Source organism: Streptomyces sp. NPDC024555 (genome assembly GCF_055559335.1).
Genome location: NZ_JBVHKV010000010.1, coordinates 1 through 55458 on the forward strand (window position 1 = coordinate 1; position 55458 = coordinate 55458).

Annotated in this window: 53 protein-coding genes and 1 pseudogene (1 of these 54 only partly in view); 32 read left to right on the forward strand and 22 right to left on the reverse strand. The window is 74.1% G+C overall.

The window, feature by feature from the left end; all coding sequences use genetic code 11:
- Positions 1 to 168: 168 nt before the first annotated feature.
- Genes ACZ4FH_RS18365 through ACZ4FH_RS18375 form a run of 3 tightly spaced genes read left to right on the forward strand, consistent with a single transcriptional unit; the run spans position 169 to position 3191 of the window.
- Complete coding sequence (locus ACZ4FH_RS18365) at positions 169 to 1470, forward strand: alpha/beta fold hydrolase (protein ID WP_467305815.1); 1302 nt, start codon at positions 169 to 171, stop codon at positions 1468 to 1470.
- Positions 1471 to 1510: 40 nt separating this feature from the next.
- Complete coding sequence (locus ACZ4FH_RS18370) at positions 1511 to 2236, forward strand: adenosylcobinamide amidohydrolase (protein WP_467305817.1); 726 nt, start codon at positions 1511 to 1513, stop codon at positions 2234 to 2236.
- A 46-nt stretch (positions 2237 to 2282) separates the two neighbouring features.
- On the forward strand, positions 2283 to 3191 hold the full coding sequence (locus tag ACZ4FH_RS18375; RefSeq protein ID WP_467305819.1) for an NAD(P)-dependent oxidoreductase: 909 nt from the start codon (positions 2283 to 2285) through the stop codon (positions 3189 to 3191).
- A gap of 8 nt (positions 3192 to 3199) precedes the next feature.
- Here ACZ4FH_RS18375 and ACZ4FH_RS18380 read toward each other — a convergent pair whose 3' ends face one another.
- The 8 genes from ACZ4FH_RS18380 to ACZ4FH_RS18415 all read right to left on the reverse strand — a co-directional run bounded on the left by ACZ4FH_RS18380 (position 3200) and on the right by ACZ4FH_RS18415 (position 14351).
- Positions 3200 to 4447, reverse strand: coding sequence for a sulfite oxidase (locus ACZ4FH_RS18380; protein ID WP_467305821.1), 1248 nt, complete (start codon positions 4445 to 4447; stop codon positions 3200 to 3202).
- A gap of 340 nt (positions 4448 to 4787) precedes the next feature.
- On the reverse strand, positions 4788 to 5723 hold the full coding sequence (locus ACZ4FH_RS18385) for an RNA polymerase sigma factor SigF (protein ID WP_467305824.1): 936 nt from the start codon (positions 5721 to 5723) through the stop codon (positions 4788 to 4790).
- 332 nt (positions 5724 to 6055) lie between these two features.
- A complete protein-coding gene (locus ACZ4FH_RS18390) occupies positions 6056 to 6670 on the reverse strand; it encodes a helix-turn-helix domain-containing protein (RefSeq protein WP_467305826.1) in 615 nt (204 codons plus the stop codon).
- Between the two features lie 68 nt (positions 6671 to 6738).
- Positions 6739 to 8652: an ABC transporter ATP-binding protein gene (locus ACZ4FH_RS18395; protein WP_467305828.1), complete on the reverse strand. Its 1914-nt coding sequence runs from the start codon at positions 8650 to 8652 to the stop codon at positions 6739 to 6741.
- Positions 8652 to 9482, reverse strand: a complete 831-nt coding sequence (locus ACZ4FH_RS18400) for an ABC transporter permease (RefSeq protein WP_383634125.1) — start codon at positions 9480 to 9482, stop codon at positions 8652 to 8654. Before ACZ4FH_RS18400 ends, ACZ4FH_RS18395 begins: the two co-directional genes overlap by 1 nt.
- Entirely contained in the window at positions 9479 to 10507 is a 1029-nt protein-coding gene (locus ACZ4FH_RS18405; protein WP_467305831.1) for an ABC transporter permease, read from the reverse strand. The genes ACZ4FH_RS18400 and ACZ4FH_RS18405 overlap by 4 nt, the downstream gene beginning before the upstream one ends.
- Entirely contained in the window at positions 10504 to 12663 is a 2160-nt protein-coding gene (locus tag ACZ4FH_RS18410; RefSeq protein WP_467305833.1) for an alpha/beta hydrolase family protein, read from the reverse strand. The genes ACZ4FH_RS18405 and ACZ4FH_RS18410 overlap by 4 nt, the downstream gene beginning before the upstream one ends.
- Positions 12664 to 12704: 41 nt before the next feature.
- A complete protein-coding gene (locus ACZ4FH_RS18415; protein ID WP_467305835.1) occupies positions 12705 to 14351 on the reverse strand; it encodes an ABC transporter substrate-binding protein in 1647 nt (548 codons plus the stop codon).
- A 289-nt stretch (positions 14352 to 14640) separates the two neighbouring features.
- Here ACZ4FH_RS18415 and ACZ4FH_RS18420 point away from each other — a divergent pair, with 289 nt between their 5' ends.
- From ACZ4FH_RS18420 to ACZ4FH_RS18470, 11 genes are all read left to right on the forward strand, one after another.
- A complete protein-coding gene (locus tag ACZ4FH_RS18420; RefSeq protein ID WP_467305837.1) occupies positions 14641 to 15378 on the forward strand; it encodes an SAM-dependent methyltransferase in 738 nt (245 codons plus the stop codon).
- A 147-nt stretch (positions 15379 to 15525) separates the two neighbouring features.
- Entirely contained in the window at positions 15526 to 16449 is a 924-nt protein-coding gene (locus ACZ4FH_RS18425; protein WP_467305839.1) for an NADP-dependent oxidoreductase, read from the forward strand.
- Positions 16446 to 17207 (forward strand): GNAT family N-acetyltransferase, encoded by a 762-nt coding sequence (locus tag ACZ4FH_RS18430; protein ID WP_467305841.1) that lies wholly within the window; start codon positions 16446 to 16448, stop codon positions 17205 to 17207. Before ACZ4FH_RS18425 ends, ACZ4FH_RS18430 begins: the two co-directional genes overlap by 4 nt.
- A 174-nt stretch (positions 17208 to 17381) precedes the next feature.
- Entirely contained in the window at positions 17382 to 18587 is a 1206-nt protein-coding gene (locus ACZ4FH_RS18435; protein WP_467305843.1) for a PP2C family protein-serine/threonine phosphatase, read from the forward strand.
- Between the two features lie 72 nt (positions 18588 to 18659).
- Complete coding sequence (locus ACZ4FH_RS18440; RefSeq protein WP_467305844.1) at positions 18660 to 19328, forward strand: TetR family transcriptional regulator; 669 nt, start codon at positions 18660 to 18662, stop codon at positions 19326 to 19328.
- On the forward strand, positions 19325 to 20095 hold the full coding sequence (locus ACZ4FH_RS18445) for an SDR family NAD(P)-dependent oxidoreductase (protein WP_467305846.1): 771 nt from the start codon (positions 19325 to 19327) through the stop codon (positions 20093 to 20095). The genes ACZ4FH_RS18440 and ACZ4FH_RS18445 overlap by 4 nt, the downstream gene beginning before the upstream one ends.
- Before the next feature lie 58 nt (positions 20096 to 20153).
- Positions 20154 to 21194, forward strand: coding sequence for an NAD(P)-dependent alcohol dehydrogenase (locus ACZ4FH_RS18450; RefSeq protein ID WP_383634105.1), 1041 nt, complete (start codon positions 20154 to 20156; stop codon positions 21192 to 21194).
- A gap of 115 nt (positions 21195 to 21309) precedes the next feature.
- Positions 21310 to 21618 carry a DUF6191 domain-containing protein gene (locus tag ACZ4FH_RS18455; RefSeq protein ID WP_383634104.1) on the forward strand — a complete coding sequence of 103 codons (309 nt, stop codon included), beginning with the start codon at positions 21310 to 21312 and terminating at the stop codon, positions 21616 to 21618.
- Between the two features lie 190 nt (positions 21619 to 21808).
- A complete protein-coding gene (locus tag ACZ4FH_RS18460) occupies positions 21809 to 22228 on the forward strand; it encodes a hypothetical protein (RefSeq protein ID WP_467305848.1) in 420 nt (139 codons plus the stop codon).
- A 164-nt stretch (positions 22229 to 22392) separates the two neighbouring features.
- The gene (locus ACZ4FH_RS18465) at positions 22393 to 23526 is read left to right on the forward strand and encodes a PLP-dependent cysteine synthase family protein (RefSeq protein WP_467305850.1); all 1134 of its coding nucleotides are present in this window, start codon (positions 22393 to 22395) and stop codon (positions 23524 to 23526) included.
- Complete coding sequence (locus ACZ4FH_RS18470; protein WP_467305852.1) at positions 23523 to 24776, forward strand: MFS transporter; 1254 nt, start codon at positions 23523 to 23525, stop codon at positions 24774 to 24776. Before ACZ4FH_RS18465 ends, ACZ4FH_RS18470 begins: the two co-directional genes overlap by 4 nt.
- 18 nt (positions 24777 to 24794) lie before the next feature.
- Here the strand turns inward: ACZ4FH_RS18470 and ACZ4FH_RS18475 are convergent, their stop codons facing one another.
- Both ACZ4FH_RS18475 and ACZ4FH_RS18480 read right to left on the reverse strand, forming a co-directional pair.
- On the reverse strand, positions 24795 to 25403 hold the full coding sequence (locus ACZ4FH_RS18475; RefSeq protein WP_467305853.1) for a phosphatase PAP2 family protein: 609 nt from the start codon (positions 25401 to 25403) through the stop codon (positions 24795 to 24797).
- Positions 25400 to 26065 carry a DedA family protein gene (locus tag ACZ4FH_RS18480; RefSeq protein WP_467305855.1) on the reverse strand — a complete coding sequence of 222 codons (666 nt, stop codon included), beginning with the start codon at positions 26063 to 26065 and terminating at the stop codon, positions 25400 to 25402. The genes ACZ4FH_RS18475 and ACZ4FH_RS18480 overlap by 4 nt, the downstream gene beginning before the upstream one ends.
- Before the next feature lie 405 nt (positions 26066 to 26470).
- On the opposite strand from ACZ4FH_RS18480, the pseudogene abc-f reads away from it, so the two are divergent.
- Positions 26471 to 28096 (forward strand): annotated as a pseudogene (gene abc-f, locus ACZ4FH_RS18485) (ribosomal protection-like ABC-F family protein); the annotation flags it as partial.
- A 30-nt stretch (positions 28097 to 28126) separates the two neighbouring features.
- Here abc-f and ACZ4FH_RS18490 read toward each other — a convergent pair.
- From ACZ4FH_RS18490 to dhaK, 4 genes are all read right to left on the reverse strand, one after another.
- Complete coding sequence (locus ACZ4FH_RS18490) at positions 28127 to 28633, reverse strand: NUDIX hydrolase (protein WP_467305857.1); 507 nt, start codon at positions 28631 to 28633, stop codon at positions 28127 to 28129.
- An 85-nt stretch (positions 28634 to 28718) separates the two neighbouring features.
- Entirely contained in the window at positions 28719 to 29129 is a 411-nt protein-coding gene (locus ACZ4FH_RS18495) for a PTS-dependent dihydroxyacetone kinase phosphotransferase subunit DhaM (protein ID WP_383634090.1), read from the reverse strand.
- The gene (gene dhaL / locus ACZ4FH_RS18500; protein ID WP_467305860.1) at positions 29126 to 29731 is read right to left on the reverse strand and encodes a dihydroxyacetone kinase subunit DhaL; all 606 of its coding nucleotides are present in this window, start codon (positions 29729 to 29731) and stop codon (positions 29126 to 29128) included. The genes ACZ4FH_RS18495 and dhaL overlap by 4 nt, the downstream gene beginning before the upstream one ends.
- 53 nt (positions 29732 to 29784) lie before the next feature.
- Positions 29785 to 30771, reverse strand: coding sequence for a dihydroxyacetone kinase subunit DhaK (dhaK, locus tag ACZ4FH_RS18505; RefSeq protein WP_467305862.1), 987 nt, complete (start codon positions 30769 to 30771; stop codon positions 29785 to 29787).
- A 237-nt stretch (positions 30772 to 31008) separates the two neighbouring features.
- Between dhaK and ACZ4FH_RS18510 the strand changes: the two genes are divergently transcribed.
- On the forward strand, positions 31009 to 31563 hold the full coding sequence (locus tag ACZ4FH_RS18510) for a DUF1697 domain-containing protein (RefSeq protein ID WP_467305863.1): 555 nt from the start codon (positions 31009 to 31011) through the stop codon (positions 31561 to 31563).
- A 27-nt stretch (positions 31564 to 31590) separates the two neighbouring features.
- On the opposite strand, the gene ACZ4FH_RS18515 is transcribed toward ACZ4FH_RS18510, so the two are convergent.
- The gene (locus ACZ4FH_RS18515) at positions 31591 to 31986 is read right to left on the reverse strand and encodes a TOBE domain-containing protein (protein WP_467305865.1); all 396 of its coding nucleotides are present in this window, start codon (positions 31984 to 31986) and stop codon (positions 31591 to 31593) included.
- 142 nt (positions 31987 to 32128) lie between these two features.
- Here ACZ4FH_RS18515 and ACZ4FH_RS18520 point away from each other — a divergent pair, with 142 nt between their 5' ends.
- Positions 32129 to 33646 (forward strand): MFS transporter, encoded by a 1518-nt coding sequence (locus ACZ4FH_RS18520; RefSeq protein ID WP_467305866.1) that lies wholly within the window; start codon positions 32129 to 32131, stop codon positions 33644 to 33646.
- Positions 33643 to 34674 carry a glutathione S-transferase family protein gene (locus ACZ4FH_RS18525; RefSeq protein ID WP_467305867.1) on the forward strand — a complete coding sequence of 344 codons (1032 nt, stop codon included), beginning with the start codon at positions 33643 to 33645 and terminating at the stop codon, positions 34672 to 34674. The genes ACZ4FH_RS18520 and ACZ4FH_RS18525 overlap by 4 nt, the downstream gene beginning before the upstream one ends.
- A 6-nt stretch (positions 34675 to 34680) precedes the next feature.
- Here the strand turns inward: ACZ4FH_RS18525 and ACZ4FH_RS18530 are convergent, their stop codons facing one another.
- Entirely contained in the window at positions 34681 to 35181 is a 501-nt protein-coding gene (locus tag ACZ4FH_RS18530) for a tetratricopeptide repeat protein (RefSeq protein WP_467305868.1), read from the reverse strand.
- A 160-nt stretch (positions 35182 to 35341) separates the two neighbouring features.
- Here ACZ4FH_RS18530 and ACZ4FH_RS18535 point away from each other — a divergent pair, with 160 nt between their 5' ends.
- From ACZ4FH_RS18535 to ACZ4FH_RS18550, 4 genes are all read left to right on the forward strand, one after another.
- Complete coding sequence (locus ACZ4FH_RS18535) at positions 35342 to 37564, forward strand: NADP-dependent isocitrate dehydrogenase (RefSeq protein ID WP_467305869.1); 2223 nt, start codon at positions 35342 to 35344, stop codon at positions 37562 to 37564.
- A 262-nt stretch (positions 37565 to 37826) separates the two neighbouring features.
- Positions 37827 to 39557, forward strand: coding sequence for an aa3-type cytochrome oxidase subunit I (ctaD, locus tag ACZ4FH_RS18540; protein WP_467305870.1), 1731 nt, complete (start codon positions 37827 to 37829; stop codon positions 39555 to 39557).
- A gap of 74 nt (positions 39558 to 39631) precedes the next feature.
- Positions 39632 to 39934 carry a hypothetical protein gene (locus ACZ4FH_RS18545; protein ID WP_467306213.1) on the forward strand — a complete coding sequence of 101 codons (303 nt, stop codon included), beginning with the start codon at positions 39632 to 39634 and terminating at the stop codon, positions 39932 to 39934.
- 133 nt (positions 39935 to 40067) lie between these two features.
- Positions 40068 to 41429: an NAD(P)/FAD-dependent oxidoreductase gene (locus ACZ4FH_RS18550; RefSeq protein WP_467305871.1), complete on the forward strand. Its 1362-nt coding sequence runs from the start codon at positions 40068 to 40070 to the stop codon at positions 41427 to 41429.
- A gap of 46 nt (positions 41430 to 41475) precedes the next feature.
- Here ACZ4FH_RS18550 and meaB read toward each other — a convergent pair whose 3' ends face one another.
- Genes meaB through ACZ4FH_RS18565 form a run of 3 tightly spaced genes read right to left on the reverse strand, consistent with a single transcriptional unit; the run spans position 41476 to position 46553 of the window.
- Positions 41476 to 42483, reverse strand: a complete 1008-nt coding sequence (meaB, locus tag ACZ4FH_RS18555; RefSeq protein ID WP_467305872.1) for a methylmalonyl Co-A mutase-associated GTPase MeaB — start codon at positions 42481 to 42483, stop codon at positions 41476 to 41478.
- A 12-nt stretch (positions 42484 to 42495) separates the two neighbouring features.
- Complete coding sequence (gene scpA, locus ACZ4FH_RS18560; protein WP_467305874.1) at positions 42496 to 44697, reverse strand: methylmalonyl-CoA mutase; 2202 nt, start codon at positions 44695 to 44697, stop codon at positions 42496 to 42498.
- Positions 44697 to 46553 carry a methylmalonyl-CoA mutase family protein gene (locus tag ACZ4FH_RS18565; protein WP_467305875.1) on the reverse strand — a complete coding sequence of 619 codons (1857 nt, stop codon included), beginning with the start codon at positions 46551 to 46553 and terminating at the stop codon, positions 44697 to 44699. Before ACZ4FH_RS18565 ends, scpA begins: the two co-directional genes overlap by 1 nt.
- A gap of 227 nt (positions 46554 to 46780) precedes the next feature.
- Here ACZ4FH_RS18565 and ACZ4FH_RS18570 point away from each other — a divergent pair, with 227 nt between their 5' ends.
- From ACZ4FH_RS18570 to ACZ4FH_RS18590, 5 genes are all read left to right on the forward strand, one after another.
- The gene (locus ACZ4FH_RS18570) at positions 46781 to 47191 is read left to right on the forward strand and encodes a DUF6325 family protein (RefSeq protein WP_467306215.1); all 411 of its coding nucleotides are present in this window, start codon (positions 46781 to 46783) and stop codon (positions 47189 to 47191) included.
- Between the two features lie 55 nt (positions 47192 to 47246).
- Entirely contained in the window at positions 47247 to 47567 is a 321-nt protein-coding gene (locus tag ACZ4FH_RS18575) for an SHOCT domain-containing protein (RefSeq protein WP_467305876.1), read from the forward strand.
- Positions 47568 to 47728: 161 nt separating this feature from the next.
- Complete coding sequence (locus tag ACZ4FH_RS18580; RefSeq protein WP_467305877.1) at positions 47729 to 48580, forward strand: tyrosine-protein phosphatase; 852 nt, start codon at positions 47729 to 47731, stop codon at positions 48578 to 48580.
- A gap of 72 nt (positions 48581 to 48652) precedes the next feature.
- On the forward strand, positions 48653 to 49057 hold the full coding sequence (locus tag ACZ4FH_RS18585; protein ID WP_467305879.1) for a DnaJ family domain-containing protein: 405 nt from the start codon (positions 48653 to 48655) through the stop codon (positions 49055 to 49057).
- 51 nt (positions 49058 to 49108) lie between these two features.
- Positions 49109 to 49606 carry a GNAT family N-acetyltransferase gene (locus ACZ4FH_RS18590; protein ID WP_467305880.1) on the forward strand — a complete coding sequence of 166 codons (498 nt, stop codon included), beginning with the start codon at positions 49109 to 49111 and terminating at the stop codon, positions 49604 to 49606.
- A 12-nt stretch (positions 49607 to 49618) separates the two neighbouring features.
- Here the strand turns inward: ACZ4FH_RS18590 and ACZ4FH_RS18595 are convergent, their stop codons facing one another.
- Entirely contained in the window at positions 49619 to 51109 is a 1491-nt protein-coding gene (locus tag ACZ4FH_RS18595) for a SulP family inorganic anion transporter (RefSeq protein WP_467306216.1), read from the reverse strand.
- A gap of 143 nt (positions 51110 to 51252) precedes the next feature.
- Here ACZ4FH_RS18595 and ACZ4FH_RS18600 point away from each other — a divergent pair, with 143 nt between their 5' ends.
- Positions 51253 to 51681: a MerR family transcriptional regulator gene (locus tag ACZ4FH_RS18600; RefSeq protein WP_467305882.1), complete on the forward strand. Its 429-nt coding sequence runs from the start codon at positions 51253 to 51255 to the stop codon at positions 51679 to 51681.
- A gap of 230 nt (positions 51682 to 51911) precedes the next feature.
- Complete coding sequence (locus ACZ4FH_RS18605) at positions 51912 to 52430, forward strand: DUF6328 family protein (RefSeq protein WP_467305883.1); 519 nt, start codon at positions 51912 to 51914, stop codon at positions 52428 to 52430.
- Between the two features lie 11 nt (positions 52431 to 52441).
- Here ACZ4FH_RS18605 and ACZ4FH_RS18610 read toward each other — a convergent pair whose 3' ends face one another.
- Entirely contained in the window at positions 52442 to 53248 is an 807-nt protein-coding gene (locus ACZ4FH_RS18610) for a VOC family protein (RefSeq protein ID WP_467305884.1), read from the reverse strand.
- A gap of 34 nt (positions 53249 to 53282) precedes the next feature.
- Positions 53283 to 53612 (reverse strand): DUF6479 family protein, encoded by a 330-nt coding sequence (locus ACZ4FH_RS18615; protein WP_467305886.1) that lies wholly within the window; start codon positions 53610 to 53612, stop codon positions 53283 to 53285.
- A gap of 206 nt (positions 53613 to 53818) precedes the next feature.
- Here ACZ4FH_RS18615 and ACZ4FH_RS18620 point away from each other — a divergent pair, with 206 nt between their 5' ends.
- From ACZ4FH_RS18620 to ACZ4FH_RS18630, 3 genes are all read left to right on the forward strand, one after another.
- Positions 53819 to 54205 (forward strand): hypothetical protein, encoded by a 387-nt coding sequence (locus ACZ4FH_RS18620; RefSeq protein WP_467305888.1) that lies wholly within the window; start codon positions 53819 to 53821, stop codon positions 54203 to 54205.
- A 219-nt stretch (positions 54206 to 54424) separates the two neighbouring features.
- Entirely contained in the window at positions 54425 to 54928 is a 504-nt protein-coding gene (locus ACZ4FH_RS18625) for an ATP-binding protein (RefSeq protein ID WP_467305890.1), read from the forward strand.
- A 185-nt stretch (positions 54929 to 55113) separates the two neighbouring features.
- A protein-coding gene (locus tag ACZ4FH_RS18630) for an NADP-dependent succinic semialdehyde dehydrogenase (RefSeq protein ID WP_467305891.1) crosses the window boundary here: on the forward strand, positions 55114 to 55458 show its 5' portion. The gene runs 1068 nt beyond the window's last position; 345 of the gene's 1413 nt are visible here — the first part of the coding sequence; it begins with the start codon at positions 55114 to 55116; its stop codon lies beyond the right edge, outside the window.

Genomic DNA, 55458 nt, shown 5'->3' on the forward strand with positions numbered 1-55458 from the left:
TGGTGTCTGTGTTGCTGTGGGGTCGGGGGGGGGGGGCGGGGGGCGGGGGGGGGGGGGGCGGCCCCCCCCCCCCCGGGGGGGCCCCCCCCCCCGCGGGGGCCCCCCCCCCCCCGGCTCCGCACCCCCGCCCCCGTGACCCGCACCGCCACGCGCAAGGAGCACAGCACCATGACCACCCCCGCCCCCGTCTCCTACCGCCACGGCGGCCTGGTCTGCACCGACCACACCCTCGACGTCCCCCTCGACCACGCGGACCCGGCCGGCCCCGCCATCGGCCTCTTCGCCCGCGAGGTCGTCGCCGAGGGCCGCGAGCACGAGGACCTGCCCCGGCTCCTGTGGCTCCAGGGCGGCCCCGGCGGCCGCGCCGAACGCCCCAACGCGGCCGGAGCCTGGCTGCGCCGTGCGCTCGCCGGCCACCGTGTCGTCCTCATGGACCAGCGCGGCACCGGCCGCTCCACCCCCGCCGACCGGACCACCCTCGCCCGCTTCGGCGACGACGCCGAGGCCACCGCCGCGTACCTCGCGCACTTCCGCGCCGACTCCCTCGTCCGCGACGCGGAACTGCTGCGCCGCCACCTCCAGGGCGACCGCCCCTGGTCCGTCCTCGGCCAGAGCTTCGGCGGCTTCACCACCCTGACCTACCTCTCCCTCGCCCCCGGGGGACTGACCCGGGCCTTCGTCACCGGCGGCCTGCCCACGCTGACCGGCCACGCCGACGACGTCTACCGCGCCGCCTACGCCCGCACCCTCGCCCACAACGAGCGCTACTTCGCCCGCTACCCCGGCGACCAGGCCCTCGCCGAGGCCGTCGCCGCCCACCTCGACGCCCACGACGTCCGGATGCCCACCGGCGAACGCCTCACCGTCCGCCGCTTCCAGACCCTCGGCATCACCTTCGGCACCGCCGCCAAGTTCGACTCCCTCCACTACCTCCTGGAGACCGCCTTCACCGAAGGCGCCCACGGACCCGCCCTCACCGACACCTTCCTGCGCGGCGTCGACGCCGCGGTCTCCTTCGCCGAACGCCCCCTGTACGCCGCGCTCCACGAGCCGATCTACGCCCAGGGCGGCCGCCCCACCGACTGGTCCGCCCACCGGATCCGCGCCGAGTTCCCCGCCTTCGACGCCACCGCCGGCGGCCCCCTGCGCTTCACCGGCGAGATGGTCTACCCCTGGCAGTTCGACGAGGACCCCGCGCTCGTTCCGCTGCGCGGCGCCGCCGAGGCGCTCGCCGCCCGCACCGACTGGCCGGCCCTCTACGACCTGGACCGGCTCGCCGCCAACGAGGTCCCCGTCTTCGCGGCCGTCTACCACGACGACATGTACGTCGACCGGGAGCACGCCCTCGTCACCGCCGGCGCCGTACGAGGCCTGCGCGCCTGGGTCACCGACGCCTACGCCCACGACGGGGTCCGCGCCGACGCCGCCGTCCTGGACCGGCTGCTCGCCATGGCCGACGGCGCGGCCTGAGCGGGCCGGGGCGCTCCGGGCGGGCCCGGCCCCGGCCCCTATGATCGACGGGTCACCCCGGCCCACGGCCGTCCCGTCGCACACCCGGGAGCATCCCATCGGTTCCGTACGCGTCCGGCTGCCCGAACAGCGCGGCGAACTGCTGGCCCGGCACGAGGACGGGCACGAACTGCACCATCTCGTCTGGCGGCTGGGCCCCGGCTGGCGGGTGTGCAGCAGCGCGGTCCTCGGCGGCGGCATCGGCCCCCGCTCCTGGATCCTCAACGCCCAGGTGCCCGGCGGCTATCCGCGCATGGACCCCGACCGCCACCTCGCGGAGATCGCCGCCGCCGAAGGGCTCGCCGGACCGGGCGCGGGGCTGATGACGGCCGCCGACGTCACCGCGTACACGCGGCGCACCGACGAAGGGGTCACCGCCACCGCCACCTGCGGTCTCGGTGTGAGAGGCTGGGCGGCGGCACCGGCCGAGGGCGAGCCGGGCCCGCACCTCCCGGGTACGGTCAACATCGTCGTCACCGTGCCCGTGGCCCTGTCCGACGCCGCGCTCGTCAACGCCGTCGCCACCGCGACCGAGGCCAAGGTGCAGGCACTTCTGGACGCCGGACTCGACTGCTCGGGCACCCCGACCGACTCCGTCTGCGTCGCCGCCCCCGCACCCGACGGCGGCGGGGGAGAACCCTTCGCGGGCCCCCGCTCCCGCTGGGGCGCCCGCCTCGCCCGAGCCGTGCACGCCGCAGTCCTGGACGGCGCGCTGCGGCAGTCCTGAGCACCCGCGCCGCGCCCGCGCGCGGCCGACGAGAGGAAGCACCCCTATGACCTCGGCACCCGGCACCCCGGACCGCCCCGCCACCACCGTCGCCGTACTCGGCACCGGGATCATGGGCGCCGCCATGGCCCGCAGCCTGCTCCGCGCCGGACTGGACGTCCGGGTCTGGAACCGCACCCAGGCCAAGGCGGCCCCGCTCGCCGCCGACGGTGCCACGGTCGCGGACACCGCCGCCGACGCCGTGCGCGGCGCCGACGTCGTCGTCGCCGCGCTCAACGACGGCACCGCGGTGGCCGCCGCGCTCACCGCCGCGTCCGACGGAGTGCACCGGGGCCAGATCCTCCTCCAGACCTCCACCGTCGGCCCGGACGCCACCGTCGAACTGGCCCAGCGCGCCGCCGACCTGGGCCTCGTCTACCTCGACGCGCCGGTCGCCGGCACCCGGGAGCCCGCCGAGCGGGGCCTGCTCACCGTGCTGGTCTCGGGGCCGTCGACGGCCCGCGCCGTGACCGGCCCGGTGCTGGACGCGATCGGGCAGCGCACGGTCTGGGCGGGCGAGGAGCCGGGTGCCGCCTCCCGGCTGAAGCTCGTCCTGAACACCTGGGTCATCGCCCTGGTCGGCGGGGTGGCGGAGACCCTGAACCTGGCCCACGGGCTCGGTGTGGAGCCCGAGGCGTTCCTCGACATCGTCCGCGGCGGCCCCCTCGACACGGGCTACCTCCAGGGCAAGTCCGCCGCCCTGCTCTCCGGCGACCTGACCCCGAGCTTCGCCGTGACCACCGCCCTCAAGGACACCCGGCTGATCCTGGAGGCCGCCGAGCGCTCCGGCGTACGGCTGGACCTCACCGCCGCGAGCGAGGCCCGCTTCGCCCGCGCCGAGGCGGCCGGACACGGCGACGAGGACATGATCGCCACCTACTACGCCGGTGTCCCCGAGGAGCACGGCACCCGCTGACCCGCGGGTCAGACCACCCGCACCTCGTGACGCACCACCGCGTCGAAGAGGTAGCCCTGCGTGTTGGGCGCGGCGACCGCCGGCTGGGTACGCCCCGACCGGTCGGTCGCCCGCGCCAGCAGCACGGCCGGGCCCGGTGTGCGCGGCACCCACGGCGCCGACCAGCGGACCCAGCTCCCGGCGCGCGGTGCGTCGCGCAGCCGGGCGCGGTGCCACCGGGCCCCGCCGTCCGTGCTGACCTCGACCGAGCGCACCGGAGCCCCGCCCGACCAGGACCGCCCCGTCAGCACCTGGGGCCGCCCGGCCGCGAACTCCGCGCCCGGCGCCACCTCGAACGCGCTCTTCAGCGTCTGCCGGGTCAGCGGCGCACTGCCCTCGGCCGGGTAGTCCGGTCCGAACAGCCGGTAGAGACCGGTGTTCCAGGGGGAGAGCAGCGGACGGGTGCTCACCTCGATGTCGCCCAGCCACTTGATGTTCGCGATCCCCACCCAGGACGGCACGATCAGCCGCACCGGATGGCCGTGGTCGGGCGGCAGCGGCTCGCCGTTCATCTCGTACGCGAGCAGGACGTCGTCCAGCGCCTTCGCCACCGGCAGCGGCCGCCGCACCCGCCCGAGGGCGATCCCGTCGCTGACGACCTCGTCGTCCAGGCCGCGCGGCAGGATGTCGACCGCCCGCCGGGTGAGGCCGGCGCGGCGCAGCACATCGGCGAGCCGCACCCCGCGCCAGCGTGCGGTCCCGATCGCGCCCAGGGTCCACGCGGTGCCGCTGACCTGCTGGTTCTGCTGCGTCGTGTAGTAACTGCGGGCGTTCCCGGCGCATTCGACGAACGCGGTCCTGGTCACGGACGGCAGCGCGCGCAGTTCGTCGTACGTGAACTCCACCGCCGGACCGGCCAGCCCGTCGCCCCAGACCGTGAGCCGCCAGCCCGCGGCGTCGATGCGCGGGGTGACGGTGTGGTTGCGGACGAAGAAGCGGTCGGCCGGGGTGAGCAGTCCGGTGCCGCGCAGCGCGGCGAAGTTGGTCTCCGCGTTGGTGCCGCGCACGGTGAACAGCTCGGGCGGCAACGGCTTCACGATCCCGGGGGCCGCCGCATGGGCCGTCGCCGGGGCCAGGAGCGGGGCCGCGGCCGACGCGGCGGCCACCAGCCGCAGCAGATCGCGGCGCGCGATCCCCGCGGAGCGCGCCGCGCCCCGGGACCACTGGCGCAGACGGAGGGCGTCGTAGGCGGCCTCGGACGGCGGGACGGGACTCATGGACGGCTCCGGGGGGACGGGGGACGCGCGCGGGCGTCCGGACCGGCGCGGCCGGGGTGCCAGGGCCGCGGCCGCGGGCGACGCCGGTGAGCGTGTCAGCGGCCCGCGACGGCGTCAACGGCCCCCGGAGCGGCCGGAACCCGTGTTCCGGTCCGGAGCCGGTCGGGCTCCCGGCCCCGTACCCGACCGCCCCGCACGGCCACGACCTGCGCGGACGCGGTGAACGCCGGGTCGCGTACGGGGCGGTGGGGCGGGCGGGGCGACCGGTGGGGCCGGCGCCGCGATTTCATCCCGCCGCAACGATCCGGCTGCTCCGAACGGCCCCGGACCCGTCCGGGGCTCACTCCTCGGGGAACATCCCGGTGCGGAGCTTGCGCAGGATCCGGCTGATCAGCCGGGAGACGTGCATCTGCGAGATGCCGAGTTCGGCGCCGATCTGCGACTGCGTCAGCTCCTGGCCGAACCGCAGGTCGATGATGCGCCGTTCGCGTGCGTCGAGGCCGCCGAGCAGCGGGGCCAGGGTGTGCAGGTTCTCCACCGTTTCGAGGGCGGGGTCGGGGCTGCCCAGCACATCGGCGAAGGTGCGTCCGGCCGTGCTCTTGCGGCCCGCGTCCGCCGGGGCCGCGGGCATGTCCAGGGAGCCGGCCGTATAGCCGTTGGCCGCGACGATCCCCTCGGTGACCTCGTCCTCGCTCAGGCCCAGGTGCTCGGCCAGCTCCGGCACGGTCGGGTCCCGGTCCAGCTCGGTGGCGAGGGCCTCCTTGGTCTTGGCGAGGTCCACGCGCAGCTCCTGGAGCCGGCGCGGGACGTGGACCGCCCAGCTGGTGTCGCGGAAGAAGCGCTTGATCTCGCCGGTGATGTACGGCACCGCGAAGGAGGTGAACTCGACCTCGCGGGACAGGTCGAAGCGGTCGATGGCCTTGATCAGCCCGATGGTGCCGACCTGGACGATGTCCTCCATGTCGCCGCCGCCCCGGTTCCGGAACCGCCCGGCGGCGAACCGGACGAGCGACAGGTTCATCTCGATGAGGGTGTTGCGCGCGTACTGATGGGCGGGCGTCCCCTCCTCCAGCGTACGGAGCCGGTCGAAGAAGAGCCGGGACAGCTCCCGCGCGTCGGTGGGGGCCACCTTCCCGGCCTCCTCGATCCAGGGAAGATCGCCGAGTTCCCCGGGGGACGGTGCGCTTCCCGCGTACTCCTCGTTCCCGCCGGCCGGTGCCGTGCCTGCACTCTCCGCTCGCTCCGCCTCGGCAGTCCGCGCAGTGTGCGCCGTCATGTCGTCACGCTCCCCTGGTGGTAGGCCATGAGGTCTGGGCGTCTGCCCGGCCAGGGCGTTCCCATGCGCGAAGACGTGAACTCGGCCATCTCATGGCCGGTTTTCGGCCGGTGTCGCGGGCTCACGAGCCGGGACGATGTATGACGTTCCGTCATATCGGGGAGGTCGCGGGCATACCGGTACGAAGAACCGCCCCACCGGTACGGGGGAGCCCGGTGGGGCGGTCCTCTCCAGAGTGCCACAGGCGGCCGGGCCCGGGGGACCGACCGGCGCATATCCGGTGGTAGTTGAGTCGAAATCGACCCCCGGCCGACCGGGGCCGCCGTGCCGGATCAGTCGCGCGGATAGCCGACGACGGTGTGGGTGACGGCCGGGGAGTCCTCGGTCGTGTAGTAGTGGCTGTACTGCGCGGAGAACCGCGCGCTGTCGCCCGCCTCCAGGAGATGCGGGACGTCGTCGACCACCAGCGTCACCCGGCCCGACATCACCAGCACGTACTCCACGGACTCCGCCCCGTGCGAGCTGACCTGGCTCTGGGCGTGCGGGTGCAGCCGGGTCCGGTAGATCTCCATCCGGCCCTGCTCATGGCCGGAATACAGCAGGCTCACCGTGGTCTCGTCCTCCGGCTCGACGAGCGAGGAGGCCCGGACGATCTCCGGTTCCAGCAGCGGCCGGCGCAGCAGTTCGGTGCAGTGGGTGCCCAGCACCTCGGCGATCCGGACCAGCACGTCCACCGTGGGATTGGCCTCGGCCCGCTCGATCTGCGAGAGCAGCCCCTTGCTCACCCCGGTCGCCGCCGACAGCTCGCGCAGGCTCCAGCCGCGCGCCAGCCTGCGGCGGTTGAGGTTTCCGGCCAGCGCGGCCCGTACCCCGAAGGTGCCCGGTTCCCGGGTCTGCGGCGCGGGCACGGCCGCGGGCGGACGGGCGGTGATGGTCGGCTCGGACACCGTTCCTCCTCGCTCTCGGTGGTACGCGCAGGTCAGCGCCACACTCTACCCGTGCGGGCCGGGCCGGTTCAGAGAATCGGCCCGGGGCCCGCCATCTCCGGCAGGGCCTCGATCATCCGCCGCGTCCAGGGGTGCCGGGGCGCGTCCAGCACCTCCGCCGCGGTGCCCCGTTCGACGATCCGGCCGCGGTGCATCACCGCCACCCGGTCGGCGATCTGCCGCACCACCCCCAGATCGTGGGTGATGAACAGGACGGCGAAGCCCTCCGCGCGCTGGAGCGAGACGAGCAGATTGAGCAGTTGCGCCTGGACCGACACATCGAGCGCCGCCACCGCCTCGTCGCAGATCAGCAGCCGGGGCCGGGCGGCCAGCGCCCGTGCCAGCGCGACCCGTTGGCGCTCGCCGCCGGACAGCGCGGCCGGCCGCCGCGAGGCGTACGCGGCGGGCAGCCCCACCTGGGCGAGCAGCGAGTCCACGGCGGAGGACTCCACCCGGCCGCGCCCGCCGGAGGCGGCGGCCAGCGCCTCGCGCAGCGTCGCGCCGACCGTGCGCAGCGGATTGAGCGAGGAGTAGGGGTCCTGGAACACGATCTGGACCTGCTCCGCCAGCCGCCGCCGGTCCGCGGTACCGGGCCGGCGTCCCCGGGGCAGCGCGATCCCGCCGACGGACACCTCGCCGCCGTCGAAGGTCTCCAGCCCGACCGCGATCCTGGCCAGCGTCGTCTTGCCCGAGCCGGACTCGCCGACCAGGGCGACGACGGTGTTCCGGGGGACGGTCAGGCTCACGTCGCGCAGTGCGGCGCGGTCACCCGCCGAGGAGGTGAAGGTGCGGTCGACGGCCGTGGCCACCAGCGCGGCGTCCCGGTCCGGCTCCTCGGGGGAGGGGTCGGGGCCCGGCCCGACGGGGGTGCGCGCCGAGGGGGCGGCGAGCCCGTCGCGGATCTCGGCGAGCCGCACACAGGCGGAGAGCCGGCCCTCGCCGCCCTCCGGCGGGTCCGGCGCCAGCAGCGTCGCCGGTGCGTCCCGGCAGACGGGCGCCGCGTGGGCGCAGCGGTCGGCGAACGGGCAGCCGCCGCCCCGGGCGCCGGGAGCGGGCACCGAGCCGGGGACGGCCGGGAGCTCCGCGTACCGCTCACGCACCGAGGGCTCGGAGGCCAGCAGCCCGGCGGTGTACGGATGCAGCGGCGCGGACTCCAGGTCCCGGGAGCTGCCCTGCTCCAGGACCTGCCCGGCGTACAGCACGTACACCCGGTCGCAGGCGGAGAACGCCACCCGCAGATCGTGGGTGATGAGCACCAGGCCCATGCGGCGGCTGCGCTGGAGACCGCGCAGCAGATCGAGGACGGCACGCTGGTTGGCGGCGTCCAGGGCGGTGGTCGGCTCGTCCGCGATGAGGAGTTCGGGATCACCGGCGAGCGCCGCGGCGGCGGCGACCCGCTGCCGCATCCCGCCGGACAGTTCGTGCGGGTAGCGGTCGGCGACGTCGGGGGAGAGCCCGACCTCGGCGAGCCGGCGCTCGACGTCCGCGCGCCGGGCCTTCTTCGCCCGCCGCCGGGTGTGCTCCCCGTCGAGGTCCCGCAGCCCGTCCGCGATCTGCCGGCCGCAGGTCAGCTGGGGGTGCAGCATCGTGAACGGGTCCTGCATCAGCAGCGTGACGCGCCGGCCGCGCAGGGCGTGGCGGGCGCGCGGGGACAGGTCCAGGACCTCCCGGCCGTCGATGCGCACCGAACCGTCCGTCACCCCGGTCCCGGCCGGCAGCAGCCCGGCCACCGCCCGCATGGCCAGCGATTTGCCGCTGCCGGACTCGCCGACGATGCCGATGCACTCGCCGGGGCCGACCTCCAGCGAGACGCCGTCCAGGATCGGCACGGGACCGCCGGGCGCGGCGGTCGCCGCCACCCGCAGCCCCTCGACGGCGAGCAGCGGCCCGCCGCCGGGCGCGTCGGTGACGGTACGGCCTTCGGTCGCGGGCTGGGCCGCCATCAGGACCTCCCACGGTCGGAGAACGCCTCGAACAGCCGGTCGCCGAGGAGGTTGAGGGCCACGGCCGCCGCGACGATGAGCAGCGCGGGGGCCAGGGCCGCGGACGGGTTGTCGTAGAGCAGGGTGCGGTTCTCGGAGAGCATCCGGCCCCAGTCGGGGGCGCCCGGCGGCACCCCGAGCCCCAGGAAGGACAGGGAGCTGAGCGCGACGATCGCGCCCGCGAAGTTCAGCAGGGTGTTGGCCACCACGACCGGCAGGACGTTGGGCCAGATGTGCCGGGTCATCACCGTGAAGCGGGACAGCCCGAGCGTCTCCGCCGCCTCCACGTACGCCCGGTGCCGCTGCTCCAGCACGGCGGCGCGCACCAGCCGGATGTCGGCCGGGGAGGTCAGCACCACGAGCACGCCGACGGCCAGGGCGTAGCCGCCCCCGCCGATCCCGGCGACGACGATGGTGACCAGCAGCGCGGGCAGTGCCAGCAGCAGATCGGCCCAGCGCCGGACGAGGGCGTCGATCCAGCCGCCCCGGTAGCCGGCGAGCAGTCCGAGGACATTGCCGATGACCATCGAGCCGACCGCGACCAGCGCCGCGCCCACCAGGGTGCTCCGGGCCCCGGCGACCACCATCCGGGCGATGTCGCGGCCGAGTTCGTCGGTGCCGAGCGGATGGCCGCCGCCCGGCATGGCGGTGCCGGTGGCCAGGTCCTGTTCGTCCCAGCCGGGCAGCAGCGCCTGCCCGAAGGCGGCGGCCAGCGCGAACAGGACGAGCAGGACGGTGCAGCACAGGGTCAGCGGGGTGACCCTGCGGCGGGCAAGGGACCGGGACTTCATGCCTTCCCCTCCTCGTGGACGGGGGCCGCGGACGGCCTGGCCGCGGGCGCGGTCCTCAGCTGGGGGTCCAGCAGCGGCTGGGCGAGATCGGTGACGAGATTGGCCAGGCAGACCAGGGCGGCGATCAGCAGGGCCTCGGCCTGGACGACGGGGACGTCCCGGAAGGTGACGGAGTCGACGAGCAGCTGGCCGAGGCCCGGCAGCGCGAAGACCTGCTCCACCATGACCGTTCCGGCCAGCAGATAGGCCAGGACCAGACCGACGCCGGTCAGCACCGGGACGACGGTGCCGCGCAGCACGTACCGCAGCAGGATGTCCCGTTCGCGTACGCCCCGGGCGCGGGCGAACGTGACGTGTTCGCGGTCCAGTTCCCGGATCACGGCCGCCCGGGTCAGTTTCAGCAGGACGGCGGTGACGGCCAGGCCGAGCGCCAGGGCCGGCAGCACCAGATGTCTCAGCCGGTCGGCGCCCTGGCCCTCGCCGGGCCCGTACGCGGGGAACCAGCCGAGCATCAGCGCGAACACGTAGATGAGCACCAGCCCGCCCGCGAACGCCGGGGTGGACAGCGCGACCACGCCGAGGCTCTGCACGGCCCGGTCGGTGGGGCGCCGGTTGCGCAGACCGGCCAGGACGCCCAGCGGAAGACCCAGCAGCAGCGCGACGGCGAAGCCCAGACCGACCAGCTGGCCGGTGAGCAGCAGCCGGTCGCCCAGTGCGGCGGAGACGCTCTCGCCGGTGCGGATGGAGGTGCCGAGGTCCAGCCGGACCGCGTCGCCGAGCCAGTGCCAGTACTGCACCACCATCGGGCTGTCGAGGTGGTGGCGGGCCCGCACGGCGGCCAGCGCCTCGGGCGTGGCGCTGCGCGGGCCGAGCAGGGTCTGGGCCGGGTCGCCGGGCGCCGCCTGGAGCAGCGCGAAGACGGCCACGGACAGGACGAGGAGCAGGGCCAGCGTGCCGCCGAGCCGGCGCACCACGAGGCGCAGGGGGAGTGCGGCGCGCAGCCGCGCGGAGCCGGTGGCCGTCATCGCGGGTCTCCCGCCGGGAAGGCGGCGGGGGCGGACGCCGGGAGGGAGGTGGCGGGACCGGAGGGTGCCAGGGGGGTGACACCGTCCGGTCCCGCCGGGGAGGCCGTGCCGGGGGTCGGCCCGGGGGAGGCCTGCCCCGGCACGGCGGTCGTGGAGGCGGCCGCGGGACGCGGCGCCAGGTGGGTGGTGAGCCAGTCGGTGACCCGCTCCGCGGCGTCCAGGAGATGCCCGGCGTCGGTGAACTCGTGGCCCTCGTCCGGGTAGACGTACAGCTCGGCGGGGGCGCGTCCGGTCCGCAGCAGCGAACGGTACAGCTCGTGCGCCTGGCCGACCGGGGTGACCCGGTCCTCGGCGCCGTGCACGAGCAGCGTCGGGGTGCCGCGCCCGCCGGTGGCGAACGCCGGGGAGCGCCGGACCAGCTGCTGCGGGTCGTCCGGCGAGCCGATCGCGTACGCGCGGTCGTAGCCGCCGCCGATGCAGCTGGTGTGGGTGAAGCTCAGCCAGTCGGCCGGGGCGGAGACGACGACAGCCGCACGGAAGACATCGGTACGGGCCGCGGCCAGGGCCGCGAGGAAACCGCCGTAGCTGTGGCCGAGCACGGCCGCCCGGTCCGGATCGGCGAGGCCCGCCCCCACGAGGTGGCGCACCCCGGACAGCACGTCCTCCAGGTCCTTGCCGCCGACGTCGCCGACGACCGCGCGGGCGTGGTCGAGCCCGCGGCCGTTGCTGCCGCGCGGATTGGGCAGCAGCACCAGATGGCCGGCGGCGGCCAGGGCGGGGGCCAGTCCCAGCACATCGCCCGGCGCGTAGCCGGCGGACCAGAGCCAGGCGGGGCCGCCGTGCACGAGGACGGCGAGCGGGCGCGGTCCCTCGTGCTCCCCGGTGGAGAGGAGCAGCCCCTCCACGGTCCGGCCGTCGGGCGCGGTCCACTCGGTCCGCTCGGTGCGGACGGCGGCGAGCGCCGGGTCGGCGGGGGTGTTCAGGGCGGTGACGGGCGTCCACTCCCAGGCACGCTCGCCGCCGGTCGGGGCGACGACGGCCTCGGGGGGCCGGCCGGGGGCGTCGAGCACCGTCGCGGCGAGCCGTCCGTCGGCGCTGAGCGACAGCTCCGGCTGGTAGCCGGCGCCGCCCAGGGTCACGGGCGCGGACCAGCGGGTGGCGGTGGGACCGCCGGTGCGGCCGACGCGCGAGCCGGTGCCGTCCCAGCCCGCGAACCACAGCGCGCCGGGCTCGGCGTCGTCGAAGCGCAGCCAGGTGGCGTCCTCGACGCCGGGGGCCACCGCGCTGGCGCCGGAGGCCAGATCGACCACGACGGGGCGTCCGGCGACGATGGAGATCCCCTCGCAGACCGCCGCGGTGAGGCCGTCGGCGGAGAGCGCGGGGGCGGCCAGCTGCCCCAGGGGTTCATGGACGGTCCGCGCGGTGCGGGCGTCCAGGTCCAGTACGGCGAACCGGGCGTCGTAGTAGCCGGAGGGCAGGGTGTCCTCGCCGACGGTGGCGACGGCCGTCGCGCCGCCGCGCCAGGCGACGTTCCAGACGGTGAGCCCGGCCGGTCCGGCCTCGCGGACCGTGCCGTCGGCGAGGCCGACGAGGTGCAGGGTCCGGCGGCCGGTCCCCGGGGCGAACCGTTCCGGGGCGGGGGCCGGCCCCAGCCGCACCGGCAGCCCGAGGTGCATGCCGTCGCGGTCGGCACCGTCCTCGGCGCACAGCAGCAGGGCCCGCGTCCCGTCGTCCGAGACCAGCAGCTCCTCCGCCGAGCCGGGCACCCGGGCGACGGTGCGCACGGTCCCGGTCACGGTGTCCAGGGCGTCGAGCCGCACCTCGGTGCCCGCCGCGCCCCGCTCCTCGGCGAGGTGCAGCAGGGTCCGGGAGTCCGGCAGCCAGCGCGGGCTGTGCCGGTCGGCGGCGGTGTCCGGTCCGGACGGGGCCCGCACCGCCGCCACGGGGTCCGCCGCGCCGGGCCGCATCCCGGCCGGCACCGGGGCCAGGACCAGTCCGGCCCGCTCGGGTCCGGCCGCCGCGACGGCCACGACGCGGCCGTCCGGGCTGATCCGGGCCTCGACGGGGTGGACCAGGCGCAGCATCGCCTCGCGGACGCGCCGCACGACGGTCTGCGCGCGCCGTCGGGGTGCGCCGGGCGGGACGGTACGGGACATGGGCATCCGATCCTCGGGACGGGGCTGGGCGGGCGGGGCGGTCAGGCGGACTTGCGGATGCGGGTCGCCCAGGGGCCGATGAACGCGAACGGTCCCTGGTCCAGCAGTACGTACCGCTTCGAGAGGGCGGAGGCGGTCTGCGCCCACCACAGCGGGAGGTAGGGCAGTTCGGCGCCCGCCGTCCGCACGGCCTTCATCAGCTCCTCGGCACGCACCTTCCTGTCCGTCGCGGACTTCGCGGTGTCCAGCGCGGTGTTGACGGCGGCGTTGTCGTAGTGCGCGATGTCCGTCGCCGTGGCCGCCGCGTTGAGATACGGGTCCGCCAGTTCCGCCGGGTCGCCGGTGACGGGGAAGTACCACAGGAACTGCAGGGGCTGCTTGCCGGAGCCCAGTTCGGCCACCCACTGCTCCAGGGTGATCTCCTTGACCTTCAGCGTGATGCCGATCTTCTTCAGCGAGGCGGCGAGCGCGAGGGCCGCCTTGCCCAGCTGGGGGCCGCTGTTGGGGTAGTGCAGTTCGGCGGTGAAGCCGTCCTTGACGGAGGACTTGGCCAGTTCGGCGCGGGCGGCGTCCAGATCGAAGGCCGGGGACGGGATCGCGTCGTATCCGGAGCGGACCTCGTCCGGCGTCATCAGATCGCCCCACATGTCGCGGGAGGGCAGCGCGTCGGCGACCTCGGCCCGGCCGTGCAGGATGCCCTTCACCATGCCCTCGCGGTCGGCGGCGTGCGCGAAGGCCCGGCGGACGTGGGGGTCGTCGAACGGCGCCTTCGCCGTGTCGAAGGCGAGGGAGACCACGGAGCGGTCGCCGGTGTACGTGACACGGGCGCTGGACTCCCAGCCCCGGGCCTCGTCCGAGGCGAGGCTCAGCGCGCCGTCCACCGCACCGGACTTCATCGCGACCAGCCGCGTACCGGCGTCCGGCACGAAGGACAGCTTCAGCTTCCGGACGGCGGGCTTCTCGCCCCACCAGGCGTCGTTGCGCTCCAGGAGGACGTGGTCGTCGGCGGCGAACTCGGTGATCCGGTACGGGCCGGTGCCCAGCAGCAGGGTCTTCGCGGTGCCGACCCGGCCCCGGTTGCGGGCGAGGAAGGCGCGGCTGCTGACCAGGAGGCCGCCGGCCGTGGTGGTCCAGGCGAACATGGCGTCGGGCGCCTTCAGCCGGATGGTGACCTCGTGGTCGCCGGTGGCCTTCACGGACTGGACGCCCGCGTAGGCGTACCCGAGGGCGGAACCGTTCTTCGGATCCCGGATGGTCTCGATGGAGGCCACCACGTCGTCCGCGGTGAACCGGGTGCCGTCGGTGAAGGTCACCCCGCGGCGGAGCGTGTACACGTACGTCCGGGCGTCGGGCTGCTTCCAGGAGGTGGCGAGCCCGGGGCCCAGCTTGCCGGACGGGTCGACCGACAGCAGCGACTCCTGCGCGAGCACGGCGACCAGGTAGTTGAGGACCCCGGACTCCCGGCCCACATCGAGGCTGGAGAGGGAGGACGGCAGCGCGAGCGTCAGCGTGTCGATGGCCGCGTCCGCGCCGAGTGCGCGGGCCGTCGGGTCCGACGAGCCGTCGGCCGGGTCCTTGGCGGGCGGCGGCGCACACGCGGCGAGCACCCCGGACGCGGCGAGCACGCCGATGCCGGCCAGACCCAGCATGCGGCGTCGGCTGACGTTGCCACCCGGCTCCGAGATCATAAGGAACCACCCATCTCACTTTGTCCACTGTCACTGCCCAACTGGGCGTGGACAGTATCCGAAGGCTTTGGGGGCGTCAAAGGGTGGCTAATAACCGTCCACGGATTGGACTTTGGGGCGGGATGGATGCGAATAAAAAGGTGAAAAAGGTGCGGCTGATTCTCAAAGGGTGGATTGGTGGATCGGGGAAGGAATCACCGCGCACGGTGCATGTCATCCCGCTCTCTCCGTGACCGCGGCCCCCGAAAACGGCATGCGCCCGGGGCCGCCGTCCTGGCAGGCTGCGCCGGTGAACCGCGAACTGATCTCCGACCTCGCCCACGCCGGCCACCCCGTCAGGGCACCCCTCGACGACGACTCCGTGCGCACCCTCCTGGACCACGCCGTTCCGGAGGGCGAGGCGCGCGCCCTCGACCTGGGCTGCGGGGGAGGGGAGTGGCTGCTGCGGGCGCTGAACGGCCGTCCGGACCTGCGTGCCGAGGGCGTCGACCTCGCCGAGGACGCGCTCGGCCGGGCCGCCGACGCGGCCGGCCGCCTCGGGGTGCGCGACCGCCTCACCCTGCACCGGGGCGACGGCGCCGCCTTCCGCTCCCCGCACCCCTTCGACGTCGTCCTCAGCGTCGGCGCCGTGCACGTCTTCGGCGGGCTCCTGCCGACGCTCGCCGCCGCCCGAGAACACCTGGCCCCCGGCGGCCGGGTGCTGATCGGGGACGGCTACTGGGAACGCGAACCGTCCCCCGAGGCCGTCGAGATGCTCGGGGACAGCGCCGACCTCGCCACCACCCTCGACCTGGTCGCCGCCGACGGCTGGACCCCCGTGTACGGCCACATCAGCGGCCGCGGCGAACTCGACGCCTACGAGTGGGCGTGCTGGGGCTCGCTGTCCGCCTGGGCCCTGGACCACCCCGGCCACCCCGACAGCGCCGAGGTCCTGGAGCTGGCCGCCCGGCGCCGTACCGAATGGCTGCGCGTGTACCGCGACACCTGGGGCTTCGTCACGCTCGTGCTCCGCCGCACGACCGGCTGATCCCCGCCCGCCGCGCGGCAGCGGGTTCACGACGCCCCGGTGCACAGGCCTCGCCCGGGGAATACCCGCGCCCCGGGCGGACTTCCCGCTGCGGGGGCACACCGGCCACCGGCCCGCGGGCCCGCACCACGACCAGAGAGGAAACCGATGTCGAAGGCGTACGTGTTCACCCGCAACGGGGGGCCGGAGGTGGAAGCCCTCGTCGACCAGAACGTCCGGGCCCCCGGCCCCGGGGAACTCCTCGTCGCCGTCCGTGCGGCCGGGGTCAACCCCGTGGACTGGAAGCTGCGCAACGGATACGTCCGGCCGGGCGCCGAGGCCGCGCCCTTCCCGGCCGTCTTCGGCAGCGAGGCCGCCGGAACCGTCGAGGCGACCGGCCCGGACACCGAGGGCTTCGCCGTCGGCGACGAGATCTTCGGCAACCCGCTGACCGGCGGGTATGCCGAGCACACGCTCTTCCCCGCCGCGGTGAGCGCCCACAAACCGGCCGCGCTCTCCTTCGCCGAGGCGGCGGTGCTCCCGGTGGCCGCGGCCACGGCCCACGACGGGCTGGTCCAGCTCGGCCTCGCCCCGGGCGCCACCCTCCTGATCACCGGCGCCGGCGGCGGGGTCGGCAGCGCGGCGGCACAGCTCGCCCGCCACGCGGGCCTGCGCGTCATCGGTGTCGCGAGCGCCGCCAAGAAGGAGTTCGTCGCATCCCTCGGGGCCGTCCACATCGCCTCCGGACCCGGTCTCGCCGACCGGGTCCGGGCCGCCGTTCCCGACGGTGTGGACGCGGTCTTCGACCTCGTCGGCGGCGACGCCCTGCGGGAGGCCGCCACACTGGTCGCCGACCCCGCGGGCGCCCTGATCGGCGCGGGCGACAAGACCCTGGTCGCCGAACTCGGCGGCGCGGCCGTCCGGCGCGCCCGCAACGCCGAGGTCCTGCGCACGATCGGCGGACTCGCCGCCGCCGGGGTGCTCCGCGCCCCCATCGTCCGCATCCTCCCGCTCGACCGGGCGGGCGAGGCCCTGCGCGCGGTGGAGAGCGGCCACGCCCTCGGCAAGACCGTCATCGAGGTGGCGTCATGACCGCGCACCCCGCCCCCGCCGCCGCGCGCGGCACCCACCCGCTGGACGACCCGGTCGGCTCCGCGCTGCGCGGCCCGCACGCCCACTTCGCCGAAGGCCGCGGCCGCATCCTGCGCTACCCGCCGGACGTCACCCCCTGGGTCGCCCTGCCGGACGCGCCCGACGCCGCCGACTGGGCGGACGCCGCCGCGCTCGCCGGACCCGGCGGGGCCGTCACCGTCACCGCCTTCCGGGAGCCGCCGCCCGAGGACTGGGAGACCGTCTTCCACATCGAGGGCGTCCAGCTCGTCGACGGCGGGGTCGACGCCGCCCCGCTCCCGCAGGCCGTCCGGCTCGGTCCGGCCGATGTGCCCGAGATGCTCGATCTGGTCGCCCGCACCCGGCCCGGCCCCTTCGAGGCCCGCACCGTGGAACTGGGCACCTACCTCGGGGTGCGGCGCGAGGGGCGGCTCGTCGCCATGGCCGGCGAGCGGCTGCGCCCGCCCGGCTGGAGCGAGATCAGCGCCGTCTGCACGGACGAGTCCGTCCGGGGCCAGGGCCTGGGCAGCGGTCTCGTCCGGGCCGTCGCCCACGGGATACGGCTGCGCGGCGACATCCCGTTCCTGCACGCGGCCGCCTCCAACACCCACGCCGTACGGCTCTACGAGTCCCTCGGGTTCGTGCTGCGCCGCACCGTCCCGTTCCTCTCGGCGCGGGTCCCGCCCGCCGTCCGGCCGGGCGCCGGTCACGAGGACGTGCGGGAGCCGGCCGCCCGCTGACCGGGTCCGGGACCCGCGGCCCGCCGCGCGCGGGACGAAGGTCCCGGACCACCCCGCCCCGGGACCTTCGGCACACCGAGTGAGGCCGTAGGACTCGTGTGCCGCACCGACCGCCTCGGGTGCACTGGAGACGACCGCCGGCACCGGGCCGGCCGACCAGGAGGGGTGTCACGGGTGACGATCGGGCTCCACCACCGGCCGAGGACACGGGGCGTCGCGCTCCCGGGCGCGGACGCGGGTGAGGAAGCCGCCGGAGCGCAGCGGATCGGGAACGGGGCGCTCTTCGCCGCCGTGTCCCTGCTGACCGTCCTGGTCGTGGTCCTGGACGTGATCTCCGGCAACGATCTGCGGATCGTGCCGCTGCTCGTCGTGGTGCCCGCGCTCGTCTCGGTCTTCGCCACCGTCGCCCAGACGGTGGCCGTCGCCTCCGGGATCATGGTCGTGGCCGTCGTGTCGCGCCTGGTCAACGGCGGCACCTTCTGGGACGTCGCCAGCAGCATCGCGTTCACCGTGCTCGCCTGCTTCCTCGGCGTCGGCGCCTGTGCGCTGCGCATCCGCCACGCCACCGAGATAGCCAGGCTGCGCACCGCCGCGGTCGCCCTCCAGCGGCAGATCCTGCGCCCCCTGCCGATCCTGACCGAGCAGGTCGTCGCCCACGGCACCTACGCACCGATCGAGGAGGACCGCCTGGTCGGCGGCGACATCTACGAGATCGTCCAGTCGCCGTACGGGACCCGGGTGATCATCGGGGACGTCCAGGGCAAGGGGCTCGCGGCGATCGGGGCCGGTTTCGCCGTGCTCGGCGCCTTCCGCGAGGCCGCCATCCGCGAACCCACGCTGACCGGGGTCGTCGACGCCCTGGAGGACGCCGTCGCCCGACACAACGCCTTCTCCGCCCAGACCGGGGACATCGAACGCTTCGTGACCGCCCTGGTGATCGGCTTCGACGACCACGGCGTCCGGGCGGTCAACTGCGGCCATCTGCCGCCCTGGATGCTGCACGACGGGGTGGCCTCCGCCGTTCCGCTGCGCCGTGCGTCCGTCCCGCTCGGCCTGGCGGAACTCAGCGGCCGGGCGCGTGTCGCCGAGCGCCTGGACTTCCCGGACGACGCGACCCTGGTGCTCTTCACCGACGGGGTGACCGAGGCCCGTGACGCCCGCGGTGCCTTCTACCCGCTGGAGACCCGCCTCGGCCGCTGGGCCGACCGGGGCCCGCGCGAGGTGCTGGACGCGCTCCGGGCCGATCTGGAGGACTTCTCGGGCGGGGTGCGCCGCGACGACATCGCCGTACTGGCCCTGCGCCGCACCCCCGCCGGACATCCGGTCCGCCCGGTGCCCGACGGATACGGGGCGCGCCAGGCCGCGGAGGCCTTCGGCTGACCCGGTGAGCCCCACATATGTCCCGACGAGACTTCTGTCGCGTCGGGACATTTTTGGGTGTACGGTGCAGATATGAATCCGGAACGGAAGACTCCGGAACGGCGCAGCCGCAAGGCCCGCCGGACCCGGGACGCCCTCGCCCGTGCCGCCTTCGAGCTCGTGCTCGACCGCGGCCTGCGGGAGGTGACGGTCGAGGAGATCGCGGAACGCGCCGACGTCGACCGCCGTACCTTCAGCCGGTACTTCGCCGGCAAGGAGGCGGCCGTCCTGGACTCCGTACGGGACGACGGCGACCGGATCAACGACGCCCTGCGGGCCCGCCCGGCCGGCGAACCCCCGCTCACCGCCTACCGCGCGGCCGTCCGGGACTGGCTGGACGACCCCGGGGCGGAGGCCTGGCACCGCCGCCCCCGGATCTACGAACTGCTGGTCCTCGCCCAGCGGGAACCGACCCTCTACGCCGCCTTCCACCACATCCGGGTGGAGGCCCAGGAGGTCTCGGTGACGCTGCTCGCCGACCGGCTCGGGGTCGACCCGGCCCAGGACATCCGGCCCGCCGTCGCGGTGGCCGCCGGAGCCGGAGCGCTGCTCGCCGCCCAGACCGCCTGGGCGCGCGGAGGCTGCCCCGACGACCTGCCCCGACTCGTCGAGCAGGCATTCGACGCCCTCGCGGGGGAGCTGTTCGCACAGACCCCCCGTCCGGCGTCACCCAGCACCACGGAAGGAAACGCACCATCATGAGCACCCCCACCCCCACCGACCAGGAGTTCGCCGGGCGCACCGCGCTCGTCACCGGAGGAGCCTCCGGCATCGGCCTCGCCCTCGCCCACCGCCTCGCCCGCTCCGGAGCCTCGGTCGTCGTGGCCGACTACGACGAGAAGGCCGCCCGCGCCGCGGTCGCCGCCCTGGAGAGCGCCGGAGGCAAGGCCGCCGCCGTGGCCATGGACGTCACCGACCCCGCCTCCGTCGAGGCCGGCGTGCGGTTCGCCGTCGAGACCTTCGGCGCCCTGCACCTCGCCGTGAACAACGCCGGCATCGGCGGCCCGAGCGCCCCGACCGGCGAGTACGCCGTCGAGGACTGGAACCGGGTCGTCGCCACCAACCTGAGCGGCGTCTTCTACTCCCTGCGCTACGAACTCCCCGCGATCGTCGCGGCCGGCGGCGGCGCCGTCGTCAACATGTCCTCGATCCTCGGCACCAACGGCTTCGCCGGATCCCCGGCCTACGTCGCCGCCAAGCACGGCGTCGTCGGCCTCACCAAGACGGCCGCCCTCGAATACGCCGCGCGGAACGTCCGCGTCAACGCCGTCGGCCCCGGCTTCATCGACACCCCGCTGCTGCGCAACACCGAGGGCCCGGCCCGCGACCACCTCATCTCCCTCCACCCGGCCGGCCGCCTCGGCACGGCGGAGGAGGTGGCCGAACTCGCGGCCTTCCTGCTCTCCGACCGCGCCTCCTTCATCCACGGCAGCTACCACCTGGTGGACGGCGGCTACTCCGCCTCCTGAGTGGCGGACGGGGGACCAGGGGCGAGTAATAGAACGAGGACAGGTCAAGGAGGACCCCATGAAAGCCGTCCAGTACCGCGAGATCGGCGCCGCACCCGAGGTCGTCACCGTTCCGGACCCCGAGCCCGGACCCGGGCAGGTGCTGCTGAAGGTCAGCGCCGCGGGCGTCTGCCACTCGGACATCGCGGTGATGAGCTGGCCCGCCGACCAGTTCCCCTACCCGCTGCCGCTCACCCTCGGCCACGAGGGCGTCGGCACCGTCGCCGCGCTCGGCGACGGCGTCGAGGGACTCACCACCGGCGAATCCGTCGCCGTCTACGGCCCCTGGGGCTGCGGCACCTGCGTGAAGTGCGCCGAGGGCAAGGAGAACTACTGCCTGCGCGCCCAGGAGCTGGGGATCAACCCGCCCGGCCTCGGCTCGCCCGGCGCGATGGCCGAGTACATGATCGTCGACGACCCGCGCCATCTGGTGCCGCTCCGCGGCCTCGACCCCGTCCAGGCCGTCCCGCTCACCGACGCCGGTCTCACCCCGTACCACGCGATCAAGCGCTCGCTGCCGAAGCTGGTCCCCGGTGCGACCGCCGTCGTCATCGGCACCGGCGGACTCGGACACGTCGCCATCCAGCTGCTGCGCGCCCTGACCTCGGTGCGCGTCGTCGCCCTGGACGTCACCGAGGAGAAGCTGGCCCTGGCCCGTACGGTCGGCGCGCACGAGACCGTGCTCTCCGACGCCCGCGCCGCCGACCGGATCCGCGAGCTGACCGGCGGCGTCGGCGCCCAGGTCGTCCTGGACTTCGTCGGGGCGCCGCCGACCGTGGCCACGGCCGGCGCGGCGGCCGCCATCGACTCGGACGTCACGATCGTCGGCATCGGCGGCGGCACCCTGCCCGTCGGCTTCGGCGTGCTGCCGTTCAGCACGACGGTGACCGCCCCCTACTGGGGGTCGCGCTCCGAACTCGCCGAGGTCCTGGAGCTGGCCCACGCCGGTGCCGTCGAGGTCCACGTCGAGACGTACGGGATCGACGAGGCCCCGCTCGCCTACGAACGGCTGCACGCGGGCAAGATCAACGGCCGTGCGGTCATCCTGCCCAACGGCTGAACCGCACCCGCACCGACGGCCCGGTGGGCCGGCGCGTCCCCGCGCCGCCCCGCCGGGCCGTCGGTGTGTTCTCTCCTGCTTGCGCCGTCCGCGCGGGCCCGGCGAGACTGCCCGGATGGGATTCCTCGCGCTGATGACGCTGCCCGGCCTGGTCATCGGGCTGACGGCGGCCGCCTTCCTCGACCAGCTGCTGCTGCGCGCGGGCCGGGCCGGGCTGCTGCCGTGGCGCAACAGCGCCCGGCAGGGGCAGATCTCGGCGACCGGCTTCGAGCAGCTGCACGCCACGTTCTCGCCCGGCAAGCAGAGCGAGCTCAAGGAGCGGCAGAGCGCGCTGCTCCTGCGCGACGACGAGGAGGACGGCGCCCCGCCGCACCGCTCCACCGTCGACCTGGACGGCGGCCGCGCGGTGATCCGGCTGCCGTGACGCCGGCCGGGCCCGCTCACCCGATGCGGTGATCGTCGCCCGCTGATCAGGACCGCACGCGACGCGCGCGGGGCGGCCCCGCACGACCGGACGTCCCAGGTCACGGGCCCTTTCCCGCCGTCGGTGGGCCGTGCTCCGGAACGGGCACTGACAAGAACTTTACGCACCCGCGTGATTACGCTTCGCGTTCATGCGGGCGCGGCCGGACTCACGTGGCATCCGCTCCGTGCCGGGGGCCGGAGCGGTCGTCTGCGTGCTCCTGGCCGCCCTGCTGCACGTGCTCGGCTGTGCGCACGGGCCGACCGCCGTGTCCTTCCTGCGCGCGGACGCCCTGCCGTCGGCCACGGCGGCCCAGGTCCTCTGCGGACCGGCCGCGCCGGCGGTCCCGGACGCCCCGGCCCCCGACGCGCACTGTCCGGGGCTCGACCAGCCGGTGCTCCAGGCGTCCCCCGTTCCGGAGCCGGCGGCGGCCGGGCCCGCAGGGACGCGGTCGGGCCCCGCCGCTCCCGCTCCGGTGCGCGCCGCCCCGGCACGGCCCTGCGACGGCCCCGGCCGCCCGGAGCCGCCCGCCGGACACGGCCGGGCGGCCCTCGGCATCTGGCGGACCTGAGCGGACCGGGGGCCGCCCCGGACCGGTCCCCGTCCGTCACCGGCCGCTCCGCGCCGCCCGTACCGCCGGGCGGCGCGCGCAACCGGCCGTCCACCGATCCGTTCCCCGCTTCCTCGTACCGGCGGGCTGCCGACGACGGCCGCCCGCCGGGGGAAAGGCACGCCGTGAACCACCCCGTCCCGCCGGCCCGGCTCCTCGCCGACGCCAAGCACCCGCTGCACACCCCCGCCGGCCTCGTCGGCGACACCCCGGTCCTCTGGATCGGTGATCCGTTCACCGCCCGGGGCCGCGGCTTCTGGGCCAAGCTCGAAGGCCACAACCCCGGCGGCATCAAGGACCGCACCGCCCTCCACATGGTCCGCGCGGCCCGGGAGAGCGGCCGGCTCGCCCCCGGCGCCCGCATCGTCGAGTCCAGCTCCGGCACCCTCGGCCTCGGCCTGGCGCTGGCCGGAGCGGTCTACGGACACCCCGTCACGGTCGTCTCCGACCCGGGCATGGAACCCCTGATGACGGGCCTGCTGGCCGCCCACGGCGCCGAGGTCGACCTCGTCACCGCCCCGCACCCCGAGGGCGGCTGGCAGGAGGCCCGGCGGCGCAGGGTCGCCGAACGGCTCGCCGCCCGGCCGGACGCCTGGTGCCCCGACCAGTACAACAACCCGGACAACGCCGCCGCCTACGCCCCGCTCGCCCGGGAACTGGTCGCCCAGCTCGGCCGTGTCGACACCCTCGTCGTCTCGGTCGGCACCGGCGGCCACTCCGCCGGCGTCGGCTCCGTCCTGCGCGCGCACTTCCCCCGGCTGCGGATCGTCGGCGTCGACACCACCGGATCGACGATCTTCGGCCAGCCCGCCGCGCCCCGGCTCATGCGCGGACTCGGCTCCAGCATCCACCCCGGCAACGTCGCCTACGAGCTCTTCGACGAGGTGCACTGGGTCGCCGCCCCCGAGGCGGTCTGGGCCGCGCGCAGGCTGGCCCGCCACCACTACGCCACCGGCGGCTGGAGCGTCGGGGCCGTCGCCCTGGTCGCCCGCTGGCTGGCCCGCACCCTGCCGCCGGAGGACCGGATCGCGGCCGTCTTCCCGGACGGTCCGCAGCGCTATGTCACCACCGTCTTCGACGACGCCTACGGCCGCGCCCACGCACTGCTCGGACCGCCGCCCGCCGACGACCCCGACGAGATCGCCGACAGCCGGGAGCGGGCCGTCACCCGCTGGACCCGCTGCACCCGGGTCACCGACCCCCTCGCCCGTACCACCGCCCCCGCGCGGACCGAGGAACCGACCGGAGCCGGCCGATGAAACGCCTGTGGACCCAGACCCGTTCGTTCCCGCCGGGCGCCCGTCTGATGATGGTCAACCAGTTCGCCATCAACCTGGCGTTCTACATGCTGATGCCCTACCTGGCCGCCCATCTCGCGGGCGGGCTCGGCCTCGCCGCCTGGGCCGTCGGCCTCGTCCTCGGCGTGCGCAACTTCTCCCAGCAGGGCCTGTTCCTCATCGGCGGAACGCTCGCCGACCGCCTCGGCCCGCGGGTGCCGATCATGGCGGGCTGTCTGCTGCGCACCCTCGGCTTCGCGCTGCTCGGGTGGGTGGACAGCCTCCCCGCCCTGATCGCGGCCTCGGCCGCCACCGGCTTCGCGGGCGCCCTGTTCAATCCGGCCGTACGGGCACTGCTGGCCGCGGAGGCCGGTGACCGCAGGGTCGACGCCTTCGCCACCTTCAACGTCTACTACCAGGCGGGCATGCTCCTCGGCCCGCTCGTCGGACTGGCCCTGCTGGCCGCCGACTTCCGTCTGGTCTGCACCGTCGCCGCCGCCGTGTTCGCGGTCCTGACCGTGTTCCAGTGGCGCCATCTGCCGCGGGGCCGCACGGGCGGACCCGCCGCGGCCCCGGGCCAGAGCGTCCTCGCCCAGTGGCGGACCGTCGTGGCCAACCGGCCGTTCCTGCTGTTCTCGGCCGCGATGACCGGCTCGTACGTCCTGGCCTTCCAGGTCTATCTGGCGCTTCCGCTCGCCGCCGCCGACGCCCTCGGCTCCCGGGCCACCGCCGTCACCAGCGGACTGTTCGTGGTCTCGGCCGCCGTCGCGGTCGCCGGTCAGCTGCGGCTGACGGCCTGGGCCGAGCGCCGGTGGCGGCCCGAGGAGGCGATGGTCGGGGGACTGGCGACGATGGGCCTCGCCTTCGTCCCGCTGATGACCGGACCCCGCGACTCCGCCCCGGTGGTGCTCGTCGCCCTGGTGCTGGCCGTGGCCCTGCTCGCGGTGGGCTCCGCCGTCGTCTACCCCTTCGAGATGGACACCGTCGTCGCGCTCTCCGGCAACCGTCTGGTCGCCACCCACTACGGGCTCTACAACACCGTCTCCGGGCTCGGCATCACCCTCGGCAATCTCGGCACCGGCGCGCTGTGGGACTACGCCGCACGCCACCACGCCGGCTGGCTCACCTGGGCCGCGCTCACCGCCACCGGCGCGGCCTGCGCCGGGGCCGTGGCGGCCCTGGCCCGTACGGGGCGGCTGACCGCCCCCGAGCCGCTGCCCGCCACGGCGTGACCCCGCCCGCGCCCCCGGTCACCGGTCCACGGCGACCAGGGGGCGCAAGGGGCCGGAGCGCAGCCGCTCCACGGCCGGGGCACAGCGCCTGGCCGCCGCCGTCAGCGGCCAGGCGGTCAGGACGCCCACCAGCAGGGCGACCGCCACATCGTGCGGATAGTGCGCCCCGACCCAGACGCGCGAGGCGCCCATCAGCAGGGCGGCGGTCCACGCCAGGGCGCCGAGCCGGCGGTCCACCAGCCAGATCGCCGTCGCCGCGGCCGCCGCGACCGTCGTGTGGTTGCTGGGGAAGGACCAGTCGCCGAGCGGCGGGCAGGCCTCCACCGTCACGACGGACAGCGTCCGGCACGGCCGCTGCTCCTGGACGAGGGACTTCACCACGTCGTTGACGAGGAACGCGGCCACCACGACCAGCGGTGCGCACAGGGCCGCCGCGGTCCTGGCCGGATCCCCGGAGCGCGAGCGCCACCAGGAGACCAGCATCAGCACCGCGAACACGACGAGGCCGTAGTCGGTCCAGAGCCGCACGGCGGAGTCCAGCGGTCCGGGGGAGTGCCGGGCCAGTTCGGTGACCCGGGTGTAGAGCCCGCCGTCGATCGAGGGGGCGGTGAACGCGAGAGCCGTCACTGGCTGTCTCCTTCGGGGGTCCGGCGGGCGCGGGCGCGCAGCAGTTCGGTGGCGAGCGGGATCAGCGAGACCGCGACCACCAGGGCGACGACCGGCAGGAGGTACCGGTCCACGTGGGGGACCGACGAGCCGAGCGCGTATCCGGCGAGCACCAGTCCGACGGTCCAGACGACCCCGCCGACGGTCTGCCACAGCGCGAACACCCGCGCCGGTACGTTGAGCGCGCCGGCCAGCGGATTGAGCACCGTGCGCACCACGGGGACGAAGCGGGCCAGCACGATCGCGCGCCCGTGCCCGTAGCGCGCGAGCAGTTCCTCGGCGCGGACCGCACCCTCGTGCAGCCGTCCGGAGCTTCGGCGGGCGAGCAGCGCCCGTCCGCCGCGCCGGCCGATCCAGTAGCCGGTCTGGGCACCGGCCAGCGCGCCGGCCACCGCGGCCGCCAGCACCTGCGGCAGGGACAGCGCGGGGCCGTGGGTGCCGGAGACGCAGAGCAGTCCGGCGGTGAAGAGCAGGGAGTCGCCGGGCAGGAAGAAGCCGACGAGCAGCCCCGTCTCCGCGAAGAGCACGACGGCGATCCCCAGCGCGCCGAAGGCCGACAGCAGCGAACCGGCGTCCAGCGGGTTCACCGCGAGCGGCAGCGGGGCCGGGAGCGGAACGTACACGGTGAAGGGCCTCCCACCGGGGTGACGGGCGGCCCAGGGGAACGCCCGGACCGACTACATGGGTGTAGTCGGTCTACGTCACTGTAGACGCTCAAGCGGTGGGAAGGGTTCCGCGACCCGGCGGAAGAAGGGAAGGAAAGCCGTCCCCCCGCCGGTACAACGCCCGGCGGCGGCGCCGGGTGCGGTCCGAACCGGTGACACCCGGCGGCCCGCCCCCGCGGCCGGAAAGGCCGGGACCGTGCGACGGGCCACGGCTACACTGACCGCATGGGCTTCCTCCACTTCTTCCGCTGATTCCGGCAGGGCCGCCGCACCGGGCCGCCCCTTCACCCCGTCCGGAATCCCCGCCGCGCCGTGCCCCGTACCGGGCCGGTCCGGCACGCACCCCCGAGGAAGCCCGTACCCATGCCGCTCGCGCACGACCGCTCCCAGCTCGTCCTCAAGGACGTCTCCAAGGCCTACGGGGACCGCACCGTCCTCGACCGGGTCTCCCTCACCGTCCGTCCCGGCGACCACGTCGGCGTCATCGGCGAGAACGGCTCGGGGAAGTCCACCCTCCTGCGGCTGATCGCCGGGGCCGAGACCCCCGACGGCGGTGAGGTCTCGGTCCGCTTCCCCGGCGGCGTCGGCCACCTCTCCCAGACCCTCGCGCGCGACCCCGGGCACACCGTCCAGGACGCCGTCGACACCGCGCTCGCCGTGCTCCGCGCCCTCGAACGCCGGATCACCGCCGCCGAGAGCGCCCTCGCCGCGCCCGGCGGCGCGACCGACCCGGAACTCGCGGCCTACGGCGACCTGCTGACGGAGTACGAGGAGCGCGGCGGCTACCTCGCCGACGCCCGGGTCGACCGGACCCTGCACGGCCTCGGACTCGCCCACCTCACCCGCGACCGCGCCCTCGCCGGCCTCTCGGGCGGGGAACGGTCCCGCCTCGCCCTCGCCTGCGTGCTGGCGGCCGATCCCGAACTGCTCCTGCTCGACGAACCGACCAACCACCTCGACACGGACGCCGTCACCTGGCTGGAGGACCGGCTGCGCGCCCACCGGGGCACCGTCGTCCTGGTCACCCACGACCGCGCGTTCCTGGAGCGGACCACCACCGTCATCGTCGAGGTCGACCGCGACCGGCACGGCGTGGTCCGCTACGGGGACGGCTGGGAGGGCTACCGCACGGCCAGGGCCGCCGCACGCCGCCGCTGGGCGCAGGACCACCAGGAGTGGCTGGACGAGGTCGCGCGCACCGAGGAGCTGGTGGACGCCGCCGGCCGCCGGCTGCGCGCCACCGGCAAGGACCCGCACGAGGGCTACGGCAAGCACCGCCGCTCGCACGAGGCCAAGCTCTCCGGCCGCGTGGCCGCGGCCCGGTCCCGGCTGGAGGAACTGCGCGCCCGGCCCGTCCCCGCACCGCCGGTGCCCCTGCGCTTCACCGCCGGTCTCGTGCTCGCCACCGGGGGCGCGCCCGCCTCCGGACCGCTCGTGGAGCTCTCCTCCGTCGCCGTGGGGGACCGTCTGGAGCTGCCCGGCCTCCGGGTGGAGGCCGGGCAGCGGCTGCTCGTCACCGGCCCCAACGGCGCCGGGAAGACGACCCTGCTGCGGGTGCTCGCCGGAGATCTCGCGCCCGACGCGGGCACGGTGCGCCGCCGGGCCCGGATCGGCTACCTCCCGCAGGAACTCCCGGCCCGCGTCACCCGCCGCACCCTGCTCGCCACGTTCGCGGCGGGGCGCCCCGGGCACGCCGAGGAGTACACCGAACTGCTCCTCGGGCTCGGTCTGTTCCGCCCCGCCGACCTGTCCGTCCCGGTCGCCTCGCTCTCCGTCGGGCAGCAGCGGCGGCTCGCGCTCGCCCGGCTGGTCACCCGCCCCGCCGATCTGCTGGTCCTGGACGAGCCGACCAACCACCTCGCGCTCTCCCTGGTGGAGGAGACGGAGGAGGCCCTGGCGGCGTACGAGGGCGCCGTCGTGGCCGTCTCGCACGACCGCCGCTTCCGCGAGCGCTTCGGCGGCGACCGCCTGGAGCTGCGCGACGGCCGCCCCGTCGGGCCGGTGCGCGAGCGCACCCCCTCAGGAGGCCGGACCCGGCCGGTCCGCGAGCACCTCGGCCAGCCGGTCCAGGAAGACCCGCTGCCCCGCGACGAGACGGCCGGCCGCGACCTCGGGTGAGCACCAGGCGAACCGGTCGATCTCCGGGAACTCCCGCAGCTTCCCGGACCCCCGGGGCCACTCCGTCGTGAAGGTCCCCGGGACGGCCGTCGCCGGATCCAGGTCGGCGGCCACCGCCCACACCGTCACGGTCTTGCCACCGGCCTGCCGCGACTCGCCCAGCTCCAGCCACTCGCCGTCCGGGACCGGCCGGCCGAACTCCTCCTCGAACTCCCGCCGGGCCGCCGCCCGGGGCCCCTCCTCCGGTCCGTACTCGCCCTTGGGGACCGACCAGGCGGCCGCGTCCCGGTGGGCCCAGAACGGCCCGCCCATGTGCCCGATCAGCACATCGAGCCCGTGCGCGCCCGTACGGAACAGCAGCAGCCCGGCGCTGCGCCGCGCGGACGGGGACGAGGAGGGCGCGTTCATGCCCTCAAGTCTCCGCGCGCGGGGCACGCGGCGCACGTCCTGCCCGCCCGCCGGCGGCCGCACGGGCGCGCGACGCCCCGGCCGGTCAGGCCTTGCGGTAGTCGTACGCCTCCGAGGCCGCGGCGGCCACCGCCGCCAGGTCCCCGCCCGCCGACGCGGTGACGAGCGCCGCCACCGCGCCCTCCAGGAACGGCGCGTCCACCAGACGGGTCCCGTCCGGGAGTTCGTCCCCGTCGGCCAGCATCGCCTTCACCGTCAGCACGGCGCTGCCCAGATCGACCAGGACCGCGACCCCGGCGCCCCCGTCCACCGCGCGGGCCGCCTCGGCGATCCGTTCGGCGCTGGTGCCCAGACCGCCCGCCGGGGTGCCTCCGGCGGCTGCCACCGGGGCCGTCGCGCCGCCGGCCGCCAGCCCCCTGGCCAGCTCCGCGACCGCCTCGGCCACCGGAGCGCTGTGCGAGACCAGCACGATGCCGACCTGCCCGCCCGCGCTCATGCCGTCTCCCGCGCGGTCCGGGCCAGTGCGTCGATCAGCAGCGCGGCGGACGTGGCCCCCGGATCCTGGTGCCCGATGCTCCGCTCGCCCAGATAGCTCGCCCGGCCCTTGCGGGCCCGCAGCGGCACGGTCGCCAGCGCCCCCGCCACGGCCGCCTCCCGCCCCGCCGCGAACGAGGTCCCCAGCGCCTCGGCCGCCGGGATCAGCGCGTCCAGCATCGTCTTGTCACCGGCCTGCGCCCCGCCCAGCCGGCCCACCGCCGCCACGCCCTCGCCGAGCGCCCGCGCCAGGTCCTCGACGGAGACCTCCGGGGCGTCGCCCAGGGCCTTGCCCGTACTCCGCAGCAGCGTCCCGTACAGCGGTCCGGAGGCGCCTCCGACGGTCGAGATCAACTGCCGTCCCGCCAGAGCCAGTACGGCCCCCGGAGTGGTGGGCGGCTCCTTCTCCAGGGCCGCGGTGACCGCGGCGAATCCCCGCTGCAGATTGCTGCCGTGGTCGGCGTCGCCGATCGCGGAGTCGAGGTCGGTCAGACGCGCGGCCTCGCGGTCGACCGAGGCGGCCGTCGTGGTCATCCAGCGGCGGAAGAAAGCGGCGTCGAGCACAGGCGTCTCCAGAGTCGGGCGGAAGGGAACGGCGGGCGGGCGAAGGCGGCCGGTCACCGGCCCCAGCGCAGCGCGGGGGTCTCCACCGGGGCGTCCCAGAGCCGGACCAGCTCCTCGTCCGCCTGGCAGAGCGTCACCGAACAGCCCGCCATGTCCAGCGAGGTCACATAGTTGCCCACCAGCGTCCGGGCCACCACGACCCGGCGCTCGGAGAGCACCCGCTGCACCTCCGCGTTGAATCCGTACAGCTCCAGCAGCGGGGTCGCGCCCATGCCGTTGACCAGGACCATCACGGGCGCGTTCGGCTTCAGGTCCGCCAGCACCGCGTCGACCGCGAAGTCGGCGATCTCCCGCGAGGTCATCATCGGACGCCGTTCCCGGCCCGGCTCGCCGTGGATGCCGATGCCCAGTTCGAGTTCGCCCGGCGGCAGATCGAAGGTGGGGGAGCCCTTGGCGGGCGTGGTGACCGAGGTCAGGGCCACCCCGAAGCTCCGTGAGGAGGCGTTGACCCGGCGGGCCAGGGCGGCCACCCGGTCCAGCGGCGCGCCCTCCTGCGCCGCCGCCCCGGCGATCTTCTCGACGAACAGCGTCGCGCCCGTGCCGCGCCGGCCCGCCGTGTACAGGCTGTCGGTGACCGCCACGTCGTCGTCGACGAGGACCTGGGCGACCCGCAGCCCCTCCTCCTCGGCGAGTTCGGCGGCCATCTCGAAGTTGAGGACGTCGCCGGTGTAGTTCTTCACGACGAACAGCACCCCGGCCCCGCTGTCGACGGCGGCGGCCGCCCGCACCATCTGGTCCGGGACGGGCGAGGTGAACACCTCGCCGGGGCAGGCCGCCGACAGCATGCCGGGGCCCACGAACCCCGCGTGCAGCGGTTCGTGCCCCGAACCGCCGCCGGAGACCAGGCCGACCTGGCCCGCGACGGGCGCGTCGCGGCGGACGACGACCCGGTTCTCGACGTCCACGACCAGCTCCGGATGGGCGGCGGCCATCCCCCGCAATCCGTCGGCGACCACGGTTTCGGGGACGTTGATCAGCATGCGCAACGGTTTCTCCCAGGCGAGTTGTCGAGACGTACGCGGTGTACGGGGTCCGGTGGGGCGTGGGCCGCCCACCACCGTAGGACGCCGGAGGGCACGTTGCGAAGAACCGGACCCGCACCGGTGCGAAGTTCCGGGGCACGGCCGGGCATTCGCGGGAGGCGGTTGCGCGGGGCGGCCCGGTGTGCGTCGGGCTACGCTGGCGGGCGCGGCCGTGACTCCTCCACCGACGGACAGGTGAACGCTTTGCTGTACATCGCACTTCTGCGCGGGATGAACGTGCCGGGCCGCTCGGTGAAGATGGACCGGCTGCGCGGTCTCTTCCGGGACATGGGCTTCGCCGACGTCCGCACCTACATCCAGAGCGGCAACGTCTTCTTCGAGTCCGACGAGAGCGACCGGGCGGCGCTGGCCGCGCGGATCGCGGAGGGTCTGGAGCGCGAGCTGGGCTACGAGGTCGCCGTCTGCCTGCGCACGGTCCCCGAACTGGAGGCGCTGGTCGCCCTGGACCCGTTCAAGGACGTCACCGTCACCGACGACCTGCGCTGCTGCGTGGTGTTCACGACCGAGCGGATCGATCCGGACCTGTCGCTGCCGATGCGGTCGGCGAAGGAGGACATGGAGATCATCGGGCACACCGCGTACGACGCCTTCGTCGTCTGGTACCTGATCAACGGACGGGCGCCGGCGGCCAAGGGCTTCCAGGAGCGGGTGCTCGGCCATGACGCGACCACCCGCTTCTTCCACACCGTGATCAAGATCCTGGACGCGGCGAAGAAGGGCGCGGCCTGAGGCCGGCACCCGCGCCCGGAGGACCGCTCAGGCGCGGTCGATGTGCACGCTGGTCGACTTCACCCGGGCGGTCGCCTGCATGCCGACCTCCAGCCCCAGCTCCTCGACGGCCTCCCTGGTCAGCAGGGACACCAGCCGGTGCGGACCGGCCTGGATCTCCACCTGCGCCGCCACGTCGCCGAGCCTGACGGCGGTGACGATGCCCGGGAAGGCGTTGCGCGCGGAGGTGTACGAGGCCTCCTCCTCGCCCGTGGCGCCCTGGGCGACCTCGACCGAGAAGGCGGCCAGGGCGCGGCCGTCGATCAGCCGCCGGCCGCCCTCGTCGCGATGGGTGGCGACCCGGCCCGCGTCGGCCCAGCGGCGCGCGGTGTCGGGGCTGACGCCGAGCAGACGGGCGGCCTGCCCGATGGTGTAGGACTGCATATCACGGAAAATAGGCCATTCATGCTTGCACATGCAAGCATCTGCATGAAAAAGCCTTGCATATGCGTGAAGGGTGATCGGTGCTGGGCCGGGTGGCCCTGCCGGGATGAGGATCCGCGCCCCGCGGCCTAGGGTGCGAGCCATGGCGGAGAGTGCGGCACACGGGGGCCCCGCGGGGCCGGGCGCGAGCGCTGCAGGGAAGGACGACGGCCCCGACCCACGGCGCTGGCGGGCCCTCGCGGTCTGTCTCGTCGCCGGCTTCATGACCCTGCTGGACGTCTCCATCGTCAATGTCGCACTGCCCTCCATCCGCGAGGGACTGCACACCCCCGAGTCGGATCTGCAATGGGTGCTCTCCGGCTACGCCCTCGCCTTCGGCCTCTTCCTCATCCCCGCGGGTCGGCTCGGCGACGCCCGGGGCCGCCGCCAGGTCTTCATGACCGGACTGGCGCTCTTCACCCTGTCGTCCGCCGCCTGCGGAGCCGCCCAGTCCAGCACCTGGCTGGTCGTCGCCCGGCTCGTCCAGGGACTCGCCGGCGGCCTCGTCTCGCCCCAGATCTCCGCGCTCATCCAGCAGATGTTCGCGGGCCGGGAACGGGGCCGCGCCTTCGGCATGTTCGGCACCGTGGTCGGCATCTCCACCGCCGTCGGCCCCCTGCTCGGCGGCCTCCTCATCCAGGCGGCCGGGGCCGAGGAGGGCTGGCGCTGGGTCTTCTACGTCAATCTGCCGCTGGGCGTCGTCTGCCTGCTGCTTGCCCGGCGGCTGCTCCCGGACACCCCCTCGGCCGGCTCCGTACGGCTGCGCGACCTCGACCCGGTCGGCGTGCTGCTGCTGGGCGCCGGGGTCCTGGCGCTGCTGCTCCCGTTCGTCCAGGCCCACCAGTGGTCAGGCAACACCAAATGGCTCCTGCTGCTGCTCGCCGCGGCCCTGCTGGCGGTCTTCGTCGGCTGGGAGTCCCGGTGCGGGCGGCGCGGCACCACACCCGTGGTCAGCCTCGCGCTCTTCCGCGTCCGCTCCTACTGGCTGGGCTGTCTGCTGATCCTGCTGTACTTCGCCGGCTTCACCTCGATCTTCTTCATCACGACGCTCTACCTCCAGAGCGGACTGCACTACACCGCCCTCCAGGCCGGGCTGTCCATCACCCCGTTCGCGCTCGGCTCCGCCGTCGCCGCCAGTCCGGGCGGGCGGCTCGTCGGACGGTACGGGCGCCCGCTGGTCGTCGTCGGGCTGGCCGCCGTCGCGATCGGCCTCGCCGCCACGGCCCTCGCCGTCCACCTCGATACGGGCCGGGGCGTCGGCTGGGCCATGGCCGCCCCGCTGCTCTTCGCCGGACTGGGCAGCGGCCTGGTCATCGCCCCCAACCAGACCCTCACCCTGTCCCAGGTGCCGGTGGCGGGCGCGGGCAGCGCCGGCGGCACCCTCCAGACCGGTCAGCGTGTCGGCTCCGCGATCGGCATCGCCGCCGTCGGCTCGGTCTTCTTCGCCCAGGTGGGCTCCGCCGCCTGGTCCACCGCCTACGACCACGGGCTCGTGGTCTCCGTCGCCTTCGTGGTCGCCGCACTTCTGGTGGCCCTCGCCGACGTGGGCGGCGACAAGCGGGGCAGGAACCGTACGGCGCACTCCCCGTCCGCCGCCACCGACCGCAGGGAATCGAGATGAACGCACCCGGCCCCACCGCCCAGGACGGCAACAGCTCCTACGGGCACAAGCCCTTCAAACGGTCCCGGAGCCACTTCGCCGACCGCATCACCGCCGACGGCCGCGACGGCTGGCCCGTCGAGGCCGGGCGCTACCGCCTCGTCGTCAGCCGCGCCTGCCCCTGGGCCAGCCGCGCCCTGGTCTCCCGGCGGCTGCTCGGCCTGGAGGACGCCCTCTCGCTCGCCGTCGCCGACCCGCTCCAGGACGACCGCAGCTGGCGCTTCACCCTGGACCCGGGCGGACGCGACCCGGTGCTCGGGATCCGGTACCTGAGCGAGGCGTACGACGCCCGGGAGCGCGACTACCCCGGAGGCGTCAGCGTCCCCGCGATCGTCGACGTCCCCAGCGGCCGGCTCGTCACCAACGACTTCCAGCAGATCACCCTGGACCTCGCCACCGAGTGGACCGCGCTGCACCGCCCCGGGGCGCCCGACCTCTACCCCGAGCCGCTGCGCGAGGAGATCGACGAGGTCATGGAGGGCATCTACCGGGACGTCAACAACGGCGTCTACCGGGCCGGGTTCGCGGACGGCCAGAGCACCTACGACAGCGCCTACGAGGCACTGTTCCGCCGCCTGGACCAGGTCTCCGAGCGGCTCGCCGGACAGCGCTACCTCGTCGGGGACACGATCACCGAGGCGGACATCCGGCTCTTCACCACCCTGGTCCGCTTCGACGCCGTCTACCACGGCCACTTCAAGTGCAACCGCGCGAAACTGGCCGAGGACCCCGTCCTGTGGGCCTACACCCGGGACCTCTACCAGACCCCCGGATTCGGCGACACGGTCGACTTCCACCACATCAAGCAGCACTACTACCGGGTCCACACGGGCATCAACCCCACCGGCATCGTGCCCGCCGGACCCGACCTCGCGGGCTGGCTCACCCCGCACCACCGCGAACGGCTCGGCGGCCGCCCCTTCGGCGACGGCACCCCGCCGGGGCCGGTCCCGGCGGGCGAGGAGGTCCCCCGCTCGCACCGGCCGTGAGCGGGGTCACTCCACCTCGTCCAGGCGGTCCGCGTAGTGCGCGACGGCCGGCGCGTACGCCCGCAGCCCGGGGTCCGCGCCGGTGTCGGCCACCACCTTCAGCAGCAGCCCCACCGACTCCCGGGCCTCGCCGAGGTTGTACAGCACCATGGCCAGGAAGGTCCGCAGCGCGGCGTCGTCCGGGAACTCCGCCAGTCCGCGCTCCAGCACGGCGCGCGCCGCCCCGTACCTGCCCAGCACGCGCAGGGTGCTGCCGAGGCCCAGGAACGCGCCGTGGCGGTCCTCGGCGGTCAGCCCCGCCCCGTCCACGGCCCGCTCGTAGTAGGGCACCGCCTCGGCCTCCAGGCCGAGCGCGTCATGCGCCCAGGCGGTCTGGTAGGCGATCCGGGCGTCCCCGGGGTGCTCCGCGGCCAGGGCCACCAGCTGCTCCCGCGCCTGCTGAGTCCGCTGCTCGCGCAGCCGTACCGCCTGCTCAAAGGCCGTGCCGGGCCCGTTCTCCGTGGTCATGCGTTCGCACGTTGCCAGCCGCGCGCGCCTGGCGCAAATCCCGGACACGGGGGCGGTACGGCCGGTTCCGGACTGGACGGGGCGGGGCCCTGTCGAGACAGTGGCGATCACGAGATATCTTGATGTCAAGCAATGTTGCAGACGTGGAGCGGAGCACAGGGTGACTGACTCGACCATCATCTATACACACACCGACGAGGCCCCGGCCCTGGCGACGTATTCGTTCCTGCCCGTGATCGAGGCGTACGCCTCGAAGGCCGGTGTCACCGTGGAGAGCCGTGACATCTCCCTGGCGGGCCGGATCATCGCCAGCTTCCCGGAGCGCCTCCAGGAGAGCCAGCGCATCGACGACGCGCTCGCCGAGCTCGGCGCCCTGGCCACCACGCCCGGCGCGAACATCATCAAGCTGCCGAACATCTCGGCCTCGATCCCGCAGCTCAAGGCCGCGATCGCCGAGCTCCAGGCGCAGGGCTACGCCCTCCCGGACTACCCGGACGACCCGCGGACCGACGAGGACAAGGACGTCCGCGCCCGCTACGACAAGGTCAAGGGCAGCGCGGTCAACCCCGTCCTGCGCGAGGGCAACTCCGACCGCCGCGCCCCCGCCTCGGTGAAGAACTACGCGAAGACCCACCCGCACCGCATGGGTGCCTGGTCCGCCGACTCGAAGACGAACGTCGCCACCATGGGCGTCGACGACTTCCGCTCCACCGAGAAGTCCGCCGTGATCGCCGAGGCCGGCACGCTGCGCATCGAGCTGGTCGCCGACGACGGCACCACCACCGTGCTCCGCGAGTCCGTCCCGGTCCTGGCCGGCGAGGTCGTGGACGCCGCCGTCATGCGCGTCGCCGCGCTGCGCGAGTTCATCACCGCGCAGATCGCCCGCGCCAAGGCCGAGGGCGTGCTCTTCTCCGTGCACCTCAAGGCCACGATGATGAAGGTCTCCGACCCGATCATCTTCGGCCACGTGGTCCGCGCCTTCTTCCCGAACACCTTCGCCAAGTACGGCGACGTCCTCGCCGCCGCGGGCCTCAGCCCGAACGACGGTCTCGGCGCGATCCTCTCGGGCCTCGACTCCGTGCCGCACGTCGGCGCCGAGATCAAGGCCGCCTTCGAGGCCGAGCTGGCCGAGGGCCCCGCCCTCGCCATGGTCGACTCCGACAAGGGCATCACCAACCTGCACGTCCCCAGCGACGTCATCGTCGACGCCTCCATGCCGGCCATGATCCGCACCTCCGGCCACATGTGGGGCCCGGACGGCCAGGAGGCCGACACCATCGCCGTCCTCCCGGACAGCAGCTACGCCGGTGTCTACCAGGTCGTCATCGACGACTGCCGCGCCCACGGCGCCTTCGACCCGTCCACGATGGGCTCCGTGCCCAACGTCGGCCTGATGGCGCAGAAGGCCGAGGAGTACGGCAGCCACGACAAGACCTTCGAGATCCCGGCCACCGGCACCGTCCGCGTCGTCGACGCCGAGGGCAACGCCGTGCTGGAGCAGGCCGTCGGCGCCGGCGACATCTTCCGCATGTGCCAGGCCAAGGACCTCCCGATCCAGGACTGGGTCAAGCTCGCCGTGACCCGCGCCCGCGCCACCGGCGCCCCGGCCGTGTTCTGGCTCGACGAGGACCGCGCCCACGACGCGCAGCTCATCGCCAAGGTGAAGACGTACCTCGCCGACCACGACACCGACGGTCTGCAGATCGAGATCATGTCGCCGGTGAAGGCCACCGCCTTCTCCCTGGAGCGCATCCGCCGCGGCGAGGACACCATCTCGGTGACCGGCAACGTGCTGCGCGACTACCTCACCGACCTGTTCCCGATCCTGGAGCTGGGCACCAGCGCCAAGATGCTGTCCGTCGTCCCGCTGATGAACGGCGGCGGCCTCTTCGAGACGGGCGCCGGCGGCTCCGCGCCCAAGCACGTCCAGCAGCTCGTCAAGGAGGACTACCTCCGCTGGGACAGCCTGGGCGAGTTCTTCGCGCTCGCGGCCAGCTTCGAGCACCTGGCCACGACCACGGACAACGCCCGCGCCCAGATCCTCGCGGACACCCTGGACCGGGCCACCGCCACCTTCCTCAACGAGGACAAGTCGCCGAGCCGCCGCCTCGGGGGCATCGACAACCGCGGCAGCCACTTCTACCTGGCCCTCTACTGGGCCCAGGAGCTGGCGGGCCAGAGCGACGACGCCGCGCTCGCCGAGGCCTTCGCCCCGCTCGCCAAGACGCTGACCGAGCAGGAGCGGACCATCGTCGACGAGCTGATCGCCGTCCAGGGCAAGCCGGCCGACATCGGCGGCTACTACCAGCCCGACCCGGCCAAGGCCGCCGCCGTCATGCGCCCCTCGGCCACGTTCAACCAGGCGATCGCGAGCCTCGCCTGATCCGGCAGGAGCCCCCGGACGGCGGCGGACCCCCGCCCCGTCCGTGAGCCCCGCGGCCACTCCGCCCCGGCCGGCCCCGCGCCGCGCCGGGGCGGAGCCGTGTCCGGGCCCGGTCCCGGCCGCTGTCCGCCGCCCGGCGACGACGGGGACCCCCTGACGGGTGAAACCCGCCCCGTGACGGGCGGCGGGCCGCCCCCGGCGGGCCGCCGGCTGGTTTGCTGCAACCGGCAACCAGGCACGGTGACGAACGAGGGAGCGCCCAGTGACGACGACGGGCACGGCAGGGCCGGCGGAGGAGGAGGCGGACTACGCCAACGAGCTCCCGGTGCGCGGCAGGCAGCGCGGCAAGGTGGTCGTCACCTGGCTGACCACCACCGACCACAAGACCATCGGCACGCTGTACCTGGTCACCTCCTTCGCGTTCTTCCTCCTCGGCGGCATCCTCGCGCTCGTCATGCGCGCCGAACTGGCCCGCCCCGGGCTCCAGCTGATCTCCAACGAGCAGTTCAACCAGGCGTTCACCATCCACGGCACGATCATGCTGCTGATGTTCGCCACCCCGCTCTTCGCCGGCTTCACCAACTGGATCATGCCGCTCCAGATCGGCGCGCCCGACGTGGCGTTCCCGCGGCTGAACATGTTCGCCTACTGGCTCTACCTCTTCGGCTCGCTCCTGGTGGTCGCGGGCTTCCTCACCCCCAACGGCGCCGCCGACTTCGGCTGGTTCGCCTACTCCCCGCTCACCGACGCCGTCCGCTCGCCCGGCATCGGCGGCGACATGTGGATCATGGGCCTGGCCTTCTCCGGTTTCGGCACGATCCTCGGCTCGGTCAACTTCATCACCACGATCATCTGCATGCGCGCCCCCGGCATGACGATGTTCCGGATGCCGATCTTCGTCTGGAACGTGCTGCTGACCGCGGTCCTGGTGCTGCTGGCCTTCCCGGTCCTGGCCGCCGCCCTGCTGGCCCTGGAGGCGGACCGGAAGTTCGGCGCCCAGGTCTTCAACCCGGCGAACGGGGGCGCGCTGCTCTGGCAGCACCTCTTCTGGTTCTTCGGCCATCCCGAGGTCTACATCATCGCGCTGCCGTTCTTCGGAATCGTCAGCGAGATCATCCCGGTCTTCAGCCGCAAACCGATCTTCGGCTACATCGGGCTGATCGGCGCCACGATCGCCATCGCGGGCCTGTCCATCACCGTGTGGGCCCACCACATGTACGTCACCGGCGGGGTGCTGCTGCCCTTCTTCTCGTTCATGACCTTCCTCATCGCCGTGCCCACCGGGGTGAAGTTCTTCAACTGGATCGGCACGATGTGGCACGGCTCGCTCTCCTTCGAGACGCCGATGCTCTGGTCCGTCGGCTTCCTCGTCACCTTCCTCTTCGGCGGGCTGACCGGCGTCATCCTCGCCTCGCCGCCGATGGACTTCCACGTCTCGGACACCTACTTCGTGGTCGCGCACTTCCACTACGTCGTCTTCGGCACCGTGGTCTTCGCGATGTTCGCCGGATTCCACTTCTGGTGGCCCAAGTTCACCGGCAAGATGCTCGACGAACGGCTCGGGAAGATGACCTTCTGGACGCTCTTCGTGGGCTTCCACGGCACCTTCCTGGTGCAGCACTGGCTCGGCGCCGAGGGCATGCCCCGCCGTTACGCCGACTACCTGGCCGCCGACGGCTTCACCGCGCTGAACACGATCTCGACGATCTCCTCGTTCCTGCTCGGCCTGTCGATGCTGCCCTTCCTCTACAACGTCTGGAAGACCGCCACCCAGGGGGAGATGGTCGGAGTGGACGACCCGTGGGGCTACGGCCGTTCCCTCGAATGGGCCACCTCGTGCCCGCCGCCGCGCCACAACTTCGTCACCCTGCCCCGGATCCGCTCCGAGTCCCCGGCCTTCGACCTCCACCACCCCGCCGTACGCGAACTGGACGAGGCCGTGAACCGCACCGAGCACTCCATGACCGTGGCGCCGGGGGACCGGCAGGCGTGAGGCGGGGCGCACGGGGAGAGGAGAGGCCGGTGCGCCGGGACCACGACGGGGAATGTGCCCGGGGCCTGGCCCGGATGGAGGGCTATCTGCTCTGGAGCGCCGAACTGGAGCAGGCGCGCCGGGAGGCGCGCCGCTTCACCGACGCGCTGCCGTGGCTGACCACGGCCCAGCGCGAGGACGTGGAGCGGGTCTACGCCGCCGACCGCGCCGCCGTCTCGCGGACGATGCTCGTCCGCGTCGCCGACCGGTCCGCCGAACTGCGCGGCGAGTACACCGAGCGCTACCGCGTCCTCAGGGCCCGCTGTGTGGCCGCCGCACTGCTCTGCGCCGCCACCGCGGCCGGGGCCGGCGCCCTCGTCTGCGGCCTCGCCCGCTGACCGGGGCCCCGTCGTCCGTTCCGCCGTCCCGGGAGGCGGACTCGCCCCGGCCTCGTGAAGATGAGGGGTGACGGGCGCGTGTCACGGGGCAGGCGCACGGACGACCGTGCAGACCCGAGAAGGGACGAAGACTGTGGCACGACCCAGGATTCTCGTTGTCGGAGCAGGTTTCGCCGGGGTCGAGTGCGTACGCCGTCTGGAGCGCCGGCTCCGGCCGGGCGAGGCGGACATCGTGCTCGTCGCCCCGTTCTCGTACCAGCTCTATCTGCCGCTGCTGCCCCAGGTCGCCTCCGGCGTCCTCACCCCGCAGTCCGTCGCCGTGTCGCTGCGCCGCAGCAGCCGGCACCGCACCCGTATCGTCCCCGGCGGGGCGATCGGTGTGGACGCCAAGGCGAAGATCTGTGTCGTCCGAAAGATCACCGACGAGATCGTCTACGAACCCTACGACCACCTCGTGCTCAGTCCCGGGAGCGTCACCCGCACCTTCGACATCCCCGGACTCCTCGACCACGCCCGCGGCATGAAGACGCTCGCCGAGGCGGCGTACGTACGAGACCACGTGATCGCCCAGCTGGATCTCGCCGACGCCAGCGACGACGAGGACGAACGGGCCTCCCGGCTCCAGTTCGTCGTCGTCGGCGGCGGCTACGCGGGCACCGAGACGGCCGCCTGCCTCCAGCGCCTCACCAGCAGCGCCCTGCGCCACTACCCCCGGCTGGACCCCCGGCTCATCAAGTGGCACCTGATCGACATCGCCCCGAAGCTCATGCCCGAACTGGGCGACAAACTGGGCGAGAGCGCGCTGCGGATGCTCCGGGACCGGGGCATCGAGGTGTCGCTCGGGGTCTCCGTGGCCGAGGCCGGTCCCGAGTCGGTGACCTTCACCGACGGCCGGGTGCTGCCCTGCCGCACCCTGATCTGGACGGCCGGAGTCGCGGCCAGCCCGCTGGTCGCCACCTTCGGCGCGGAGACCGTGCGCGGCCGGCTCGCCGTCACCCCGGAGATGACCCTGCCCGGCTTCGACGGCGTCTTCGCCCTCGGCGACGCGGCCGCCGTACCGGACCTGGTCAAGGGCGACGGCGCGGTCTGCCCGCCCACCGCCCAGCACGCCATGCGTCAGGGCCGCAGGCTCGCCGACAATCTGCTGGCCACCCTGCGCCACCAGCCGCTCCAGCCCTACGTCCACAAGGACCTCGGGCTCGTCGTCGACCTCGGCGGCAAGGACGCCGTCTCCAAGCCGCTCGGCATCGAGATGCACGGCATCGCCGCCCAGGCCGTGGCCCGCGGCTACCACTGGTCGGCGCTGCGCACCAATGTGGCCAAGGCCCGGGTGATGACCAACTGGCTGATCAACGCGGCGGCCGGCGACGACTTCGTCCGTACCGGATTCCAGTCCCGCAAGCCCGCCACGCTCCGGGACTTCGAGTACACCGACGCCTATCTGACGCCCGAGCAGGTCCGCGAGCACACCGCCGCGCTCCACGCCCGGACCTGACCGGACGCCGGCCCCCGGAGGGCGCCGGCGTCCGTGGACGGGGGGATCAGCGGGCCGCGCCGGCCCCGTCCCCGCCCCGGAACACCGCCAGGATCCGCTCGGCCGCCGAGGTCGCGGGCAACGTGCCCTCCCGGACCTGGCGTTCGACCTCCGGGGCCAGGGCGCGCACCCCGGGATGGGCGCGCAGACTCTCCAGCAGTTCCTCGCGCACCATCGTCCAGGCCCAGTCGACCTGCTGCTCGCTGCGCCGGGCCGCGAGCGCGCCCGTCGACTCCAGCAGCGCCCGGTGCTGCTCCAGCCGCTCCCACAGGGTGTCCAGACCGGTGGACTCGCGCGCACTGCACGTGAGGACCGGCGGCGTCCACGCCGCGTCGGCCGGGTGCATCAGCCGCAGCGCGCCCGCCAGTTCGCGCGCCGCCGAACGGGCGTCCCGCTCGTGCGGCCCGTCGGCCTTGTTCACCGCGATGGCGTCCGCGAGCTCCAGCACCCCCTTCTTGATGCCCTGGAGCTGGTCACCCGTACGGGCCAGGGTCAGCAGCAGAAACGTGTCGACCATCTGGGCGACCGCCGTCTCCGACTGGCCGACCCCGACCGTCTCCACCAGCACCACGTCGTAGCCCGCCGCCTCCATCACCACGATGGACTCGCGGGTCGCCTTCGCCACCCCGCCCAGCGTTCCCGCGGTGGGGGAGGGGCGGACGAACGCGGCCGGATCCACCGCGAGCCGCTCCATCCGGGTCTTGTCGCCCAGGATGGAGCCGCCGGTACGGCTGGACGACGGGTCCACGGCCAGCACCGCGACCCGGTGCCCGAGCCCGGTGAGCATCGTGCCGAGCGCGTCGATGAACGTGGACTTCCCGACCCCGGGCACCCCGCTGACACCGATGCGCCGGGCCCGGCCCGAGTACGGCAGCAGTGCCTTGAGCAACTGCTGTGCCAGGTCCCGGTGATCGGGCCGGGTGGACTCGACGAGCGTGATGGCGCGCGCGATGTGCGCCCGCTTCCCGTCGAGCACCCCCTTCACATATCCGTCGAGATCGATCCTCGCCGCCATCGGATCAGCGGCTCACAGCTCGTGGCCGAGCGAGGCGCCCAGCCGCGTCACGAGATCGTGGGCCGCGTCGGGGATCACCGTCCCGGGCGGGAACACGGCCGCGGCACCCGCCTCGTGCAGCGCCTCCACGTCCTGCGGCGGAATGACCCCGCCCACCACGATCATGATGTCCTCGCGCCCCTCCGCGGCCAGCTCCTCGCGGAGCGCCGGAACGAGCGTGAGGTGGCCGGCGGCCAGCGACGAGACGCCCACGATGTGCACGTCCGCCTCGACCGCCTGCCGGGCGACCTCGCCCGGCGTCTGGAACAGCGGGCCCACGTCCACGTCGAAGCCCAGGTCGGCGAAGGCGGTCGCGATCACCTTCTGCCCCCGGTCGTGGCCGTCCTGGCCCATCTTGGCGACCAGGATGCGCGGACGCCGCCCCTCCGCCTCCTCGAACGCGTCGACCAGCGCGCGGGTGCGCTCCACGGACGGCGACTCCCCTGCCTCGTTGCGGTACACACCGGAGATCGTACGGATCTGGCCCGCGTGCCGGCCGAACACCTTCTCCAGGGCGTCGGAGATCTCGCCGACCGTGGCCATCGCGCGCGCCGCGTCGACGGCCAGCGCCAGCAGATTGCCGTCGAGCCCCGGACCCGGCTCGCGCCCGGCCGCCTCCGTCAGCGCGCGCAGCGCGTCCTGGCAGGCCTGCTCGTCGCGCTCCTCGCGCAGCCGGCGCAGCTTCTCGATCTGCTGGGCGCGGACGGCGGTGTTGTCGACCTTGAGCACATCGATCTGCTCGTCGGTCCCGACCCGGTACTTGTTGACGCCGATCACCGGCTGGCGGCCGGAGTCGATCCGGGCCTGGGCGCGGGCCGCGGCCTCCTCGATGCGCAGCTTGGGGATGCCGGCGTCGATGGCCTTGGCCATGCCGCCCGCCGCCTCGACCTCCTCGATGTGCTGCCAGGCCCGCCGCGCCAGGTCGTACGTCAGCTTCTCCACGTACGCGCTGCCGCCCCACGGGTCGATGACCCGTCCGGTGCCGGACTCCTGCTGGAGGAGCAGCTGGGTGTTGCGGGCGATGCGCGCCGAGAAGTCGGTCGGCAGCGCCAGCGCCTCGTCGAGCGCGTTGGTGTGCAGGGACTGGGTGTGGCCCTGCGTGGCGGCCATCGCCTCGACACAGGTGCGCGTCACGTTGTTGAACACGTCCTGCGCGGTCAGCGACCAGCCCGAGGTCTGGGAATGGGTGCGCAGCGAAAGGGACTTGGGATTCTCTGGGCCGAACTGTCCGACCAGCTTGGCCCAGAGCAGCCGGGCCGCCCGCAGCTTGGCGATCTCCATGAAGAAGTTCATGCCGATCGCCCAGAAGAACGAGAGCCGCGGCGCGAACGCGTCCACGTCCAGCCCGGCGTCCCGGCCCGCCCGCAGATACTCCACCCCGTCCGCCAGGGTGTAGGCCAGCTCCAGATCGGCCGTCGCCCCGGCCTCCTGGATGTGGTAGCCGGAGATGGAGATCGAGTTGTAGCGCGGCATCTTCTGCGAGGTGAACGAGAAGATGTCGGAGATGATCCGCATCGACGGCTTCGGCGGATAGATGTAGGTGTTGCGGACCATGAACTCCTTCAGAATGTCGTTCTGAATGGTCCCGGCCAGCTTCTCGGGCGGTACGCCCTGCTCCTCGGCGGCCACGATGTACAGCGCGAGCACGGGGAGCACCGCCCCGTTCATCGTCATCGACACGGACATGCGGTCCAGCGGGATGCCGTCGAACAGCTGGCGCATGTCGTAGATCGAGTCGATCGCGACCCCGGCCATGCCGACGTCACCGGTCACCCGGGGGTGGTCGCTGTCGTAACCGCGGTGGGTCGGCAGGTCGAAGGCGACCGAGAGACCCTTCTGCCCGGCCGCGAGGTTGCGCCGGTAGAAGGCGTTGGACTCCTCGGCCGTGGAGAAGCCGGCGTACTGGCGGATCGTCCAGGGCTGGTTGACGTACATGGTCGGGTAGGGCCCGCGCAGATACGGGGCGATGCCCGGGTACGTGCCGAGGAAGTCGACGCCCTCCAGGTCCCGGCCGGTGTACAGCGGCTTGACCGCGATCCCTTCCGGGGTCTGCCAGAGCAGATCGTCGTCGGAGGTCCCGGAGGACTCCTTGACGGCCGACCGCCACTGGTCCTCGGTCGCCCCGGCGCCGTCGCCCGGTCCGAGGTCGATGTCGGAGAAGTCGGGGATCCGCATTACGCCACACCCATCCGGTCGAGAAGGGAAGAGAGCACGGCCACCACGTCGCAGCCGACATGGACGTACTCGTCCACGCCCCGGTACGTGCCGGGCCTGCCCGCCAGGTACACCCGTCGCGCACCCGCGGCGGCCAGCGCCCGCGCGACCTCCTCCGCCTGTTCGGCGTAGAGCGCGTCGCTGGAGCACAGGCACGCCACCTCGCTCCCCGAGGCCGCGAAGGCCTCGGCGACCGTGGCCGCGTCCACCTGGACCGGCTCGTGGACGGGCTCGATGCCGCCCGCCCGGAAGAGGTTCGCGGCGAACGAGGCGCGCGCGGTGTGCACCGAGGCGGGGCCGAGCGCGGCCAGGAAGACCGTCGGCCGGCTGCCGCTCGCCGCCAGACGGGCGTCGGAGCGGGCGCGCAGGGCCTCGAAGGCCTCGTCCCGGCGGACCACCGGCAGACCGCCGCGCGCGGCGGGGCGCGGCAGCGGTTCGCGCTCCACGGGGCGCTCGTCGAGCAGCGGGAACTCGCTGACCCCGGTGATCGGTTCCTTGCGCCGGGCCAGGTCCTTGCTGCGGGCCGCCCAGGTGGCGGCGATCCGCTCGGCGACCATGCCCGAGGCGAGCGCCGCGGCCTGGCCGCCGGCCCGCTCGATCTCCTGGAAGAACGCATAGGCGGACCCGGCGAGTTCGTCCGTCAGCCGCTCCACGTACCAGGAGCCGCCCGCCGGGTCGATGACCCGGGCCAGGTGCGACTCCTCCAGCAGGATCGTGGAGGTGTTGCGCGCGATGCGCCGGGCGAAGGCGTCCGGCAGGCCGAGGGCGTGGTCGAAGGGGAGCACGGTGACCGCCTCGGCCCCGCCCACCCCCGCGCCCAGACAGGCCAGCGTGGTCCGCAGCATGTTCACCCACGGATCGCGCCGCGTCATCATGACCGGCGAGGTCACCGCGTGCTGGTGCTGCGCCCCGGACGCGGGCGCCCCGCAGACCTCGGCGATCCGCGCCCACAGTCGGCGCGCGGCGCGCAGCTTGGCGATGGTCAGGAACTGGTCGGCGGTGGCCGCGTAGCGGAACTCCAGCTGGCCGAGGGCCTGCTCCGTGTCGAGACCGGCCCCGGTGAGCGCGCGCAGATAGGCGACGCCCGTGGCGAGGGAGGCCCCCAGCTCCTCGGCGGCCGAGCCGCCGGCCTCGTGGTACGGCAGGGCGTCCACGGTCAGGGCGCGCAGCCCGGGGAATCCGGTGGCGCAGTGGCGCGCCCAGCGGACGGCGGACTCCAGGACCGCGTCCTCGCCGGTGCGGGCGGCCAGCCCCAGCGGGTCGGCGCCGAGTCCGCCGCGCAGGGCGTCGGCCGCGAGTCCGCGCTCCTCCTGGATGCGGAACAACTCCGCTGCGGCGGCGTCGAGTTCGGCGCCGGCGTCCAGGACGAGCGGGGCCAGGTCGAGGTGGACGCCGGCCAGGGCGCGGGCGAGGCCGGGGACCGGGACGCCGTCGGTGCCGCCGACGGCGAGCCACACCGACGTGGTGCCGTTCTCCAGATCGGTGAGCAGGGCCTCGTTCAGCTTCCCGGGATCGGCCGAGGCGTGCCGCTGACGGACGCCCCACCCGCCTTCGGCGCCGCCCTGGGGCGTGCTGCCGCGGGTGTACGGGGCGAAGCCCGGGAGACCGGCGTCGGGCGCGTCGTCGCGCGCGGTGTAGAGGGGGCGCGTGATGAGCCCGTCCTCCACCGTGGTGGACAGTGCTTCCTCGGCGGCCGAACCCGTCAGGTCCTTGCCCGATTTGCGCAGCACGCCTTCGACGAGGCTCTGCCACTGCTCAGGGGCGGGATCGGGGAATTCGGCGGCCAGCGAAAGCCCGTCGGCAGGTTGGACCGTCATGCCCAGATGCTAGGACAGGTCCCGGAGGGGCTGCAGAGGCTCGACCTGTGACCTTTCCCTCCCTCCGCGCACGTGATCCCTTACATACCGTCGCGTAACCCCGGATCCGGCTCCAGTGAGAATCGAGCATTTCTGGATGATTTCTCGCAGTGCAGCCGTAAATGTCCGAAGTTATGCTGCTGGCAATCCATCCATCCGGAGAGGACACACCCGTGGCTGTGGGACCTGTGGAGTACCTCGTCGTCGCCTTCCCCGGGAGCCGGTTCACCGGAGCCATCGCCCCCGCGCTCGCCGAGGCGGTCGCGTCGAAGGCCGTGCGGATCATCGACCTGACCTTCGTGCACCGCGCGGAGGACGGCACGGTCGAGACGATCGAGCTGGAGGACCTCGACCCCGACGACCTCGTCTCCTTCGAACCCGTCGACGGCCGTGTCTCCGGCATGCTCAACGACGAGGACATCGCGACGCTCGGCGCGAGCGTGCCGCCCGGCAGCTCCGCGGCGCTCGTCGTCTGGGAGGACCTGTGGGCGGTGCCGCTGACCGAGGCGGTGCGCGAGGCCGGCGGTCTGCTCGTCGCCCACGAGCGCATCCCCGCCGACGTGGCGGAGGCCGCCCTGGCCGCCGCGGCCGCCGACTGACCCCCGCCCCCGCACCGAAAGGCGTGTCGACATGCCGATCCTTCGAGGACCTGGAATGAACCGCCGAGGCCCCGGCCTGCTCGGCACGGTGGCGCGTACCGCCGTGGTGGCGGGCACCGCCTCCGCCGTCAGCGGCCGCGTCCAGCGCCGCCAGCAGGCGCGGTTCGCCGAGGACGAGGCCCAGCAGACGGCCGACGAGCAACTGCGCGAGCAGATGCAGGCGCAGGCCGCGCAGCAGCAGGCCGCCCCGCAGCCGGCCGCCGCGCCGGCCGACGATCTGATCAGCCGGCTGGAGCGCCTGGCCGAACTCAAGAAGCAGGGCGTCCTCACCGACGCCGAGTTCGAGGCGCAGAAGGCGAAACTGCTGGCCGGCTGAGCGCACACGGCTCCGGCCGGGCGTCTCGCGTTTCCCGTCGGACGACGGCCCGATCGATGATCATCGGCGTTCCGTTCCGTCGATTTCTCGACATCATGCGATTTTTATCCGGCCGGTCCGACGTCGATACGGATACGGGCCGGGAAAAGGGGACGTTCATCGTGCACACCGCCAGGGCCCTTCCGGCAGCCTCCGTTCTCAATCTCCGGGATCTGGGCGGCATCGCCCTCGGACCGGGCAGACAGGTACGCGCGGGCGTGGTGCTGCGCTCCGGCCAGCTCCACGGACTGGACGCGGCGCACGACGCGGCCCTCGCGTCCCTCGGCATCCGCACCGTCGTCGACCTGCGCACGGCGGACGAACGCGGATCGGCCCCCGACCGCCTGCCGGAGGGCGCCCGGCTGTTCGTCGCCGACGTCCTCGGCGACGACCCGGGCGTGGCCCCGGCCCGGCTCCGCGCCCTGCTCGGCGATCCGGCCGAGGCCGAACGGCTGCTGGGCGGCGGCCGGGCGCAGGAGCTGTTCGCCCAGACCTACCGGCAGATGGTGCTCTCGCCCCGGGCCGCGGCCGCCTACCGGGCCTTCCTGGAGACGGCCGCCGACGACGCCGCGCGCCCCGTGCTCTTCCACTGCACGGCCGGCAAGGACCGCACCGGCTGGGCAGCCGCCGTGCTGCTGCTGGTGCTCGGCGCCTCCCGGGACACCGTGCGCACGGAGTTCCTCGCGGTGAACCCCGTGGTCCGGGTCGCCTTCAGGCCGTACGTCCAGGGCTATCTCGACGCGGGCGGCGACCCGGAGATCGCCTCCGCGATCGTCGAGGTCCGCCCCCGCTACCTCGACACCGCGCTCGACGCCATGGACGAGCGCTGGGGCGGACTGGACGGCTATCTCCGCAACGGGCTGCGCGTCCCCGACGCGGCGCTGCGGCGGCTGCGCGAGGAACTGGTGGTGGCGGCCCCCGGCTTCGGCCCGGCCTTCCGGGCGCCCGGCAGCGCGGACGTCCACCCCAACTGACCCGGACGGCACCGGGCCGGCCCTATCGTGGAGGGACCGCAGCACCCGAGCCCTCCCGAAGGAGTCAGTACGGTGACCGAGCGCAAACCGGCCGGTGTCAGCTTCGAGTCCTGGGTCGACCACCAGATCCGCGCCGCCGAACAGCGGGGTGACGTCTCACGGCTGCCCGGGTTCGGCAAACCCCTCGAAGGCCTCGACCGGCCGTACGACGAGGAATGGTGGATCAAGGAGAAGATGCGCCGCGAGGGCATCTCCGTGCTGCCGCCCGCGCTGGCGCTGCGCAAGGAGGCCGAGGACCTGCGCGAGGCCCTGCCCGGCATCCGCACAGAGGCGGAGGTCCGCCGCCGGCTGGCCGAGGTGAACGAGCGGATCGAGGCGGCGGTGCGCCGCCCGCCGCCCGGCCCGCCCCTGAAGCTCGCGCCCTTCGACGTCGAGGCGGTGACCGAGGAGTGGCGGGCCGCCCGCGCCGGCCACTGATCCCGCCCCCGGCGGTCCGGGGCCCGCGGGGGCGCACGTCATACTCGTGACGTGGGATCACGTACGAGGGACCGCGCCCGGCGCGTGCTGGGCGAGGACATCCGCATCCGACGGGCCGCGGCCCGGGACGCCGGGCGGCTGAGCCGGCTGGTCCGCGGCTCCGGGGCCTACCGCGGCCCGTACGCGCCCATGGTCGCCGGATACCGGGTGGGACCCGACTACATCGAGACGCACCGGGTGCACGCGGCCGTGGGGGAGACCACCGGCCGGCTGTTCGGCTTCTACGCCCTCGTCCTGGACCCGCCGGAACTCGACCTCATGTTCGTCGCGGACGCGGCCCAGGGCGCCGGAATCGGCCGCCTGCTGATCGGGCATCTGCGCGCGGAGGCGCGCGGAGCGGGTCTGGACGGCGTGCGCGTCGTCTCGCATCCGCCCGCCGAGGGCTTCTACGCCGGCATGGGCGCCCGGCGCACCGGCACGGTGCGCGCCGCTCCGCCCGCCGTGATGTGGGACCGCCCCGAACTGCTGCTCCCCGTCGACGTGCCGTGACCCCGGGGCCGGTCAGTGCCCCGCGGCCAGCTCCCCGCTGAGCGTGCCGTGGATCCGGGCGCTGTGCCCCTCCAGGCCGGTGATCTCGACGGTCTTGCCGCGTTGCGCGTACTTGGCGGTGACCGCGTCCAGCGCCGCGACCGACGAGGCGTCCCACACCCGGGCGGCCGACAGGTCGACGACGACACGGTCCGGGTCGCCCGCCACGTCGAACCGGGTGACCAGATCGTTGGCGGAGGCGAAGAACAGGTCCCCGGTGACCGCGTACAGCACGCTGCCGCCGTCCGGGTCGGCGACCGAGGTCACCGAGGCGACGCGGGACACCCGCCGGGCGAAGACCGCCATGGCGCAGAGCGTGCCGACCACCACGCCGATCGCCAGATTGTGCGTCGCCACCACGCAGACCACCGTGACGACCATGACCCCCGTCTCGCCGAGCGGCATCCGGCGCAGCGTCGCCGGTGCGACGGAGTGCCAGTCGAACGTCCCCACCGACACCATGACCATCACCGCCACCAGCGCGGCCATCGGGATGTCCGAGACGACCGGGCCGAAGACGATGCAGAGCACCATCAGGAACGCCCCGGCCAGGAACGTGGAGAGCCGGGTGCGGGCGCCCGACACCCGTACGTTGATCATGGTCTGGCCGATCATCGCGCAGCCGCCCATGCCGCCGAAGAATCCGGTCACCACGTTGGCGACGCCCTGGCCGACCGATTCGCGGGTCTTGCTGGAGGGGGTGTCGGTGATCTCGTCGACGAGCTTCGCCGTCATCAGCGACTCCATCAGCCCGACCAGGGCCATGGCCAGCGCGTAGGGCGCGACCGTCGTCAGGGTGTCCAGGGTGAACGGGACGTCCGGCAGCCCCGGGACGGGGAGCGAGGAGGGCAGGGCGCCCTTGTCGCCGACGGTGGGCACCGCGATCGAGGCGCCCACGGTGATCACGGTGAGGGCCGTGATGGAGACGAGCGGCGCCGGGACGACCCGGGTGATCCGGGGGAAGAACACCAGCAGCGCGAGCCCGCCCGCGATCAGCGGGTACACCGCCCACGGCACGTCCCGCATCTCGGGCACCTGGGCCATGAAGATCAGGATCGCCAGCGCGTTCACGAAGCCGACCATCACGCTGCGCGGCACGAAGCGCATCAGCCGGGCGACCCCCAGCGCGCCGAGCACGATCTGGAAGACACCGCCGAGGATCACGGCCGCCACCAGGTACCCGAAGCCGTGCTCGCGGTTGAGCGGGGCGATGACCAGGGCGACCGCACCCGTCGCCGCCGAGATCATGGCCGGCCGGCCGCCCACGACCGAGATCGTCACGGCCATGGTGAACGAGGCGAAGAGACCGATGCGCGGGTCGACGCCCGCGATCACCGAGAAGGAGATCGCCTCGGGGATCAGGGCCAGCGCGACCACCAGACCCGCCAGGACCTCGGTACGCAGCACTTTGGGGGAGCGGACGGAGGCGGTGAGGCCCTTCAGGGACGGTATGGGGGAGGACAGCAAGGGGAACGACCCGTCGTGTCGGGTCCGGGCCGCCGGGCGGCGGGCACCCGGACGTGTGCGGAGCGGAACAACTCTACCCTCACGTTAGGGTAGAGATGGACCTCGCACGGGCGGGGCGCGGGAGCGGGGAACGGACGAACATGGGTGACGGACACATGCAGATCGGCGAGGTCGCGGCACGCACCGAGCTGTCGCTGCGGACCATCCGCCACTACGAGGAGGCCGGGCTCGTCGTGCCGTCGGCCCGGTCCCGGGGCGGATTCCGGCTCTACACCGAGGCGGACGTCGCCCGGCTCATGGTCATCCGTCGCATGAAGCCGCTCGGCTTCACCCTGGAGCAGATGGGGGAGCTGCTGGACGCCACCGACCGGCTGGACGCCGAGGCCCCGCTCGGACCGGAGGAGCGCGAGCTGCTGCTGGAGCGGGTGCACGGCTTCGAACGGGCCGCCGAGGAACGCGTCGTGACGCTCCGCACCCAGCTGGCCAGGGCCGAGGAGTTCGCCGCCGACCTGCGCGCGCGGCTGGACCGCTCCTCCCGCCTCCCGGGAACCGGGGACCCGATGGCCTAGGGCGTGTCCGGAAAGTAGCGCCGTCCGCCCGTAGGGCGGGCTCGGCGGCGTCTGGTGCGTACGATCGCAAGGCGGAGGGTCGCCCCGATACTGGATGTATCGGGGTGATCCCGACAACGCGGCGAGCGTGCGTGCCAGGCGTCGCCGAGCAGGCGGAACTTTCCGGACACGCCCTAGGTTGTCCGGCAGACGATCAGGTGTGCCGATCGCACATCGGAACGGAGGCCCAGGTGAGCCGGACCCCCGCCGGGCGGCACGGCCCGGATCCGGAGTGGGGACGCCACGAGACGCCGGAGGAGCGTGCCGACCGCCGTTGGTCCGACCTCCTCCAGGAACTGCGCGTCGCCCAGACCGGCGTCCAGATCCTCTTCGGCTTTCTGCTCGCCGTCGTCTTCCAGCCCCGCTTCGCCGAACTCTCCGGCACCGACCGCACCATCTACGTGATCACGGTGATGCTCGGCTCCGCGACGGCGGGCGCGCTCATCGGCCCGGTGACCTACCACCGGTTGCTCACCGGACGCCGGCTCAAGCCCCAGACCGTCACCTGGGCCTCCCGGCTCACCGTGCTCGGCCTCGGGCTGCTGTTCTGCACGATGTGCGCGGCGCTGCTGCTGATCCTGCGGGTCGCCCTGCACAACGCGCTCGCCCTCTGGCTGGTCGGCGCGATGGCCCTGTGGTTCCTGCTCTGCTGGCTCGTCTTCCCGGCGTGGGCGCTGGCCCGCGCGCACGGGGGACGGGAGGAGGGGTGACGGCGGGCGCCTCAGGAGGAGCCGGAGTCCGCGAGCGTGAAGAGCCCGCCCTCCGGATCGACCAGGGTCGCCTCGGGTCCCTCGGGGCGGGACAGCTCCTCGACCAGTGAGCCGCCGTGGTCCCGTGCCGTCGCGACGGCCGCCGCGAGGTCGTCCACCGGGAAGTTGACCTGCCAGTGCGGCCTGACCAGCGGGTCCGGGGCCGCCTCGACCGCACCGGAGCCGATCCGGGCCAGCTGCCGCCCGTCGCACCGGACGATCACCTCGTCCTTCTCGTACGCCACCTCGCAGGCACCGGGCCTGCCGCTGGCCCACTCCAGCACCTCGCCGTAGAAGATCGCGGCGTCGAAGGCGTTGCGGGTGCGCAGCCGCAGCCAGGCGTGCGAACGGCCGTTGGGGGAGGGCGGCGGGGTGGTGGGCGCGGTGCGCTCCCAGATGCCGAAGGACGCCCCGTCCCGGTCGGCGGCCAGGGCGCCGCGTCCCTTGCTGAGGGTCAGCGGGCCGACCGCGACCGTACCGCTGCGCTCCCGGATGCGGCCGGCCACCGCATCGGCGTCCCGGACCGCGAAGTACGGCGTCCAGGCCACCGCGACCCGGTAGGCCGTGGCCACGGCGCCGAGCCCGGCCACCGGTACGTCGCCCCGGCGGGCCACCGCGAACTCCCGGCCGAGCCGGCCCTGCCGGAAGGTCCAGCCCATCACGGCCCCGTAGAACTTCTGGGCCGACTCCAGGTCCCGGGTCATCAGATTGACCCAGCAGGGAGCCGCGGGCCCGGTCAGCGGCGCGCGCAGGCCGGAGCCCGTGGTGTCTCCCGTCATGACGCCACCGCCTCCCCCGCCCGCCGGCGCCCGCTCATTCGCGCCGCTCGTCGTCGCGGCGGAGGGTCTCGCTGCCGTGGTCACCCAGTTCGTACGGCGACAGACCGCGGCCGTCGGCGGGGAAGCTGTCGTCGCCGTGGACGTCGCGTTCCTCCACATGGGCGCGGTGGTCCGGGGGGACCGGCTGCTCGTCGGGGCGGGGCGGCGGCAGTTCCTGCGCGCGCCGCTTCCGGCCCAGCCAGACGGCACCGATCAGCAGGGCCACCAGGATCACGCCGATCACGGCCATCACCACCCCGGTCGCCCCCCGACCGTCCGCGAGCGTGGTGGCCAGGGTATTCAGGGCTCCATCCGATACGTCCATATCTGCCGGATACCCCGGGGGTGGGCTGTCACTCGGCCTTCAGCGGTAATTTCATGTTTTAAGTGGATATTGACCCGGATTGCGTTTCGGGTGCTCCGGCGAAGGCGCGCCCGTACCCGCAGGGCTGGCCGTCCGTCCGTGTCGCCGCTTCCCGGCCCCGGGGCGAGCCTGGAAGGGAACCGTCTACGGAGGGATGCCCGGTGAACATGACACAGGAGAAGCCGCGCACCGAGGAGAGCCGCTACGGCCGCGAGGTCTCGGTCGTCGTCAGCGGCTGCGACAAGGGCGACGCGGGCACGGTCTTCGACGTGCTGCGGGCCGCCTTCACCACCGACCGCGCCTCGGTCGACGTACCGAAGGACCTCACCGGTCCACGCCCCACCGCCTGGGCCGTGACCGTCGACGTCGACGAGGTCCGGGTGGTGTCCGGGACGGTACGGCTCGGCGGACCCGTCACCCTCGACGTGCAGGGCGGCTACTGGGCCGTCGACCGGCTCCGCCAGGGACTCGCCGGAGCCTTCGACGTGACCGTGACCGGCACCGTCTCCGGCGACCAGGAGGAAGAGGTGCGCCTCCGGCTGGAGAACCGCTAGGGTCTCCCGCTCGCATCGGGCCGGATCGGGCGGCGGGGCACTCGCACCCGAGGCATATGCGCCGGTCACCGGGGGTGCGCACCCATTCGTGTTGCGTGACCGGCCCAGGAGGTTCACCCTGAGGAGTGACCCAGAAGTGACATCTGCTCACTGTTCGTATTCGGGGGTCGTTGATTCAGACGGGCGAAGCGGTGGGCCTCGATGTGAGGAGCCTCGACGATGACCGTTCCACTCGACCGGCACTATCTGGTCGAACTACAGGTTTCGGCAGAGCGTGTGCCCCAGCTGCGACGGATCGTCGCCGCACACCTCCGCCACTGGCGTCTCGAACCGCATGTACGGCCCGTGTGCCGCGCGGTGGAGGAGCTGCTGACCAACGTCCACCGGCACGTCGGCAACGACAACGACTGCGTCGTCGAACTGCGCTGGTCCGGACGGCACCTGACGGTCTCCGTCGCCGACAACGGCACCGAGATGCCGCGTCTGCTGCACGAGGGCGGCGGCCTCAGCCGGGTCATGGCCCTCAGTGACAGCTGGGGCACCTGCCGGACCGCCGAGGGCAAGGTCGTCTGGTTCACCCGCTACGCGCAGGAGCCGCAGCACATCGAGCGCGTGCCGCTGCCCCCGCTGCCGGGTGTGCGCGAGTTCCGCCGGACCCCGGCCGCGGTGACGGACCTCCCGCCGGCCGCCCCGGCCCGGACCGACGCCCCCGCCCTCGTCTGACCGGGGCCGGAGCCCAGCGGCCCCGCCGCTCCCGGCACCCCGGAACCCGCGCCACCGCCGGCGCGGACCGCCCGCCCCGCGCGGGCACGGTCCGCGCCGGCCGTGCGTGCGGGTGGCGCAGTCCGCGTTGCGCGGGCGGGCCCGGCGCGGCACGGTCGAAGTACCGAGGCAAGGAGGACACCGTCATGCCCATCGCGACGGTCAACCCGGCGAACGGCGAAACCCTCAGGACGTTCGACGCCCTGGACGCGGACGGCATCGAACAGCGGCTCGCGGCGGCCGAGGCGGCCCGGCGGGAGTACCGCACCACCGGATTCGGCGAACGGTCCCGGCTGCTGAACCGGGCCGCCGACCTCCTCGACGAGGACCGCGAGGACATCGCCCGCACCATGACCCTGGAGATGGGCAAACCCCTCAAGGCCGCCCGCGCGGAGGCCGCGAAGTGCTCCAAGGCGATGCGCTGGTACGCGGCCCACGCCGAGGAACTCCTCGCCGACGAACACCCCGCCCCCGCCGACGTCGAGGATTCC

What these genes read in the sequence shown, in the direction of transcription:
- ACZ4FH_RS18365 (WP_467305815.1), top strand. Translation starts at nt 169, where the DNA reads ATGACCACCCCCGCCCCCGTCTCCTACCGCCACGGCGGCCTGGTCTGC.
- ACZ4FH_RS18370 (WP_467305817.1), top strand. Translation starts at nt 1,511, where the DNA reads ATGATCGACGGGTCACCCCGGCCCACGGCCGTCCCGTCGCACACCCGG.
- ACZ4FH_RS18375 (WP_467305819.1), top strand. Translation starts at nt 2,283, where the DNA reads ATGACCTCGGCACCCGGCACCCCGGACCGCCCCGCCACCACCGTCGCC.
- ACZ4FH_RS18380 (WP_467305821.1), bottom strand. Translation starts at nt 4,447, where the DNA reads ATGAGTCCCGTCCCGCCGTCCGAGGCCGCCTACGACGCCCTCCGTCTG.
- ACZ4FH_RS18385 (WP_467305824.1), bottom strand. Translation starts at nt 5,723, where the DNA reads ATGACGGCGCACACTGCGCGGACTGCCGAGGCGGAGCGAGCGGAGAGT.
- ACZ4FH_RS18395 (WP_467305828.1), bottom strand. Translation starts at nt 8,652, where the DNA reads ATGGCGGCCCAGCCCGCGACCGAAGGCCGTACCGTCACCGACGCGCCC.
- ACZ4FH_RS18400 (WP_383634125.1), bottom strand. Translation starts at nt 9,482, where the DNA reads ATGAAGTCCCGGTCCCTTGCCCGCCGCAGGGTCACCCCGCTGACCCTG.
- ACZ4FH_RS18405 (WP_467305831.1), bottom strand. Translation starts at nt 10,507, where the DNA reads ATGACGGCCACCGGCTCCGCGCGGCTGCGCGCCGCACTCCCCCTGCGC.
- ACZ4FH_RS18410 (WP_467305833.1), bottom strand. Translation starts at nt 12,663, where the DNA reads ATGTCCCGTACCGTCCCGCCCGGCGCACCCCGACGGCGCGCGCAGACC.
- ACZ4FH_RS18415 (WP_467305835.1), bottom strand. Translation starts at nt 14,351, where the DNA reads ATGATCTCGGAGCCGGGTGGCAACGTCAGCCGACGCCGCATGCTGGGT.
- ACZ4FH_RS18425 (WP_467305839.1), top strand. Translation starts at nt 15,526, where the DNA reads ATGTCGAAGGCGTACGTGTTCACCCGCAACGGGGGGCCGGAGGTGGAA.
- ACZ4FH_RS18430 (WP_467305841.1), top strand. Translation starts at nt 16,446, where the DNA reads ATGACCGCGCACCCCGCCCCCGCCGCCGCGCGCGGCACCCACCCGCTG.
- ACZ4FH_RS18440 (WP_467305844.1), top strand. Translation starts at nt 18,660, where the DNA reads ATGAATCCGGAACGGAAGACTCCGGAACGGCGCAGCCGCAAGGCCCGC.
- ACZ4FH_RS18445 (WP_467305846.1), top strand. Translation starts at nt 19,325, where the DNA reads ATGAGCACCCCCACCCCCACCGACCAGGAGTTCGCCGGGCGCACCGCG.
- ACZ4FH_RS18450 (WP_383634105.1), top strand. Translation starts at nt 20,154, where the DNA reads ATGAAAGCCGTCCAGTACCGCGAGATCGGCGCCGCACCCGAGGTCGTC.
- ACZ4FH_RS18455 (WP_383634104.1), top strand. Translation starts at nt 21,310, where the DNA reads ATGGGATTCCTCGCGCTGATGACGCTGCCCGGCCTGGTCATCGGGCTG.
- ACZ4FH_RS18460 (WP_467305848.1), top strand. Translation starts at nt 21,809, where the DNA reads ATGCGGGCGCGGCCGGACTCACGTGGCATCCGCTCCGTGCCGGGGGCC.
- ACZ4FH_RS18470 (WP_467305852.1), top strand. Translation starts at nt 23,523, where the DNA reads ATGAAACGCCTGTGGACCCAGACCCGTTCGTTCCCGCCGGGCGCCCGT.
- ACZ4FH_RS18490 (WP_467305857.1), bottom strand. Translation starts at nt 28,633, where the DNA reads ATGAACGCGCCCTCCTCGTCCCCGTCCGCGCGGCGCAGCGCCGGGCTG.
- ACZ4FH_RS18495 (WP_383634090.1), bottom strand. Translation starts at nt 29,129, where the DNA reads ATGAGCGCGGGCGGGCAGGTCGGCATCGTGCTGGTCTCGCACAGCGCT.
- dhaK (WP_467305862.1), bottom strand. Translation starts at nt 30,771, where the DNA reads ATGCTGATCAACGTCCCCGAAACCGTGGTCGCCGACGGATTGCGGGGG.
- ACZ4FH_RS18515 (WP_467305865.1), bottom strand. Translation starts at nt 31,986, where the DNA reads ATGCAGTCCTACACCATCGGGCAGGCCGCCCGTCTGCTCGGCGTCAGC.
- ACZ4FH_RS18520 (WP_467305866.1), top strand. Translation starts at nt 32,129, where the DNA reads ATGGCGGAGAGTGCGGCACACGGGGGCCCCGCGGGGCCGGGCGCGAGC.
- ACZ4FH_RS18525 (WP_467305867.1), top strand. Translation starts at nt 33,643, where the DNA reads ATGAACGCACCCGGCCCCACCGCCCAGGACGGCAACAGCTCCTACGGG.
- ACZ4FH_RS18530 (WP_467305868.1), bottom strand. Translation starts at nt 35,181, where the DNA reads ATGACCACGGAGAACGGGCCCGGCACGGCCTTTGAGCAGGCGGTACGG.
- ACZ4FH_RS18545 (WP_467306213.1), top strand. Translation starts at nt 39,632, where the DNA reads ATGGAGGGCTATCTGCTCTGGAGCGCCGAACTGGAGCAGGCGCGCCGG.
- meaB (WP_467305872.1), bottom strand. Translation starts at nt 42,483, where the DNA reads ATGGCGGCGAGGATCGATCTCGACGGATATGTGAAGGGGGTGCTCGAC.
- scpA (WP_467305874.1), bottom strand. Translation starts at nt 44,697, where the DNA reads ATGCGGATCCCCGACTTCTCCGACATCGACCTCGGACCGGGCGACGGC.
- ACZ4FH_RS18565 (WP_467305875.1), bottom strand. Translation starts at nt 46,553, where the DNA reads ATGACGGTCCAACCTGCCGACGGGCTTTCGCTGGCCGCCGAATTCCCC.
- ACZ4FH_RS18575 (WP_467305876.1), top strand. Translation starts at nt 47,247, where the DNA reads ATGAACCGCCGAGGCCCCGGCCTGCTCGGCACGGTGGCGCGTACCGCC.
- ACZ4FH_RS18600 (WP_467305882.1), top strand. Translation starts at nt 51,253, where the DNA reads ATGGGTGACGGACACATGCAGATCGGCGAGGTCGCGGCACGCACCGAG.
- ACZ4FH_RS18610 (WP_467305884.1), bottom strand. Translation starts at nt 53,248, where the DNA reads ATGACGGGAGACACCACGGGCTCCGGCCTGCGCGCGCCGCTGACCGGG.
- ACZ4FH_RS18615 (WP_467305886.1), bottom strand. Translation starts at nt 53,612, where the DNA reads ATGGACGTATCGGATGGAGCCCTGAATACCCTGGCCACCACGCTCGCG.
- ACZ4FH_RS18620 (WP_467305888.1), top strand. Translation starts at nt 53,819, where the DNA reads ATGACACAGGAGAAGCCGCGCACCGAGGAGAGCCGCTACGGCCGCGAG.
- ACZ4FH_RS18625 (WP_467305890.1), top strand. Translation starts at nt 54,425, where the DNA reads ATGACCGTTCCACTCGACCGGCACTATCTGGTCGAACTACAGGTTTCG.